General features: G+C 44.8%; 41 protein-coding genes and 1 tRNA gene. 21 read left to right on the top strand and 21 right to left on the bottom strand.

Translation table 11 applies throughout. The annotated features are described in order from the left end of the window. Positions 1-13: 13 nt before the first annotated feature. The 3 genes from E5331_RS14675 to E5331_RS14665 all read left to right on the top strand — a co-directional run bounded on the left by E5331_RS14675 (position 14) and on the right by E5331_RS14665 (position 1341). Positions 14-94 (top strand) — tRNA-Leu (locus tag E5331_RS14675). 116 nt (positions 95-210) lie between these two features. Further along, positions 211-642, top strand: coding sequence for a hypothetical protein (locus E5331_RS14670; protein WP_123480947.1), 432 nt, complete (start codon positions 211-213; stop codon positions 640-642). Positions 643-720: 78 nt separating this feature from the next. Further along, complete coding sequence (locus E5331_RS14665) at positions 721-1341, top strand: hypothetical protein (RefSeq protein ID WP_135985578.1); 621 nt, start codon at positions 721-723, stop codon at positions 1339-1341. Positions 1342-1751: 410 nt separating this feature from the next. Here the strand turns inward: E5331_RS14665 and E5331_RS14660 are convergent, their stop codons facing one another. From E5331_RS14660 to E5331_RS14630, 7 genes are read right to left on the bottom strand one after another with little or no spacing between them, the layout of a single operon-like run. Continuing rightward, the gene (locus tag E5331_RS14660) at positions 1752-2339 is read right to left on the bottom strand and encodes a glycoside hydrolase family 15 (protein ID WP_123480950.1); all 588 of its coding nucleotides are present in this window, start codon (positions 2337-2339) and stop codon (positions 1752-1754) included. Position 2340: 1 nt separating this feature from the next. Beyond that, a complete protein-coding gene (locus E5331_RS14655) occupies positions 2341-4500 on the bottom strand; it encodes an AAA family ATPase (protein WP_123480951.1) in 2160 nt (719 codons plus the stop codon). Beyond that, complete coding sequence (locus tag E5331_RS14650; protein WP_123480952.1) at positions 4497-4730, bottom strand: hypothetical protein; 234 nt, start codon at positions 4728-4730, stop codon at positions 4497-4499. The genes E5331_RS14655 and E5331_RS14650 overlap by 4 nt, the downstream gene beginning before the upstream one ends. Further along, positions 4727-7000: a DEAD/DEAH box helicase family protein gene (locus E5331_RS14645; RefSeq protein ID WP_123480953.1), complete on the bottom strand. Its 2274-nt coding sequence runs from the start codon at positions 6998-7000 to the stop codon at positions 4727-4729. Before E5331_RS14645 ends, E5331_RS14650 begins: the two co-directional genes overlap by 4 nt. A 6-nt stretch (positions 7001-7006) precedes the next feature. Continuing rightward, positions 7007-8113 (bottom strand): adenine nucleotide alpha hydrolase family protein, encoded by a 1107-nt coding sequence (locus tag E5331_RS14640; protein ID WP_123480954.1) that lies wholly within the window; start codon positions 8111-8113, stop codon positions 7007-7009. Beyond that, on the bottom strand, positions 8110-11316 hold the full coding sequence (locus E5331_RS14635; RefSeq protein WP_123480955.1) for a hypothetical protein: 3207 nt from the start codon (positions 11314-11316) through the stop codon (positions 8110-8112). The genes E5331_RS14640 and E5331_RS14635 overlap by 4 nt, the downstream gene beginning before the upstream one ends. After that, positions 11313-12173 carry a DUF4007 family protein gene (locus E5331_RS14630; RefSeq protein ID WP_123480956.1) on the bottom strand — a complete coding sequence of 287 codons (861 nt, stop codon included), beginning with the start codon at positions 12171-12173 and terminating at the stop codon, positions 11313-11315. The genes E5331_RS14635 and E5331_RS14630 overlap by 4 nt, the downstream gene beginning before the upstream one ends. A gap of 241 nt (positions 12174-12414) precedes the next feature. Between E5331_RS14630 and E5331_RS14625 the strand changes: the two genes are divergently transcribed. Beyond that, positions 12415-12918, top strand: a complete 504-nt coding sequence (locus E5331_RS14625; protein ID WP_135985576.1) for a hypothetical protein — start codon at positions 12415-12417, stop codon at positions 12916-12918. A gap of 43 nt (positions 12919-12961) precedes the next feature. Here the strand turns inward: E5331_RS14625 and E5331_RS21005 are convergent, their stop codons facing one another. The 4 genes from E5331_RS21005 to E5331_RS14605 form a co-directional block, all read right to left on the bottom strand. Then, the gene (locus tag E5331_RS21005) at positions 12962-13147 is read right to left on the bottom strand and encodes an HTH domain-containing protein (protein ID WP_123480958.1); all 186 of its coding nucleotides are present in this window, start codon (positions 13145-13147) and stop codon (positions 12962-12964) included. A 220-nt stretch (positions 13148-13367) separates the two neighbouring features. Then, positions 13368-13598 carry a PDDEXK nuclease domain-containing protein gene (locus tag E5331_RS14615; RefSeq protein WP_123480959.1) on the bottom strand — a complete coding sequence of 77 codons (231 nt, stop codon included), beginning with the start codon at positions 13596-13598 and terminating at the stop codon, positions 13368-13370. A gap of 6 nt (positions 13599-13604) precedes the next feature. Beyond that, positions 13605-13787: a hypothetical protein gene (locus E5331_RS14610; RefSeq protein ID WP_136013277.1), complete on the bottom strand. Its 183-nt coding sequence runs from the start codon at positions 13785-13787 to the stop codon at positions 13605-13607. A 37-nt stretch (positions 13788-13824) separates the two neighbouring features. Beyond that, positions 13825-14859, bottom strand: a complete 1035-nt coding sequence (locus E5331_RS14605) for a PDDEXK nuclease domain-containing protein (protein WP_123480960.1) — start codon at positions 14857-14859, stop codon at positions 13825-13827. 465 nt (positions 14860-15324) lie between these two features. Between E5331_RS14605 and E5331_RS14600 the strand changes: the two genes are divergently transcribed. The 3 genes from E5331_RS14600 to cbiB are packed head-to-tail and all read left to right on the top strand — an operon-like array spanning position 15325 to position 18338. Then, positions 15325-16362: an alcohol dehydrogenase gene (locus E5331_RS14600; protein WP_135985574.1), complete on the top strand. Its 1038-nt coding sequence runs from the start codon at positions 15325-15327 to the stop codon at positions 16360-16362. Positions 16363-16410: 48 nt separating this feature from the next. Next, the gene (locus E5331_RS14595; RefSeq protein ID WP_123480962.1) at positions 16411-17421 is read left to right on the top strand and encodes a threonine-phosphate decarboxylase; all 1011 of its coding nucleotides are present in this window, start codon (positions 16411-16413) and stop codon (positions 17419-17421) included. Beyond that, positions 17406-18338 (top strand): adenosylcobinamide-phosphate synthase CbiB, encoded by a 933-nt coding sequence (cbiB, locus tag E5331_RS14590; RefSeq protein ID WP_123480963.1) that lies wholly within the window; start codon positions 17406-17408, stop codon positions 18336-18338. The genes E5331_RS14595 and cbiB overlap by 16 nt, the downstream gene beginning before the upstream one ends. A gap of 31 nt (positions 18339-18369) precedes the next feature. Here the strand turns inward: cbiB and E5331_RS14585 are convergent, their stop codons facing one another. Continuing rightward, positions 18370-20790, bottom strand: a complete 2421-nt coding sequence (locus E5331_RS14585) for a glycoside hydrolase family 2 TIM barrel-domain containing protein (RefSeq protein WP_338033525.1) — start codon at positions 20788-20790, stop codon at positions 18370-18372. Between the two features lie 329 nt (positions 20791-21119). On the opposite strand from E5331_RS14585, the gene E5331_RS14580 reads away from it, so the two are divergent. Together E5331_RS14580 and E5331_RS14575 are read left to right on the top strand one after the other, a co-directional pair. Beyond that, positions 21120-21674 carry a helix-turn-helix domain-containing protein gene (locus tag E5331_RS14580; protein WP_123480965.1) on the top strand — a complete coding sequence of 185 codons (555 nt, stop codon included), beginning with the start codon at positions 21120-21122 and terminating at the stop codon, positions 21672-21674. A gap of 14 nt (positions 21675-21688) precedes the next feature. Beyond that, positions 21689-23347 carry an AMP-binding protein gene (locus E5331_RS14575; RefSeq protein WP_123480966.1) on the top strand — a complete coding sequence of 553 codons (1659 nt, stop codon included), beginning with the start codon at positions 21689-21691 and terminating at the stop codon, positions 23345-23347. 101 nt (positions 23348-23448) lie between these two features. Here the strand turns inward: E5331_RS14575 and E5331_RS14570 are convergent, their stop codons facing one another. From E5331_RS14570 to E5331_RS14555, 4 genes are all read right to left on the bottom strand, one after another. Then, the gene (locus E5331_RS14570) at positions 23449-24519 is read right to left on the bottom strand and encodes a metallophosphoesterase (protein ID WP_123481195.1); all 1071 of its coding nucleotides are present in this window, start codon (positions 24517-24519) and stop codon (positions 23449-23451) included. 77 nt (positions 24520-24596) lie between these two features. After that, positions 24597-25664, bottom strand: a complete 1068-nt coding sequence (locus E5331_RS14565) for an aldose epimerase family protein (RefSeq protein ID WP_123480967.1) — start codon at positions 25662-25664, stop codon at positions 24597-24599. 5 nt (positions 25665-25669) lie between these two features. Continuing rightward, on the bottom strand, positions 25670-25852 hold the full coding sequence (locus tag E5331_RS14560; protein WP_135985572.1) for a hypothetical protein: 183 nt from the start codon (positions 25850-25852) through the stop codon (positions 25670-25672). A gap of 133 nt (positions 25853-25985) precedes the next feature. Further along, positions 25986-27209 (bottom strand): ATP-binding protein, encoded by a 1224-nt coding sequence (locus E5331_RS14555; protein WP_123480968.1) that lies wholly within the window; start codon positions 27207-27209, stop codon positions 25986-25988. Positions 27210-27455: 246 nt separating this feature from the next. On the opposite strand from E5331_RS14555, the gene E5331_RS14550 reads away from it, so the two are divergent. Beyond that, a complete protein-coding gene (locus E5331_RS14550) occupies positions 27456-28337 on the top strand; it encodes an AraC family transcriptional regulator (protein ID WP_123481196.1) in 882 nt (293 codons plus the stop codon). Positions 28338-28408: 71 nt separating this feature from the next. Here the strand turns inward: E5331_RS14550 and E5331_RS14545 are convergent, their stop codons facing one another. The 4 genes from E5331_RS14545 to E5331_RS21000 all read right to left on the bottom strand — a co-directional run bounded on the left by E5331_RS14545 (position 28409) and on the right by E5331_RS21000 (position 36279). Next, positions 28409-31213 carry a glycoside hydrolase family 2 protein gene (locus tag E5331_RS14545; protein ID WP_123480969.1) on the bottom strand — a complete coding sequence of 935 codons (2805 nt, stop codon included), beginning with the start codon at positions 31211-31213 and terminating at the stop codon, positions 28409-28411. After that, complete coding sequence (locus E5331_RS14540; RefSeq protein WP_123480970.1) at positions 31210-34494, bottom strand: DUF5107 domain-containing protein; 3285 nt, start codon at positions 34492-34494, stop codon at positions 31210-31212. The genes E5331_RS14545 and E5331_RS14540 overlap by 4 nt, the downstream gene beginning before the upstream one ends. A 31-nt stretch (positions 34495-34525) precedes the next feature. Next, positions 34526-35908: a sugar porter family MFS transporter gene (locus tag E5331_RS14535; RefSeq protein WP_123480971.1), complete on the bottom strand. Its 1383-nt coding sequence runs from the start codon at positions 35906-35908 to the stop codon at positions 34526-34528. 74 nt (positions 35909-35982) lie between these two features. Next, positions 35983-36279 (bottom strand): hypothetical protein, encoded by a 297-nt coding sequence (locus tag E5331_RS21000; RefSeq protein WP_420813827.1) that lies wholly within the window; start codon positions 36277-36279, stop codon positions 35983-35985. Here E5331_RS21000 and trkA point away from each other — a divergent pair. Together trkA and E5331_RS14525 are read left to right on the top strand one after the other, a co-directional pair. After that, a complete protein-coding gene (gene trkA, locus E5331_RS14530; protein WP_123480972.1) occupies positions 36175-37530 on the top strand; it encodes a Trk system potassium transporter TrkA in 1356 nt (451 codons plus the stop codon). The two genes, E5331_RS21000 and trkA, sit on opposite strands and share 105 nt — an antisense overlap. 17 nt (positions 37531-37547) lie before the next feature. After that, positions 37548-39017, top strand: coding sequence for a TrkH family potassium uptake protein (locus E5331_RS14525; protein ID WP_123480973.1), 1470 nt, complete (start codon positions 37548-37550; stop codon positions 39015-39017). Positions 39018-39023: 6 nt separating this feature from the next. Here E5331_RS14525 and E5331_RS14520 read toward each other — a convergent pair whose 3' ends face one another. After that, positions 39024-41582: a glycoside hydrolase family 31 protein gene (locus E5331_RS14520; protein ID WP_168355251.1), complete on the bottom strand. Its 2559-nt coding sequence runs from the start codon at positions 41580-41582 to the stop codon at positions 39024-39026. A 380-nt stretch (positions 41583-41962) separates the two neighbouring features. Between E5331_RS14520 and E5331_RS14515 the strand changes: the two genes are divergently transcribed. From E5331_RS14515 to E5331_RS20770, 9 genes are all read left to right on the top strand, one after another. Continuing rightward, positions 41963-43903 (top strand): glycoside hydrolase family 97 protein, encoded by a 1941-nt coding sequence (locus E5331_RS14515; protein ID WP_123480974.1) that lies wholly within the window; start codon positions 41963-41965, stop codon positions 43901-43903. A 43-nt stretch (positions 43904-43946) separates the two neighbouring features. Beyond that, entirely contained in the window at positions 43947-46538 is a 2592-nt protein-coding gene (locus tag E5331_RS14510) for a SusC/RagA family TonB-linked outer membrane protein (RefSeq protein ID WP_275441239.1), read from the top strand. Next, positions 46483-47043, top strand: coding sequence for a hypothetical protein (locus tag E5331_RS20775; protein ID WP_275441238.1), 561 nt, complete (start codon positions 46483-46485; stop codon positions 47041-47043). Before E5331_RS14510 ends, E5331_RS20775 begins: the two co-directional genes overlap by 56 nt. A 37-nt stretch (positions 47044-47080) precedes the next feature. Next, entirely contained in the window at positions 47081-48724 is a 1644-nt protein-coding gene (locus tag E5331_RS14505; protein ID WP_123481198.1) for a RagB/SusD family nutrient uptake outer membrane protein, read from the top strand. Positions 48725-49079: 355 nt separating this feature from the next. After that, positions 49080-51071 (top strand): glucosidase family protein, encoded by a 1992-nt coding sequence (locus E5331_RS14500; protein WP_135985570.1) that lies wholly within the window; start codon positions 49080-49082, stop codon positions 51069-51071. A 69-nt stretch (positions 51072-51140) separates the two neighbouring features. After that, positions 51141-52667, top strand: coding sequence for a hypothetical protein (locus tag E5331_RS14495; RefSeq protein WP_135985568.1), 1527 nt, complete (start codon positions 51141-51143; stop codon positions 52665-52667). Positions 52668-53014: 347 nt separating this feature from the next. Continuing rightward, positions 53015-56938 carry a hybrid sensor histidine kinase/response regulator transcription factor gene (locus tag E5331_RS14490; RefSeq protein ID WP_275441237.1) on the top strand — a complete coding sequence of 1308 codons (3924 nt, stop codon included), beginning with the start codon at positions 53015-53017 and terminating at the stop codon, positions 56936-56938. Positions 56939-57167: 229 nt separating this feature from the next. After that, a complete protein-coding gene (locus E5331_RS14485) occupies positions 57168-57395 on the top strand; it encodes a hypothetical protein (RefSeq protein WP_123480978.1) in 228 nt (75 codons plus the stop codon). 80 nt (positions 57396-57475) lie between these two features. Then, positions 57476-57671 (top strand): hypothetical protein (locus E5331_RS20770; RefSeq protein ID WP_275441236.1); only part of this gene is annotated, 196 nt, incomplete at its 3' end.

Below are 57671 nucleotides of genomic sequence, written 5' to 3'. Positions count from 1 at the left end.
GGTACGACACCTTGCCCAGGTGGCGGAATGGTAGACGCGCTCGTTTCAGGTGCGAGTGCTGAGAGGCGTGCAGGTTCGAGTCCTGTTCTGGGCACCTCTGAGAAGAGATAAGATTCTGAAAAAATACAGTTTCTTATCTCTTTTTTTTCTTTAACATTGCACCGATTTTGCACCGAAGAAAATTTATTCAACAATGTTATACTTCAAATAATGGAAAATATTCCACCTGAAATAAATAATATAGAACCAAACTATTGGGAAGCATTAAAAAATCCTGATAGTCTGTTTTATGCCTTTTGGTTATCTGTTGCTCTTTTGGTATTTATGTCATTGTTAAAATATTTGGTGTCAAAAGAATCTGAACGGAAAGACTGGGGACTGCTGGCACTTGAATTGCCAATTGATTTATGTTTAGTTGTAATCACAGTTATAATAACAGGTTTTATGAAAGAGCCTAATTTTGCATTAGGAATTGTACTTGTTGTGATAAGCTTAGTGGTATCAATAATATGCTGTCATTTTAGACAGTGTTCTATCAGACACAGTTATGATGAAAAAGGACTTAAGGTATATTTATTTGGCATCCTTGATGTCATTCTCGCTATAGCCTGGATTTGTTTTATTTACCTACAAATAATTTAAGATATGTCTGAATTTATAATATATGCCTCTCTCGTGGCTAGCATTTTATCGTTAGGGTATTGCCTATATATATATCGTATGAGGAGGAAATACACCAAAGAAAATGATAAGGCTTCTATTACTGGTCAACGCAAAAGGCTAGAGAACCAAATATATAGTTTAAATGAAATTTTGTTAGGGGATCCAGAACGCTTATTTGACAATACAAAGCTGCTATTACAATTTCCTGATAAAGATTTGAGCATAAACTCTGTTATTCCAAACCATTCTTTTTACAAAGATCTGGGGATTGACCTTGGAAACGTAAAGGTCAAGGACAAGACTGTTTTTTGCCTAATGCCATTTCATAAATCTTTTGATAAAACGTATTTAACTATTAAAGACGCTTGTCAGTCTAATGGATATGAGTGTTATAGAAGTGACACACCATATAATCCTGGTAAATTATTGAATCAAATTGTCCAATTAATTTTGGATTCTCAATTAATTGTGGCGGTGTTGGATGGGAAGAATCCCAACGTGTTTTATGAAATTGGACTAGCACATAGCATTGGGAAAACCGTGATTTTAATAGCAAATATGAGTAATGTCAAGGACATTCCTTTCGATTTGAGGTCTGACCGATTATTGCTTTATTCTAACCCTAAGGATCTAAAGAACAAGCTTTCTAATATTTTAGGAACCATTCACTATGTTTGACGAAAAAACTAAAATAGAGATTATAAAAAGACTGTCGGAAAGAATTCCTTCGTTTGAATGTCCAATTTGCCATAATAAGAACTTTAGTATTGTAGACGGATTTCTAATACAAGGTATTCAGCATCAAATGGATAGCATAGTATTAGGGAATGGCCCTATGGTGCCTTCTGTAGCACTCGTATGTACTCATTGTGGCTTTATGTCACAGCATAATCTTGGTATCCTAGGAATGATAAATAGAGATTCTCTAGAATAACAAAATACAGAACTTATTGATATTTGTGGTAGTTCTCCGTCCAAATTATTACGGATTAAAACGAAGTGAAATAGGCGTATATCCCTATATAACATATCATAATTCACTCAAAGACTTAAAAGAGCCACTCAACTTGGATTGAATGGCTCTTTGATTATAGTTCTTCTGGAAGATCGTCTGAGTCTTGTGCCTGTTGCTCTTCTTCTTTTTGTTGAGGGATGAACTGAAGGAATAGACGGAGGAAGGCTTTGTCTCGGAAGAAGTAGTCGGGGTTGTCAATCAATTGCTCTTCCATGTAATAGAGACCGAAGTTGGCGTATTCTTCCATTTTCTCCACAAGAGCATCGACCACTTTTCGAGGTGTTACTTTTGGGTCTCCTTTATCGAGTGCAATCAAGTCTATGTCTGTTTTTGCTATGAGAGCAGCAAAGATATAGTCTCTTATCGCTCCATAAGTCTGACGGATGCCGCGAGTCTCAATATTGCCCCAGTACTGTATAGCCTGACCACAAGTTTTCCGCTCCTCTTTATCATCTGTCAGTTTACGAGTCTGGTCGAAATATAACCCTATAAAGAAAGCAATTATAAAGATTTCATAACCGGCCCCGAATATTTTTCCTCGGGTTTCTGAAAGTGAGGTATTCCCCTTGCCGTAATCGGCAAAGGTCTTGAAAATGGGCTCTTCAAAGCGTTTCTCCCATTCCGGGTTGCGTTTGGCCCAAAGGTCATACAGCTTCTCCATATTACTTTATAGGGGTTATAATGGTTCGAATTGTTGAAAGATCATCTTGATTGAAGCCTGCTTCTTTCTGGATGCGGTAGACTGTGCATGTTAGCTGGTCTATCTTAGCTTCGTCTATGTTGCCACGGTCATCAAGGAAATCTTTAGTTACGATGATGCATTGCTTCTCAATACTGTCTATAATGTTGTAGAATCCACTTTCCTTCATTCCTCCGAACGATGAAGTCGGAGCATCGAAAATCAGAGGATAATTCTCATCTCTTTTGCTGCTAGTAAGGTCTGAGATAGCGAATAGCACGGACATGTACATTGTGGTGAGTTGGGAACCAGATGGATCCGTTATAGCTCTTCCATTTGTACTAAGAAGTCTAATTTCCGTTGTATCCTGACTTGTGCGGACCAGTTTTATGATACCATGGAAGTCTTGTGTATTCAAACGCTCCAAATACTCATTGGCAAGAGTCTGAATTTCAAATAAGAAGCGAGTAAGGTTGAATTCCTTTGCTTCTTTGAAGGCTTCGGAGATATTACGTAAAATGATATGAACCTTTTGATAAACCTTAGCCATGCTGCTGCCGGGATTAAGGCTGTCATACCTATCTTCTATTTCCTTTTTAAGAGCTTCTGCCTTACGAAGTTCTTCACGCAATTCCACGAGCCTCTTCTCGGCCTTTCCCTTTTGCTCGAAAAAGCCTTTAAGGTTTTGAAAATCGAGGTCAAGCTGTTCTTCTGTTACGCCTTCTACTTGAATCAACAAACGCGCTTTGTCATCCAATGCATCTTGAAGTTTTTCTTCTGCTTTGGCAAGTTCCCTTTTGAAGGTTTCCAGCAGCTCCAATCTGTCGTAAATTGTACCAGATAATTCCGATATATCCTGAGCCTTGCTTCCCCCCAGAGAAATACTGAGATTATGCATTTGCTCAATATATCGGTTTACGAAGAGTTCTTCTTCCTTAGGTTTTTCTTCTTGAGCTTTTTTCTTTTCTTCGAGGTGCTTTTTGAACTCGTTGAGCTTTGCGACCATGAATTCATATGCATCAGTGCCTTTAGCCGCCGGTCTGCCACACACTTTGCATATCTCATCATCAATCATCTCTTGCATGGTTTCTTGATCGGGCAAGTACCATGGAAGCCTAGATGTACCATTTGCCAATGAAGAAATCTCATCAAGGACTTCCTGACGACCTTCTTCTTTAGCTCTTTGAGCAACAAAAAGGTCATGGAGCCTACGTTTCTCCTTACTAAACGCTGATGCCTTCTCTCGGAACTCCTTTAATATTGGACTGAAAGAAGCCAATATCCAAAGTTTGTCCAACAGATTTACGTTGAAGTTCTGTGCGCTGATTCTGCTTTTCCATTGAAGTACGTCTTCTTCTCTGGCTTTTATCAGTTTTTTGAGTTCCTGATACCGCTCACTCGCCTCTTGATTTTTCTCAAGCACCTCGATTCTCGAAGCGAAGAGGTCTGCGCTTTTTTCGGTGTCTCTTATATCTCGACGGGTATTGTTGATGCGCGCATTAACTTCCGTTTTTTGTCCTTCAAGAATATGTGCCTCACGTTCTGTCTTTTTATCGTTTTTACACTCTTTCTCATAGGCAGTTCCCGATTTGGCTTCAAACTCATCTGTCATTTCGACATACTCGTCAAACTCTCGAATGTCGGAAAGTTTATCAACGAGCATTTTGAGAGCATCCGGATCATCGAAAACATTCAATGTGCTCTCTCCTTTAAACATACTGTAACGTTGGATAAAGGAATCGAAGCATCGTACTATCAGACTTTTTCCGGTAACCGGGAATCTTTCGGCACCCTGGGTTTCATAGCCCTTGAATGAGAAGCTACGAGTTATGTACTTGTCTTCGTTTACGCGTTCAACGATGAATGATTTTTCAATCATTTTCTCACCATCGTGATCGAATGTCATTGAAACAGAAACAGTCTCCACCTCCCCGATTTCCAATTCGGATTTTCGCATTTCAGAAATGTTGTTTATATCTGCTTTTTCAAGAGCAGGATCCAACAACCATTTCAGCGCATCGAAGAAAGTGGTCTTTCCATCGCCATTGTCACCTATGATAAGTGTTAGGCCTGAAGTAAAATCGAAGCTACACTCACCATAGTAACTGCGATAGTTCTTAATGGTTAGATTCTTTATTATCATACCGTCTTCTTAAGATAATCGGTGATTTCGTTATAGATATTCTTGGAAGTATTACCTTCAGAGTGGCCTTGAATTATTCTTGCCACTGTACGGACAATTGGATTCAGTGAAACCAACGCCTGATCAAAAGTCGTAAAGTCTTTCTCGCTGTAGCCACCGACCTCCATCAAGTGTTGGTTCAGAAGAACTGCAGTCAGCATTTTGTCGTTGTTCGTTTTATATCCTATCATACATTAAATATAGAGAGATTGTAATAATTTAGAATGTCCTCCATCTCACGAATTGTATCGTCAAGATTTTCAGATAAGTGTGCGAAATTATATACTCGCTTAAGTTCATTTGCAAGCATATTCTTTTCCATTTTGTATGTCTCTTCCGAATCACATACTTCTGGGGCCACCACCAGGTCATGGATTTCAGCCATATGCTTGTCGGGGTGAGTACGAAGTATGCGTCCCCTTCGTTGAATGAATTGGCGGGGATTCCCCGTGCTCGCACAGAATATTGCCAGTTCACTTCTTGGCACATCAACGCCTTCGTCCAGACATTTCATTGAAGTCAAGACATTTAGTTTACCCTCAGCAAAATCCCTTAAGAGGTTGTCTCTTTCAGTAGAGTTAGAGGTGAATTGTCTCACAGTTATTGTAGGATTTAAGTCTCTAACAATCTTAGTATAGACATCTATCAGGTGAGCACTTTCCGCATCATCTCCTATTGTGTCTGTATTGTCGTAGATATCGGCATCTTCATCCCGTTTATTTCCTTCCGGTACATAAACGAGTGTGTAATCAAGATTGCCTTTATCTTTGATTCTTCTTTCAAGTATTTCTTTGAAAACCGCCTCCTTATTAGCTGCTTTATGGATGATGCACTTTCTCTTTAATAGTAGAGCGGTCAACATATCATCATCTTTAGGTCGAAATGTATTCTGGTTGAATACGTAATACTGCGCAAGCTTACGAGAAATTTCTAAATATTCCTCCATTTCGGACGATGTAAGTCTTACTATATGTGGATAATATCGATACCTGCAAAGCACACCCTTTTCAATAGCCTCGGCCATAGAATACTCATAGATGTATGATGAATCGCACCCGAAGAATTTCATGATTTTGGAGGTAGTCTCCTCGTCGTATTGACGTTCTGGTGTTGCAGACAAACCAATACGTCTCAGATACGGAACATTCTTAAGCCGACTCAATATCTTGCCGGCTCCCATATTGTGTGCCTCGTCCGCAATCATCAAAACTTGTTTACGAGGAAATACATTGAGTCTGTTAAAGACATTATCACGAGCATAAGATGCATAAGTGCTAATGATGATATAGGAATATTTCTTTCCCGATGAATCCAGGCTTTCATTGAACTCAATATCATCAATTTCTTTTCTCCAATTTGGATTTTTAGAATAAACTTTTACGATTCCACTGAAACCAAATTTTTTGCATTCGATAGCCCACTGATTTACAAGAGTGATTGTTGGCACAAGAATGAGTGCTTTATAGTAGCCGCTCCGCTTATATATTTCAAGAAGACAATTAAGCGACGTTATAGTCTTGCCCGTACCCGTTGCCATGGCGAACAGCCCCTTCTGAATGTTGTTTTTCCAATTTTCAAAGGCTATCTGCTGGTATTCTCGTGGGCCGGACGGATAAGGGAAGTGTGGAGCAATTAAATCGACTTGCTTTGAAACTTTCATCTTGTCGATAGCTGCGGTTATTCGCTCTTGAGCTTTCGATAACGCTTTTCGAACTGTTGCCGGCATTCCCTCCTTATCTAGGCTATTGATTAGCTCTTGTTCATTTTCAAGAAGTTCTTGAAGATGTTTAGGCTGTGCCCGTTCAATTATATATCCTTTTAGATCCGCTGCATCAATAAATTCTATGTCATCATCTTCCCCTTTGAATGCTCTGTCAAAAGATTTTTGAATACCGTTGATTCTCCCAGTATCTGCCGGTCCGTTCCAGTCACAAAAGACACTTAGGCTCTCTTTGTTGTGCATTAATGCTGAAAGGGAGAAGTTGACAGAGCCTTCAAACCCTATCTTATTTATTCCATCAGAGAAGGTACCGCATTTGGTGTGAGCGATACCGTTTCCATTAACCATGCGTACAATCTTAATCTCAATGTGGTCATTCCGTATCAGCCACGCAAGGCAATCGAAAAAATGCCGATTACGATTATTAAGAGTATAGCAAAGTGACTCGAAGTTACTTAAATCAAAGTATGGAAGATAATTTCCTTCATGAGCCATTGATATTGCACTAATGTCGTCACTGCTGAGGATGTCATTAATAATCATTCTCATCTTACCACCATTGTAAATGAAAGAAGCGAAGCCGTAAGAGAGGACGTTAATAGCCGTCGAAGAGAAGAATCCCAGCATTAGATCAAAGGAAGTCGCATTGCACAAAGCCTCGGAAAAGAAACCAACAGGCTCCCATTCGGTTTTAGTCTGATACCTGAAATCTTCAGGCCATGTTACGTCCGTCTTCAACATACCAAATTATATAAAACAGTTAGCGCAAAATGCATCATTGTCGTCATCGTCAAACATATCCACAAGAAGTCCGGTGCCGGCTTTTCTCTTTGCTTCTTGTTTCTTAATGGCATCAAGTTTAATTTGTCGAATACGCTCAGGACGAATCATTTCTTCAAGACTTTCGTTCTGATTCCATGTATAGCCATCCTTTTCAAATTCCATTGCTTTTGCAAATAGATCCGGATGCTGTTCATAGAGCCATATCCATTCTATTTTCTGTTGGAAGAAACAGAAGTAACAGCCTGAACGACTGCGGTTATATATGCCTACTTTTCCATCTACCTCGAATTCGATAGGTTTATAATAGGCTGGGACTCCAACACCACTATCTTCCAAGATTCTGAAAATATCCTCTTTGATAAGAATATCCTCATTGTCAACAAGAGGAAATTCATCCAATTTGCCGACTGGATAATCTGTACCTTTAAGATATTCAAAAACCGCCTGATTGAATAATTTCAAGTCAATATCCATCAATGCACTTGTTTTCTTGGCATAGTAGAAGTCCTTGGTCAGTGGATGCTCCAGAATTTCTTTCAATTTTTCCTTCATATCATCAGGAGCAAGAGAAAGATATATGTCTGTAAACCTCGCTATATTATTCTTATGTACGATGTTGTGAATTACATCAATACTCCATATATTTCTTCTAAAAGGAAAAATTGCTTGAATATTCGGCTTGGTTGATATGTAACCCTCACGATCTTCGTCACCACGAATACCAACGTATGAAATCGTAGGTTCGTCACCTACAAAGCGTTCCATCTCAGCCAATTTCATTTTTTGCGTACACCAACGCTGTTGTGGAGAAGGAAGAAAATTGCCGGATGCACGTAAAAAATGCTCAAAGGGTGTCGGCTCCGGACTCCCTTCTACCGCTCTTAGTCGTTTAATACCTCCAAGAAATGATTCAAGACGATTAATCAGTAGATCGGTTTCAGCAAGTTCACAACCAGTGTCAGTATTATAATATTCTACATTGAGATCTGGGTATTTCGACTTCATGTAGATAGCCAATGCCGCACTATCCTTTCCTCCGGAGATTCCTAATACATGTCTAACCATAATCATTTCAATTTTTCATTCAACAATTTAAGCAGAACACATATATCAAGGTCTCGATCCCCAGACATGGATTCTGAAAGTTTTTCCATCATCTGATTGGCTTTAATTTTCTTTGTAGAAGGGAGCCGGAATGTCTTTGCCTCTGAGAAATCGCCACTGGCAGTAGCCAACTCAAAATTAAATGCTTCGTCTCCATCTTCGAGGGCAACATCTGTTGAAATGGACGACGCGCGTTCCAATTCACTGAAAAGATGTAGAAGCCTATTTACGAGAAGTGATTCTTCATTATCTTTAGTTTCTTCAAGACGTTTGTCGTTGACAACAATGGTAATTTTCTCATAAAACTCTTTGCGATTGTCAGACGGTACAAGGATCCGTTCTAAAAATGATTTACTTTTTGGAGTAAGAAGATTTCCGTTCACCGTAGAATAACGTTTTGTGAGAAGCGGTTTATACTCGTCAAAGTCTGTTGTTAGACCGATATATTCCTTTACTTTATGCTCTATACGATCAATTAGAAAATCATAACAAGTATTAAGATCTCTTACTGCGGTACGGATAAGCTGAAGATACTGCGAGACGAAAGAGTCGCTATTCAAGTCGCGATAACCGAGTGCGGCAGGTAAGTCATCAAAAAATGTCTTTACCGGATCTTGCGCCTGAGCAAGTACATCTCTGAATTTGACCGTGAAAGGATTATCAAACTTTCGCGTAGTCTTGGCATACCTGTTAAGCGTACGATAAAAATGGAAAAATGGTTTAACAGTATCCAAAAGTGAATCAGTGCTTATGGCTACGCCATCATCTTTGCGAAGGAACTGACGGTAACGCTTAAAAAATTCCAAGCGCACCCCGGATACATCGAAAGCCTTGACAGAAAATTTTTTAAGTTGCTTTTGAAGTAGCTCAAAAACTTCTTTATTGAGATTCAGTACAAAAACGCTATCATTATAAAGGGCATAGTCCTGCTGATTGACATACAAGAATATAGGTAGCCAAATATCAATTACGCCTTGTTTAAGTTTATACGGACGTGTGCGAAGTATCTCGGACAGATCTGTCAGTTTCCGAGGTCTATCAACGCTGGATTTTAAGAATTCAATGCAGACTTGCCAAAGGGATTGAAGTTCCGGTTGAGTTGGTGCTCCCAATATCCAGTTTCCATTTTCATCTTGACGGTGAATACCAGAATCTCGCAGCAATGTATAATAGATTGTCTTCTCAGGAGGAAAAGATTGTTTTGCGAAGCCGAAATCCTCCTCATCAGAATGAAGAAGCATGGCATCCAATAGATTTACTCTTGCCAATGAAATAGCAGAACTGAGTTTTTGCTTATTGAATAATTCATTCCGAATAATTGGTGTTTTATGATATACTTCGGTGCATACTCTTGAAATGAGTTCGTTCAATTCTTTAAGAGAATGAATCCTTAGTTCCTCTCCATGAAAGTACCAGATTATAGAGCTTGTCGGTGATGCAATCTCCTCATTCAATGCACTGTTGAGTTTCTGTGTCTCATATCTTTTCTGATTCTCCAATTCTGCTTTTGCCACATTGTCATCCATTGCCACATTGTCTATAACATACTGGAGTTTCTTTATTTCGTGGAGATGCTTTGTTATGGAATCAGTGTTCTTAAAATATGCGTATACATTGGCACCAGCATTGTGCTTCTCTGATAATTCCTTGACATAGTTATGGATGTCCGATAAAGGGAATACCAAATGGATATACCCATCAATCTCTCCTGTTGGTTCAATATTTATCGGTTCATTCGTAACCTTGAACTCAAAGTAACGAGGTGTGCCGGTATGATAATATGACTCATTGGCCAAAAATACACGAGGGCGGACATGACCTCCAATTTCCTCAATAGATAATGAAGGAGTGGGAACAATTCCTGCTGCCTTGTAAAGTTCGTCTTCAAGATTGAGATTAGTTCCCTCAAAAAGGATGTATTGTGATTTATACTGTGCGTAACGAATTATTTTTAACGAAGTAAGTTTATCAATAATGGTCATAGGCTGATTTATACCCATAGCATTTTGAGCATAAATCTCAATAAACTCCTTTGTAAGTCTAATTCCTGCAAAAAAGATGTTTAGCAGACCAATTAACTTTATGATTTTTGTAGCCGATTCAATAAAGTTGAAACTTGCATCAATACAGCTAATTCTTTCTAAAGCAACGGTCAGCGACCGCCATCCGGTAGAATCGGAATTAGATTCTGATAATGCAGAGAAATAATGATAGCGAAGATAATCGCATACATCACTTACGTTATATGTGTTATTCGGTGTTGGCTCAAACTCATTGAGAGATCCTTTGCCTTGGGCAGAGAGAAATGAGAATAGACTTCGTTCATTTTGACCATACCGTTGGATTGCAATTGTCAAAACAACGGATGAAACCGGGTCAAGGGGATATAATTTTTCAGCAGTAGAAAACTTGAATCTATCTGAAACAATTTTCGATGAAATTGCGAAATCATAAAGAATTTTGAAGCCGAGCTTAGCTGCCGTGGTTATAGACAAAGGCTTGGCTTCCATCTGTTGAGTTGTCAGATAAAGTAGTTGTTCTACCGGCTCCGCAAATACAACTTCTTCAAAACGACCCTTAACCTTCTGCCATTCGTTTCGCTGCGTATCTGTGAGTTTGACTGCGTATGAACCGAAATTTTGATGAAGAGTAGTAATCAGGATAATGTTCCTACTTGGCACATTCACGAATTCCGCTAACTTCTGAAGGAAGTAAAGTTCTTTCTCAGGATTATTATTGGCAGCATACTCCAAAATTTTCCCAAACTCATCAATAACAATGAAAAGGAATTTGTTCTGTTTACGAAGTTGCTGATAATATTGATGTAGGTAATCAATCGGATTTTCATTCTCTGTAGACAGTTTCCGACCAATCAATTTACTTAGCGGTGCATAATCGCCAACAATATTCAGGAACTCAAAATCTTTAACGTCGCCAAAGACTTTCCTGTTTCGTACCAGTTGACCGATTCGGTTTTTGATGTCATTCTCAAATGCAAGAATGAAACTCGACTTCCCAGTGCCGTATGTTCCGATAAGTGTGAAAGAATGGTGTCCGCTATTGAAACCGTTTACCAAACTTCCTACAACGAGCTTGGCATTCTCAGTAACAATGTAATTAAAATCGTTAGCGGTATTATGCTCAATATTTACTGAAGGGATATAACTCATCGTTGTTCGTAATATTTGTCAAGAATAGATAGTGACTCAAAATTTGATAGGAATTGGACATTCTTCACGCCACTATTATCTGTAAAGGAAATCATTCCCGGATACTTTTGCTCTACGGATTGAATCATCTGGATAAGAGAAACTATTGGCATACTGAATGTCAAAGCCAATTCCGTCAATTTGTCAAACGATATTGTCCTATCTCCTTTGGCGATATAATGTAGGGCATAAAGAATGATTTCAGGAGAAATCTCGGCAGGAGAAACTTCTCTGAAAACATAATAATCTTCCTCATCCTTACCCTTAGTACCTTTGTGAATCAGGTTTAATTCGAGAAGAATGGATGAAAAATCCTCAATTGACTTTAGGTCTGATGGGGAAACATAGTTCTTCAGCAAAACTCCAATATCTTTACGGACAGTATTCTCATTGTAGACATTCTTCTGCTCTGGCACAGAGCATTTCCTTTTGATGAAATTTTGAAGTTCAGTTTTTGTAAACTCTTTTTTCTCTCGTTGATATTCAACGAATAGAAGATTATAAAGTGATGCTTCCTTTGTCGACACTATTAAGAAGTGAAGCAACCAAATAGTATTTATGTCTTGAACATATTGGTCACGACCAGTTGCGGAATCAAAAAGGTAAGAGGCAACCGATAATGGTTCATCTATTTTGATTAAACCAAATGCACGAAGCCAAAATCGGATGGAAGCTACCATATTTTTGCCTACACCAAGAATAGCAACACTATCCGGACTGCTGAAACGATTGCCGTTCAGCAAGAAATCATATCCTTTTTTCAGCCAAAGAGATTTACACTGAAAGGACTCATGTCCCGAAAAGCAGTATCTACTCAAAATCGTAATGTATTATTAGTTTACTTCTTATCTCTTAGTAAGAGATTTGTTAAAACACTAATAAATTGTTAATCAATAGAGTATAATGTAACTTTAGACAAACTTGCTTAACAAAATGAACTTTGATTATTTCAGGTGTAGCGATTATTTAGTATTTCACTACCTAAATATCAGAAATAATTACTAAATTTGCATAATTTAGGTATCTCTTACTAAGAGATTTGTCCACATGCTAAACAATATGACACTAAATGGATATATAGATTGTCTTTTACATCTTCCTGTAAATAAAAAAGATAATCTTGTTGCGCCACATAAGGCAGTTCTGTTATTGACAATATTGGAATTGATTAAATCCGGTGAAATTGACCGCCCATTTATACCTCTTACAAAATCTTTGGAAAAGGCTTTTAAAGCTACATGGAATCTGTATGTAAAGTCATCTGGCAGTTTCAAATGTGCATTAAATTATCCCTTTTATCATCTGTCATCATCTCCATTTTGGACATTGGTCAAACTCCCATCATTTGAATGCCGAAAAGAATATTCGTTGTCAGCACTGAAGAAAAGTTTTGCTGGAGCTGTTATCGATGAAGATTTGTTTCAGTTGATGAAAGATGATGCAAGCAGATCAGTAATCGAAAATATTCTAATTAAGACATACCTTAGCTCCGAATATCCTACACACAGTTCTGCCAATGTTGTTTTATCTACTTTGGCAATATTTCTCCTGACAGTTGCATGAATACCAAGTTACACTTAAATGTGGTTTGACATCAATATTATAATTAAAGTATTTTCCAAGTTCCACCCCTATCGGGGCTATCGTTAGTGATAATTCCAAGATTCTGCATGAACTTTAAATCGCGTTGTATAGTCCGACTTGTTGTTCCTATAGTTGATGCCAATATAGGTGCGGAAATTTCTTGATCGCTCTCAATCAGAGCGAGTATTTTGCGCTGACGATCATTCAATTTTCTATAGAGTCAATCGACAAGTGCAAAATTAACAAATCCTTTTCGCCTTGCAGCGCCTCAAACTGACATGACTTACCGAACTGCCCAAAAACAAAAAATCCCGATCCATCACACTGAAGCGTAGTGAACCAGGAGGTAGGATTATGTCGTTATTGATAATATAATCAGATGGTACTCATTCTATATTTATTACAGAATATTATTTACATCGTAATTGCTACTCATATTCTTTTTCCGAAAGTTTCTCCAAAGACGATTCTATTTCCTCAATTGATGGCAGAGAACTCTTTATTTCGGTAGGAATCAACTTGGATAGTTCGTATTGCGATATGCCGAGAGGAAGATTGTATGCTTCCAAAGAATATTGAGCCTCAATATTGTCTTTGTCCTTGCAAATCAGAAGACCTATGGTCGGGTTGTCTTGTTCTCCTTTAAGCTGATGATTCACAGTAGGTCAGTGTCGAGAAAATTGAGTAGGACATTTCGCCCCAGCCATTCTCGATAGTTTTTCTAACGAAGAATAACGATTTGCGACAATAGAATTTGCAGCAGGTTGCTGCAAATTTTCAAACAGGCTAATATAAGTTCGATAAAAATCAAACACATTTCGAAGAAGATTCGAAAGTTCTTTCTTCATATTTTCGTCGATGTCTCATACTTGCTTCATCGTATGCTTATGAAAGATTGTGGTTCGCTTCGATTGTTTTTTGCAGTTGACGAATCAGGACTTCTTTTGGTGGCAGTTCGGTCATATATTGCGCCACTTTAATGCCTGTGGCATCGAGTTGGAGAAGTTCTATCTGTTCGTTGCTGCCTTCGGTGCATAAGATAAGGCCGAGCGGTGTGCCTTCGCCGGGTTGCATCTCGTATCGCTCAAGCCAACGCAGATATAGTTCCATCTGTCCTTTGTATTGGGCTTTGAATCGTCCCAATTTCAAGTCCAAAGCTATCAGTCGCTTCAATTTCCGATGAAAAAAGAGCAGGTCAAGATGAAAGTCTTCACCATCTATTATCATCCGCTTCTGACGAGCCACGAAAGTGAATCCATCGCCAAGTTCCAACAGGAATTGCTCAATGTGCGAGATAAGAGTGTCCTCCAATGTCTCTTCACTGTAATTCCCTTTCAGACCTGTAAATTCGAGAAAGTATGGGCTCTTGAATACCATGTCGGGAGAAATTTTGCGCTCGTTTCTAAGGGCTGCAAGTTCTGTACGAATCAGTTCTTCCGGTTTCTCACTGATGGCGGTACGCTCAAATAGCATCCCGTCAATCTTGGCACGGAGAGTGCGTTTTGTCCACCTCTCTTCAGCAGCCATTGTGAGGTAGAACTCTCGTTGAATGGCATCCTTTATCGGTAAAACTTCCGTAAAATGAGTCCAAGATAATTGTGTCGCCAATGGCGACACAATTTGCGGATCCGGGAAATAGTCGGCAAATTGCATCATCCGTCTAAGATTGCGGGTAGAAAATTCCTGACCGCCATATTCCTGCTGTAATTGTGCCGACACCGTTGACACAATTCGCTTGCCGTACTCCGCCCGTTGATTTCCAAGCACTTCACGATTAATTCTCTCCCCAATGTGCCAATATAGCATGGTTATCCCGGCATTGGCAACGGTTGCAACTTTGAGTCTGGCATTTGTGATAAGTTGCTTTATGTCAGCAACGAGATTCACGTCTTGATTTATATTTTCTATCCGCACTTCCATATCAGGGTAAATTATTCTGTAAGGTTATTTATTGACTGAAGTTTCGCAAGCTGCACTTCAGTGGTTTAAAGTTTATAGTTTAAGGTTTAAGATTCACGAAAATCCACGAATCTTTTCATTATACAAAATTTAATTATCATAAACCATAAACTTTAAACCTTAAACCATTTAAGTTTCGCAAGTTGGAAAACTTGCGAAACTTAATTTATTGATTGCATATTATTCAGCACCAGATTCTTGGGGAAATATGGGCGAATGGATGTCGGCTGGAGTGTAGAGTCAACCGGCAAGTGCAAAATTAACAAATCCTTTTGAAGAACTCAATTTTTGGATTGATAATCACAATTTTTTCTTGTTTAATGTTTCCAATAAGAAATGCAATGTGATCTGAAAAAAGATTTGAATAATGGGGATTTATCAAAAAAGTTACTACCTTTGCATGGTTGCTTATATTAATATTGAGGAATGAAGGCATTGACTTATATTGAGAATGGCAGGTTTGAGGTAACGGATAAACCGATGCCTGTGGTGATTGATCCTACGGATGCGGTCGTGAGGGTCACGATGAGTAGTATCTGTACGTCTGACCTGCATATCAAGCATGGGAGCGTGCCACGTGCCGTGCCGGGTGTGACGGTGGGGCATGAGATGGTCGGTGTGGTCGAGTCGGTAGGCTCGGCAGTCACCAGTGTGAAGCCGGGCGACCGTGTGGCTGTGAATGTGGAGACGTTCTGCGGTGAGTGTTTCTTCTGCCGTAACGGCTGGGTCAACAATTGCACTGACCCTAATGGAGGATGGGCATTGGGATGCCGTATTGATGGAGGTCAGACGGAATTCGTGCGTGTGCCACAGGCTGACAACGAATTGACGAGGATTCCGGATGGCGTGTCTGACCGTCAGGCTCTCTTTGTAGGCGATATACTCGCCACAGGGTATTGGGCTGCCAAGATTTCAGAAATATCTCAGGAGGATACGGTACTGATAATAGGTGCCGGTCCGACCGGTCTCTGCACGCTGCAATGTGTCGCGCTGTTCAATCCTAAGAGGATAATCGTATGCGAACTTGATGAAGTGCGTCGCGAGTTTGTCAAACGGCATTATCCGGACGTGGTTGTAACGAATCCCGACAGGTGTCTTGCAGAAGTTGCCGGACTGAGTGAACATGGCAGTGCCGATCGAGTTATAGAGGTGGCGGGAGCTGACGACACGTTCCGACTGGCATGGCAGGCGGCTCGTCCGAACGCCATAGTGACAGTCGTGGCTCTATATGACGAGCCACAGATCTTGCCATTGCCCGACATGTATGGCAAGAACCTCACATTCAAGACAGGAGGCGTAGACGGATGTGACTGCGAGGAGATTCTTCAGCTTATTGCTGACGGACGTATCGACACCACTCCCCTAATCACCCACACCTTCCCGTTCTCGCGCATCCTCGAGGCTTACGACCTCTTCGAGAACCGCCGCGACAACGTAATCAAGGTGGCAATCCTACCCGACTGATCCGGTTGACTGAATGACATTCCACAACTATCTAAAACTTGACAGCAAATGATTCATGGACATGGCGATGACGCTTTCAGATACGTCGGCAAGATAAGGATAAACTTCAGCACGAATATTTATCAGGGGATTGACCATTCTAAGTTGAGGTCTCATCTCTATGCTCTCGGCGACGTATTCCGTAATTATCCGGAACCCGAACCGAGGAGTATTGAAACGCTCCTGGCAAGTCGGATGGGGATTGATCCGGAGTGTGTCATAGTGACAAACGGAGCCACCGAATCAATCTATCTGCTTGCCCAGCTCAAGCATGATGGATTGTCAGCTGTATGTTCCCCTACATTCAGTGAATATCAGGATGCCTGCCATATATTCCATCACAGGGTAGTCCATTTCAGATCACTTGATGAAATCCCTGCGGATTCATCCTGCGTATGGATCTGTAATCCGAATAATCCCACGGGGAAAGTCACTGACCGTCAATCATTGATAAAGCTTATTGACGGCAATCCTGATAAGCTGTTCATAGTGGATCAGGCGTATGCAGACTATACCCTCAAACGCGTGCTTGACGTAAAGGATGCCGCCTGCCGTCACAACCTTATTCTACTCAGCTCCCTCACCAAACGTTATGCCATTCCGGGATTGCGGATAGGGTATGCCATCGGCAATGCCGCCATCATCTCGCAACTGCGTGCCATGCGGATGCCGTGGTCTGTGAATTCTTTGGCAATAGAGGCAGCTCGTTATCTCCTGTCGCATGATGAAGACTATGTGATTGATTCCCGAAGACTGCATGAGGAGGCACTGCGGATCTCCTCCACATTCTCTGCAATGGGGATCAAGGTCACAGACACCGACTGCAACTTCCTTCTTGCCGAACTTCCGTCATCGTCTGCCCTATCGCTTAAAAACCGTCTTATTGACCGTCATGGGATACTCATTCGGGACGCATCAAATTTCCATGGTCTCGGAGCACGACATTTTCGTGTGGCGGCACAGAGCCCAGAAGAGAACGACATACTGATAAATGCATTGAAAGAATGGAATACCTTATAGCTATCGCCCCATTGCTCATAGGCTGGGGAGCCGACCTTATTCTGGGAGATCCCTCCCGCTTGCCACATCCTGTTGTAGGGTTTGGCAAGATGATAAGTTTCTGCGAACATAAATTCAATAAAGGAGACCACCGCACACTCAAAGGAGCCATCTGTGCCGTGGGGTTGATAGCGGCAGTATATCTTGCCGCCACACTCTGCCTCCGGCTTCTCTCCCCTTTCATCTGGGCAAAGATGACATTTGAGGCAGTCATGATATTCTATTGTCTTGCGGGAACAACTCTAATAAGGGAAGTGGATATGGTCTTTAAGGCTGCAGACGAATCTCTTGAAGCCGGACGTAGGCAAGTGGGCAGGATAGTCGGGCGCGACACGTCGGAACTGACCGACCAGGAAATCCGTGCCGCAGCCCTGGAAACTCTTGCCGAAAACCTTAGTGATGGTGTCATCGCGCCACTCTTCTGGTATGCCGTGCTCGGAGTGCCGGGGATGCTTGCCTACAAGATGGTGAATACTCTTGACTCTATGATCGGATACAGGAATGAGCGTTTCCGCAGCTTTGGAAAGGTGGCTGCACGGATAGATGATATCGCCAACTATATACCTGCCAGACTTACTGCCCTTCTCATGATCATATCATCGTTACGATGGAGAGCCATTACATTTGTATGGCGATTCGGCAACAAACATACGAGTCCCAACAGCGGCTATCCGGAAGCTGCACTCGCCGGCATCCTGGACTGCCGTTTTGGCGGTCCGCATAACTATTTCGGAGAATGCGTCCACAAGCCATACATCGGCGACAAAAGCAGGTACTTTTTCTATGACGACGTGATTAGAGCCACAGCCATAAACCGATGTTCTGAAATATTCGCCATACTCCTCATCGTCATACTGAAATACTACACCACGCCGTAACACTCCTACCAATTGTTACCAATTGTCCCCTTCATTTACCATCTACCGGACTTACCGGGAGTTTCATCATTACAGGTTTGAAATCAGGCGACGTGATGCGCAGAAGGGCTGTGCCACTCTCCGGCTTTGATCTCAGTATTACAGTGGCGGTGCCGTTGTAGAGGCTGCGGGAGTTACCTACGGTCAGTTCATTACTACGGTTATCGCCGTTGATGACTCCGACTATCTCTGCAGGACCTTCCACGGAAAACGTAAGCATGCCGCGTGCCGACACATCCCGACGTCCTTTCTTATCGACAGCCTCCACTCTGACATGCTGGAGATCAGTGCCATCCGCTCTCCAGTCGGCATTGTCTGCCGTCAAGAGAAGATGCGAAGCCCTACCTGAGGTCTCAATACGATGGCGAGCCACCGGGTTGCTCTCACCGTCATTATAGGCGAACGCTTCTATATTGCCGGGGGAATACTCCACATTCTCCCACATTATTCGATTACGTCGGCGGCTGTCGGTCCTGTCATTGCGCTTGCGTCCTATCGTCTTGCCATTGATTTTAAGTTCCACCTCATCAGCATTCGTATAAGTATAGAGTTTCAGTATGCTCGGCTCAGGATAATTCCAATGATCCGACAAGCGTTTCCCTCCCATCTGTATATCATTCCAGATGTAGGGCTCCTCATCCTCATATACCGCTATATGCACAAGCGGCTCATCCTCTTTAAAGTAGCTTTTCAGGAAATAGGCATTCGGTTTCGGCTCAAGAGATATGTCAAACACCCCCTGTTCCCAACCCTTTGCGGGCCAGCCGGCAGATTCACCCAGATAATCTATCATTCCCCAATATGCTAAACCTATTACCTTGTCGAGATCCATGTCAAAATAGTTCGGACCCATATTCGAGGTGTTCGCTTCACTCTGATAAAACATCATCCGGGGGAATCGGCGGCTGTCACCAGGGAAATACATATATCTATAGTTATATGCCGCCACGTCTGTCTCCATCGCGAGAGGGGCAGGGAGCGAATCCGTCTTTTCATTGCGTCCACGAGGATGCATCGCCACAGTGACGGGACGTGTGCGGTCATATCTGTCAAGAAGGGCTTTCTGCATTCTGTAGGGAGTGACTCCCCAATCTGCATACGGTATGTCCCATAGAAGCTGGAGTTCGTTGCCAAGGCTCCACATCACCACACAGGGATGATTCCTGTCGCGTCTCACCCATTCCGGCACGTCGTGAGGCCATTGCTCCATCCAGTCTTTACGTCCGCCCGCATATTGGGTGAGCCATTTGTCATACAGTTCATCAACCACGAGTATGCCATATTCGTCGCAAAGATCCATCAATGATTCGCTGTAGGGATTATGCGAACATCTGATATGATTAAACCCGAAATCCTTCAGTAGCCGTATTCTTTTCTCGATGGCTCGCGGATAAGCAGCCGCCCCCAATGCCCCCAAGGTATGATGGTTGGCAATACCCTTCAGAAGCACTTTCTTCCCATTTATCCGCAGACCGTATTCCGGAGAGTATTCCAGTTTCCTGACTCCGAAACGCGTGCTGACTTCATCAGCCACAGTCGCATCCGGACGCAAGAGAGTGACGGTCGCAGTGTAGAGATGGGGAGTCTCGCAATCCCATAGACGCGGATTATCCAAGACAAGGCTATCCGCCTCATATTCCTTTATCGTTTGCTTACGGTTGAATCTGTGGGATGATTCCGCTTCATACACCGCCTTCCCATCCGCATCACGTATTACGGTCTTCATACGCAATGAATCAAGCGATGCGATATGATTCGCTACTTCCGCCTGAATCCTCACTACCGCCCTGTCCCGCTCAACCTCCGGAGTGGTCACATAGAGCGGATGACGCGTGAAATAAAGTTCGGGATCAGTGATTTTAAGATTGACGTCGCGATATAATCCGCCCCCTGTGTACCATCTTGAATTTTCCGGGCTTCCGGTATCTGCCCTGACTGCTATCACATTCTCCTCTCCGTACCGTAATTTATCAGTCACGTCAATTTCAAACCCAAGATAGCCGTAGTCTGTGCCGCCTATGAGTTCTCCATTCAGATACACATCTCCCACCAGCATTATACCCTCAAAATCCAGAAGTATACGCCTCCCTTTCCAGTCATTATCCGGTATGATCGTCTTACGATACCAGCCACACCCCATCTCCTTGAAGCCTCGTGAACTGAGCCGACTCGCCACGTTTGCCACAGGATTATCGGCATCCCCCCTCTCATCAACACCGGGAGCGACCCATGGCTGACTTATCTGATAATCGTGGGGCACATTAACCGTGATCCATCCTGGAGATAACGTATGGGCAGACGCCCCGTCAGCCACATCGCCGGCATGAAACAACCAGTCACGATTCAGCGAGATCACTTCCCGCGCCTCAAGAGGAAAGGGAATGAGCCCTATCGCCACGAATACAATCAACAATAAGAGGAATTTATAGATACGAGTATTAAAGACTGAATAACAAGACTGAATAATATGCATAAATCATGTTTAAAGTAATTCTGCACAAAGTTACATTCCATAAACGAAAGAAACAAGAACAAATTAAAAAGTTTAGAATATAGCCGTAAAGATTTGGCAATTTCAGCAATTTATTCAGTGTATACACGAATCTTTTCATCAACTCCAAATTTGTGGGGGAAGCGTAATGGGCAAACTTGAAAAAAATTATAAAGTGACGACAATTTTCGGTCAATCATCCGACCTACATCGGAAAAGTTTCATATCTTTGCGCTATCTAAATAATTTTCATCATGGACATAATTCTACAGATAGCTGAACGCCTGCGCGGTCTGCGCGATGCCCTTGAGCTGACTACTGCCGATATGGCAAGCCAATGCGACATATCGGAAGAACTCCTTGCCGAGTATGAGAGCGGGATGCGCGATATTCCCGTGAGCTTCATCCACCGGCTCTCTTCCACATACGGCGTGGAGATGTCGGCAATAATGTTTGGCAACGAACCACGTATGAACTCGTATTACATCACACGTGCCGGTAAGGGGGAGAAAGCCGAACGCACCGGTGCATACAGTTATATGGACCTCGCCGCAGGATTCCAGCATCGAGTGATGGCACCATTCATGGTGACTGTCGAGCCGGCTCCCGCTGATGCTCACCTCACCCTCAACACCCACGAAGGACAGGAATTCAATTTCGTCGTGGAAGGTAAACTTGAAATCTCCGTTGCCGGAAAACTCAATATTCTCAACCCCGGAGACGCAATAATGTTTGACGCAAGAAAACCGCACGGTCTGCGTGCCCTCGATGGCAGCAAAGTGCGCCTGCTTGCAGTCATATCCTAATTAATTTCTTTATTATGCTCGATCGTTTTCTTGATAAAACCGAATTTGAGAGTTATGAGGATTTCATGGAGAATTTCCATGTAAATGTACCCGAAAATTTCAACTTTGCATACGATGTGGTAGACGCATGGGCGGAAAGGGAACCTGACAAACCAGCCCTACTGTGGACCAACGACAAAGGGGAGAAGATTCAATTCTCCTTTGCCGACATAAAACGCGAGAGCGATAAGACCGCCTCGTTTTTCCAATCGCTCGGTATCGGCAAAGGGGATATGGTGATGCTCATCCTGAAACGCCACTACCAGTTCTGGTTCTCCATCATCGCCCTTCATAAATTGGGTGCCACCGTCATACCCGCCACCCATCTGCTGACTAAGAAAGACATCATCTACCGTTGCCGCATGGCAGGGATAAAGGCTATCGTAGCCTCCGGCGATCCTGTAGTGACATCGCATATCAACGATGCCCTGCCGGAATGTCCGTCACTTCACGCTCTGATTTCCACCGGTCCTGTGATTCCCGAGGGTTGGTATGATTTCAACAAGGAGATCGAAAAGGCGAAGCCTTTCGTGCGTCCGGAGAATCCTAATGCCAACGACGATGTATCGCTACTGTATTTCACCTCCGGCACCACCGGCGAGCCTAAGATGGTGGCACATGATTTCACGTATCCGCTCGGACACATAATAACGGCATCCTTCTGGCACAATCTGCATGAGGACAGTCTGCACCTCACTCTCGCTGACACCGGCTGGGGTAAGGCGGTATGGGGAAAGCTATACGGACAATGGATTGCAGGTGCCAACGTGTTTGTCTACGACTTTGAGAAGTTTGAGCCGGTGGATGTGCTCCACATGATCCACAACTATGGCATAACCTCTTTCTGCGCACCACCGACCGTATTCCGTTTCCTTATACGTGAGGATCTGTCGAAATTCGACCTCTCAACCCTTAAATACTGCACAATAGCCGGAGAGGCTCTTAACCCAAGCGTATATGAAGAATGGCTGAAACTTACCGGAATCAAGCTCATGGAGGGATTCGGTCAGACAGAGACCACACTCACAATCGCCACATACCCTTGGCTGGAACCAAAGCCGGGTTCTATGGGGAAGAAGGGTCCGGAGTATGAAATCGACCTTGTAACCCCCGACGGCAGACAGGCGGAGGATGGTGAGCATGGAGAGATAATCATACATACCGACGGGCACCGTCCGTTAGGTCTTTTCAAGGAATATCTTCATGACCCGGAACTGACCCTTAAGGCTCATCATGATGGCATCTACCAAACGGGCGACGTGGCTTGGCGCGATGAGGATGGCTATTACTGGTTTGTAGGCAGAAAGGATGATGTGATAAAGTCGTCCGGCTACCGTATCGGTCCCTTCGAGGTGGAGAGTGCGCTGATGACTCATCCCGCTGTGGTGGAATGTGCCATAACCGGTGTACCCGATGAGATACGCGGACAGGTGGTGAAGGCTACAATCGTACTCGCACCTGACTATCGTCAGCGTGCCGTTGACGACAAGGAGGCTCTCATCAAGGAGATACAGAATCATGTGAAGCGCACGACTGCACCCTATAAATATCCCCGCGTGGTTGAATTTGTGGATGAACTTCCAAAGACCATAAGCGGCAAAATCCGTCGCGTAGAGATTCGCGACAAGAAATAGCCGTAAATACACCCGATAAAAAATTCATCATATACAATAATCCCGTCTTGGATTGACCATCCGGTACACCAAGACGGGATTAAATATGTAACACAAAAGGTTTACTCTATGACCATCTCAAACTGGTCGAAACTCTCCGTGCGGTGTGCCAGATGACGTGTTGACGGGGATATACCAAACAGTGGTGAATATGTCTTCACCCCTATCGTCTTTCCATCTGGCTTAAATTCAAGGATACGGAGCCAACCGTCGCCGCCATTCCCTTCCCAGCCGCCGCCAAGAGTCTGGACGTTAAACATCATCTGATGCAGATTCCTCCCTATTGAATTTTTATCGACACGATACGCCACCGAGTTCTCAAAACTACCGGTATCACCCATGTGTCCACACAACGCCAACACAATATTTTTCGATGGCTTCAGAAGTTTCTCCCACACCTGCTTACCCCAGTTGCGCGGAGTAATGTCATACGGCTCATTATCCGTCCATTCAGCCGTGCGCTCGGCAAGCAAAGAATGGGTGATGTAGATCACCTTATGATTCCGGAATCTGTCGCTATCTATCAGGCGTGCCGTCCAACCAAGCACCTCATCACGCGGTGCGAACTCATTGCATACCACAAGCAACTTGCCCCATTCCGGCGACTCAAACTCAAATGCCGCATTCTCCAGCGACTCAACCCCGCTCCGATTAGGATACACTTCCACCGCGCAATCATACCATGCCTTGTTGCGTTCTATCGGGAAATATTCAGGGAACTTTGTATTCCCATTCTCGGAATGACGGTAGCCATAATCATGATTACCTGCCGATATGATATATGGCACCTTGTTGTCAAGACGCTCAAACGATCGCGACACGTTCTCCCACATCTCCCTCGACGTCTGATTAAGCATCCTGCGGTTGCGGACGAGATTATCGTTCTGCTCTACGAGATCACCGGTGCAAAGCACAGCCTTGATATTGAGATTATCCACGTTATCCGCTATCCATGCCGTCTGGAGTTCAAACAATGGTTGGTTGATATCATACTTGATATACCCCTGTGGGTCGCCGAGAAGAATCATGGAAAACGAAGCCGGATCATCCAGCTGCTGACGGTCGGCGCGATCCTGTCCCATTGCCGTAAATACCGACAGAATAACACTTACACTTGCAAGAAATCTTTTCATAACCTTAAATCTTATATTTTTCACAAATTTAAGCATTATTATTCATTGAAATTGTATATAAGTGGTATCTAACTTCATTATTTCCTTAATTCCCTTGTCGAGAAACTGAAGAATATCTGTTGACAGTATCTTTCTCCGGGTCGCAGCAATTGCGAGGGGAACGAAGGTCGGTTGGGCGCATCAGGGAAACCCTGACATTCTATCGCCACTCCTGACCCTTTGTCATATTCCCCTCCGGATATGCTTTCCGGACTCCCTTTAAGCCATCCGCCGGTATAGACCTGCACTCCAGGTTGCGTGGAAAAAACTGTGAGTCGCCGACCCGAACGCTCCGAATCAAGCACAGCCACTTTCTGCAACCTCCCCGGTTGCCAATTATCAACGATCCAACAAGTGTTGTAACCCCTCCCATATATAAGATCCGGGAAATCCGCCTCAATATCCATCCCCAGTCTCTTCGGGGATGTGAAATCCATCGGAGTTGACACCACATCCGCCAGTTCACCTGTGGGTATGAACGCGGAATCGGTAGGCAGGTATCTCGACGCATTGAGCCATAACTCATGACCCAGCACCGAACCGGCATCCTCCCCGTCAAGATTGAAATACGCATGATTGGTGAGATTGCCCACCGTCGGCTTGTCGGTCACTGCCTCCAGATGCAATTCAAGCATATTACCATCGGTCCATACATAAGTGGCACTAACCGACAGATTCCCCGGATAACCCTCATCCCCATCCTCCGACAAGAGGGTGAAACGCACCCGACGGTCATCAATAATCTCCACATCCCATATCCGGTTATGAAAACCAGACGGACCGCCATGTAAAGCATTAGGATAATCATTCTGCGCCAGATGATACGTCTCCCCGTCAATCATAAATTCGCCGTTCGATATACGATTGGCATACCTTCCGGGAATCTTTCCCGCACACGGTCCATCTCCGATATAATCCGCCGGATTACCATATCCGAGCACCACATCCGCCAGATTACCATTACAATCCGGCACAATTACCGACACTATGCCCGCACCGACTGACGACAATGTGACCGACGCCCCGGATTGGTTCCGGAGCGTCAGATAAGTTATTTTCCCTATCACGCAATCAAACGTCGCGATACTGATACCATTCTCTTTCATTCGATTTAATCTCCTCCCAACGGACGGAACTCACCATTACCACCCATCCCATCTTTCGACGTGACCGAGGCTCCGGCATAAGCATCACCCATTGACACTATTTTCAATTGCTTTTCAAATTCAGAACGTGGCAATGTAGTGTCTACGTGTATGCGTCGCTCTCTTCCGGGCAAAATAGACCTTACCACATTCTACACAAAACGACTGAAACGAGTGGTGCTTCCATTCCTATTTTGATCGATAATATATATCGCCCTTCCATTATTGCTTGGGAAAGCATCTTTAGACGACAGCTCCCATACACTAATACGTCACTGCAATTCAGTAGACAGTCTTGAGGAAATCACGTAAATGTATGTGGATGATTCCCGGATACTCTTTAACGGGTCCAACGATATCTTCCATTGTAACGACATACTTCGGGAAGTCGTCTTTGATTGCCCGAAGGTTTCCGAACTCACGTTTGATAGTCTCCTCTGTGGAGAGTTTGTAGGCAACTTGAATATAAATTGTCTTGTCGCCTTTCTTTGCAACAAAGTCAATCTCTCCGGAGGGGATAACTCCTACATATATATCAAATTCTTGAATGAGAAGATGGTTGCGTACAATGTTCTCAATGATTTTTTCAATGCTGCCAAAAACATTAGGCATCTCGTTGATGATACAGTTGCGAAGACCATGGTCGCAGAAGTAATATTTCTCAATCAGCTCGAAAATACGCTTACCATGTATGTCATATCTGGAGAGCTGATTAATAATGAGCGCATTGGATATGGACTTAATATACTTTGTTGCTACATCATTGGTCACCTTGGAACCTTGCGATTTGAGATATTTCACTATGCTGTTGACCGAGACAAGCTGTCCTACATTATCTGCAAGAAAGAGAATCAGGTTTTCCAAAAATTTAATATTGCGGATTTGTTCACGGGCTACGATGTCTTTAAGGACTATCGTGTTGTAGACCCCCTGCAAGTATGCTTTTATCTCCGGCACATCATCAAACTGATAATTCGCCAGACCTGGCATTCCTCCGAAACTGATATATTTAAGCAACGCTTCATGACCGTCAGAAAGGTTGTGGAACCTCAAGAATTCTTCGTATCCGAGACTTCGAATGTTTATCTCGATATATCTTCCGGAAAATTTGGTAGCAATCTCCGAAGAAAACATATAGGCATTGCTTCCGGTTGCAATTATCTGACAACGGTCTTCTGCATAAAGGCTTCTCAGCGCAGTTTCATAGCCATCAATATCCTGAACCTCATCAATAAGAAGGTAATTCTCTTCTCCGAGAGGCAAATTTTCGACAGCATGGGCATAAAGATCATCAGATGTTTTGATGAAATTAAAACTGTTAAAATCCTTATCTATAAACAGCACATTGGATTTGGGCTTGTTTTGGCTCAACCAATTTGAAAGGCTTCTAAGTATAAAACTTTTCCCTACTCGTCTTTGTCCAACCAGAACAAGCATCATGCCACGGTTAAGCTGCCTGATGATTCTGTTGATGTAAATCGGACGGTCAATAATTTTCATAATCATATTAAAAATAATTCTGCACAAAGTTACATTCTATAACCGAAAGAAACAAGAATAAATCCAAAAGTTTAGACCATATCCGTAAAGTTTTGGATATTTTAGCAATTCTTTCAGTGTATAATCGAAATTTTCCTCAACTTGCAAAACTCACTCTAAACCGTCATAGTGACCGTAGTTGTTGAGTTTTTCTTTGTAAATATTCCTGAATTTTATTTATCTTTGCAAAACTTCTTGTAAATACTCATGCAGATGGAACGGAAAAGTGATGGGTTTGATAATCAGAAGGTGATTGTCATTCCAAATGACATTCTTAAGATTTTGGCTTCCGACAAGCTGACCCGATTGCTATATATCACGGATATCGGATTCTATCCTCATGCAGCAGGGCATTACCGTTCTCGTAAGGATGGATCCAATCAGAATATACTGATATATTGCAAGGATGGCGAAGGTTGGTATATGGTCAACGGCAAACGTTGCACGGTAGGCAGAAATCAATTCTTTGTAATATCTGCCGGAACGCCTCATATATATGCCGCATCCGACACTAATCCCTGGAGTATCTTCTGGATGCACTTCACCGGGGAGATGGCTGATCTCCTCAACGATATGTATAATCAGACACATACCATTCCTGAAACTTCTGATTCAAGATTTGATGCAAGAAACCAGATGTTTGAAGAGATATTCATCAACCTTTGGCGAGATTATAACATCGAAAACCTTCGGTATTCTTCCATGGTGTTATGGCATTTCATCGGTTCGTTGGCGTATATCCCACAGTTCCGGCTGATAACTCATGACGACAGCACTGACGTGATTGAGAAGGCAATTTCATTCATGAAGAGTTCAATAAATAAAATCCTGTCACTTGAAGAGATTGCCTCCCATGTGAATTACTCACCATCTCATTTCGGTCTTATATTCTCAAAGCGTACAGGATTCACACCGATCAACTATTTCCACAACCTGAAGATACAGGCGGCGTGCCGATATCTTGACTTCTCCGATCTAAAGATAAAGGAAATCGCCCAAATGCTCGGCTATTACGACCAGTACCATTTCTCAAAGACTTTCACAAAAGTAATGAAGATCTCCCCTTCTGAATATAAATCGCGTGACAAGGGTTAACCCTTGCCACGCGTTCTTCACACTTAAACCATCAAATACCTTTACCTATTTATGTTGTATAAGTTTCATTATCAATCATAGATTGATGTGGCGGATGTCGAAACATATTTGCCGTTACTCTTCAAGATTCCAGACAAACTTGACACATCTACCGATCCCGACGGATTGAAGGAAGGGGATGTCATATATTGCAACAGACTGTAAAGTAACTGACGGCGTTCCGGAGCAGTTGCATCTGAATTATGCCCAAGCAAATCAATACTGCTGAATATCAGTTTCCCTTTACCGCAATTAGCCTCAAATATGGAAGCCAACCGTCGATTATTGACAAAATTATCCACCTGTTTGATTATTGGCATGGCTCCGGGAATGGAATCTATGTCAACGGTAGTGGAATGTTTCAACAAATCCCACCATTGCCAATTGCTGTGCATCTCTGTCGGGAATGACTTCAAAGCCTGATGATTCGGGTCACAGAGAAGTCCCATTGTACCAGCCTGATTCGGGAAATGAACCGGACTCCAGAACACCGGCACAAATTTACCCTCCAGTCCTCGTATGGTGGCATAATCAGGTGAGAATAGCACCTTCTCCCCCTTTTCAAGACTCTCTAAAGCCTTAGCAAGGTTATCGGTAACAACTATTTGGCTCATCAGATTTTCAATATCTGATGCCTTTATCTCCGGATATACCCATATCGACCAAGTATTGTGAGCTAACGTGCCATCCACACTCACATCAAATATTAATTTATCGGCACGACCTGTCTTGACTTCTGTTGAAACCTTACCTACGTTGGTATTCTCTCCATTAATAAGATTCTTATCAGGCAGATACCCGGAGGCGAATATCTTACCCTCCGTATCCGACAATTGCCATTTCACCTTGGCTTCATCTATATTCTCTCCGGAATAATTGGCGATACTTATATCGGCATTAAACACGTCGCCGCTTCTGTATATCGGGGTGCCGAAATATGCCAATGGCACCACAGGAGAGCAGAACTGACGAAATTCCTCAGGCTCTATCACCCCTTTCGAATCCCAGAACGCATCAAGCAGACCCACTAATGCCGTTCCCTGTCCGGGGAAATCGTGCAAGTCAAGCAATTGGAATCCGCTTATAGCCTTTGTCTTCATGGCACGTTCAATCTCCTCTTTATAAAGTATTGCAGCAAGTTTTCCTGACGCATGAGTCCAATCAGATGCCTCTCCAATCAATCCTTTTGACTCCATATCTTTCTTGACTGCCATGAAATTCAAGGGCATAAGGGTGCCGGTATATTTATCTATTTCAGAAAGATTGGGATAGACGGAATATTGACCTATCTCATGAGTGACCAACGGCACTGTTATGTTCTTCACCCCTTCATCAAAATTCTTATCAAATCTCGGTGATTCGCTGTCAAACACACCCTGACCACGCACCCAGCCATCGTTTGTCCATTGAGTGATAAAGAACTGGTCATGAGGTTCGGGATAAGCCCCATGCCCTTTCTCAAACGTAAATGACGATGCAGCATACAAGTGACGGGGATCGGTCTTTCGCATATATTCCACAATGCCGTTCAAAGTGTCGAAATCCGGCTGTAACTCATTCCCACAAGTCATCATCACAAACGACGGATGACTGCCATACTCTCTTATGATACGGTCATATTCCTTATAGATATAGTTTGTCGTAAGGGAATCCTGACCAACAGTCAGCGACCATTGAGGCAGCTCCACCTGAAGATAGAAACCCTTCTTGTCTGCCACCTTGAATGCCGCTTCAGGCGGACACCACGAATGGAAACGGAGATGATTCAATCCGTATTCTTTCGCTGTGGAAAACACTTTCTCCCAACCCGCCTCATCTGTAGGAGGCGTGCCGGTAAGTGGGAAAATGCAACATTCAAGCGTGCCTCGCAGAAACACAGGCTTATTATTTACCAAAATATCTGTACCCTCGGAACTAACTTCCCGGAAACCAAAATCCACACTCTTCTGTGCTCCGGATGAAATGACACTTGCAACCATATTATAGACTGCCGGAGAGAACTCATACCATGCCTTAAAACCAGCTCCGCTACAATCCATACTAATCTCAACATTATTCAATCCAGGAAGTAACATGACTTTCTCACGAGTCTTCACTTTGCCAACATTCAGATTAATCTCTGTAGTGACAGTATCAGAAGTGTGATTATACAGTTCCAACTTTGACAACAACGGTTTTTCCGGGTCTGTGGCATAGACTGCCATTTGGTCTATGCTTATATCCGGGAGTGCTGTCAAGGTCATATTGCCCAAGACACCGTTCCACATCACCTGCGTGTTGTTGGTATAGGCGTGTGCCAAATCATTCACAGATATGTCGTAACGTTTTGAATTGTCAATACGCAGGGTGAGCGTATGCTTCCCTTTCGTCAATGCCGGTATAGAAAAACGATGCGGAGTTGTCAGACTCTCCTGAGCAGTGTCAACCTCCTCCCCGTCAATCCACAGACGGCTCTGCCATAACACTCGTCCCAATTCCAACGAAAGCGGTCTATTTGCCATCTCTTCAGTTATCTCCACATCCCGCTGATACCATGCCGGCCCTACATAAGAATATTTTCTTGTGAGATGCAGCAATTGTGTTTTTTCAAGCCTCGCATCCAATCGGCAAGAGTCGCCCTTACCATTCGTATCCATTGTGCCCGGCAAGGTGACAACATCATCCAACAATGATGCCGACCAGTTTTCCGATATACCTCTGTCAAGAGAATCAATTCTGAATCGCCATTCTCCCGACAAATCTATCTGTAATGGATTATGGTCAATGGCACCACATGCCATAAACCATAGTCCTGAAATTAATACAGATAGAATACCAATTATTATATTCCTTCTCATTTTTCCGATAGATTAAAGAATGAACGGGATGAGAGTATGCCTACATGATTGGGGTTGATTCTCTCCGCTTCGGTCAGGAATTTCTCTGCCTTGTCATAATTGCCAAGACCGAAATGACCGAGTGCCATCATATAGAGGCAATGCACTCTGTTTGTCTCATTGAGATCGCCGTCCCACACAAGAAGATCCGGTAATGACACCGCGAAGTAATCAGGTTTCTGATCCTCAAAGATATGGTTCTCTCCATATACCACCAAGCGATTGAAACGTCCTTTAGCCTTATCATAATTTCCGGTAGCCATGCAGCACAATCCGGCATAGAAGAGTTTATCGGGAGCTGCGTCATTGTAGTAGAGAGCTGCTGTCGGTTCCTCCGGTGCTATCATGCCGGCTTTCCAGCACTCCATAGCCTTATCCTTGTCGCCGTTAAGCTCGTGAGCCTTACCCAACAGATACATGAAATCATTCTCTAATGCTCCGTGCAGCTTACCCTCTCCAAGATTGTGGGGATAGACCAGACATTCCTCAAGCAGACGGATTGCCTCCGCAAGATTCTCCTTCGTAGGATTAGCGATAAGTCTCTTCGCCATCTCCACACGGCTGAACTGATACTGTGCAGGAACCTTGCCTTCACCACCCTCCCACGGATGGAACGTGTGGGCATCAAGAAGAGTCTTAGCCTTATCAAAATCTCCGGTGAAATTAAGAAGTGTAATCTGCTCCAAAAGGAGGTCATCCCTGCGGCTGACAAGCGACGGATATTTCTCCAAGAATGCAAGACGGTCGGCATGGCTGCGACCGAGACGCTTATAAAGCTGGTCAAGCTCCATCAGCACACGGGCATCAGTCCGGTCAAGTTCAAACGCACGCACCATCATTTCAAGAGCCTTATCCTTATCGTTCAATTTATTATATGCCGCCAAAGCAAGGTTTCTCCATACGGTGGGGAATGTCGGGTCAAGTTCAGACGATTTTGTCCACAATGCTATGGCAAGATCATACTGACGTTTGTCGTAGTATAGATTACCAAGATAATATGGAGCACGTGCATCCGACGGATTATACTTCATAGCCACGTTGAGCGCAAGGATAGCCTCTATACGGGTGGGGAAGCAATACTCAGGTGAGATTGTCACAGCCTCCTTATACATAGCCTCTGCCTCAACTATATTGCCTGACTCATGAAGGCTCCACGCCATATAATAGCGGGTCATCGGAGTCACGGCGGTCTCCTCTATCGCCATACCCCATATCTTGGCTGCATCGGTATATGCTCCCGCCGCACAATAGTCGAGTGCAAGCTGGTCATAATCATTAGCATCCTTGCGCATCATCTCTCGCATCTCCGCATACTTACCGAGTTCATAGAGACATCCGAAGTTGAACGGATCTATTGCAAGCGATTCGGCCGCAAACTTCTCAGCCTCCTCTTTCTTCCCCATGAGCATAAGGATATGAGTCTTCAGGGCACGTGCCTTGTGGTTATGCCAGTTGCGGATAAGCGAACGGTCAACCTCATAAAGAGCATCCTCAAGACGCCCCTGACCGTTTGAGATCTGTGCACACGCCATATAGCCGGCATCCTGCCAACCGCCATTCCATGTAGACTTATAGAAACGGTCGTAAGCCTCATCCGTCTTACCTTGAAGTTTCAATGCAAGACCGAGATTAAACAGAGGTTCACCATCATACGGGTTGGGATTTCGCTTCATAAGCACCTTGACAGCCGTGCGCAGATACTTCTCCCCCTTGTCGAAACGTCCCTTGCGGATATACCACAATCCGAGTGCATTGTTGCATCTCACGTCGATGGGGTCACGACGGAGACCCTCCTCATAATAATCCACCGGATTGAATGTGGCATGACGATACTGTTCGAGATGCAGACCGGTAAGATACAATTGCTCCACAGTCTTTATCTCTTCCGGACGGAGTGCCGCCTCTGCCGCATCGGGTATAGGACGGATTTCATCCGGTTCCGGCTCCCACACGAGAAGTTCCTTACCCTTGGCATCGGATATGACAACTCTCAGATTGCTCCATTCTGCATCTCCGGACGTAATCTCCTTGTCGTAGACCATCACAGGCGACATGGTTAAAGTCTCTGAATACAGACTCTCCTCGCCATTGTAAAGAGTGATGACCACATCCTGCTCTGAAGTGGCGAACACCTTCAGACGCACCTTACCCTCTCCGGCACGGTCTATATTCATGAGAAGATCCTTGGATGCGTTCTTCACTATGCCGAGTTCGCGATACGGTAGGAAATACTGGGTGAATGATTTCTCCTCAAAAGGCATGAGCCAAGTGAAGTCAGGCTGATTCTCTGTGTAGACACCTGCCATAAGCTCGATATACGGACCATCCTCATCGGTAAGGTTGCGGTCCCAAGCCTGACCGAAGTCACCGTTACCCCAAGTCCACTGTTTCTTTCCGGGTGATACATGATGGTTTGCGACGTGCAACATTCCGGCACGTGTGTCATTCTCATACCCACCCTCAAAGTTATATTTTGAATTGACCGCCATATAAGAGGTCGGCACCTTGATATTCTTATAGTTGGAGATGTCCACGCCAGCGGAATAATCCATCTTGTAGTAAGTGCCTGTGGCAATCGGGAACGAGCTTACAGCACGTTTACCATGGTCGAACACGGCATTGACATCTGCCGGGAAAACGCTCTGATAGTCGTCATTGACAGCCACTGCCGGGTTTGCCCACCAAAGGAAGGTCTGGGGCATCGGAGTAGGATTATAGAGCACACCCTTTATTTCAAGATATGCCTTGCCGGGACGAAGGGTGAAACCAGCCATACCCTTCTGCGAGAACATGCGCTCTCGCTCGTTGACCCAAACCGTCACTGAGCCGTCGGCATTCTCCTCTATCTTGGAATCAACGGGCATATACGTCGACGGACGATGATGCTGAGGCCAGTTGAACTCTATGCCGCCGGAAATCCATGGCCCAGCCAGCCCTACGAGGGCTGGCTTGATGACGTGGTTGTAATATATGAAATGACGCTCCTTAATCTTATCGTATGCCATCTGCACACGACCTCCGAGCTGAGGCAATATCATCACCTTTATATACTCATTCTCAATCCATATCGCATCATATTCAACGTCAGTTTTCTCATTGGAGATTGACTCTATTACCGGATATGGATAGACAACTCCGCTTGAACCCTGATATACACGTTTTTCAAGAAATATTGGATTCTTTTCCGGTTCTCCGGGAAGGTAAGTAGGTATCATCACCTTCTCTCTCCATGCTTTTACCATAATATCTGTATCTTTATATGATTTTTAATTTTCACTTCTTTATCAATTCATTTTCAAGCTCTTCCAGTGACTTACCTTTTGTCTCTGGCAACACCTTCAGGAAATAGATGTAACCCGACAAGCAGATCGCGGCATACAGCCAGAACGTGCCATAGCTTCCGAGCCATGAATTAAGTATCGGGAAGGAATATGTCAGCGTGAAACAACCGGTCCAAAGAGCAAAGGTGCATACCGCCATCGCAATCGCTCTCACCTTATCGGGGAAAAGCTCCGCAAGAAGCACCCATGTGATGGGTCCGAGAGTCATGGCATAGCAGGCTATAGCAGCCACCACACATATCACCATCAATATGCCGCTGACTTGGAAATAGTAGCATGTGCCGAGAATCATGTAAATCAGCGCGAGTCCCAACGCACCCATTAGCATCAGCTTGCGACGTCCGAGTTTCTCCACCGTGAAAATCGCCACAAATGTAAAAACCACGTTGGCAATACCTGTAACCACGATATTAAAGAGCATATCACCAAGTGGATAACCTGCCGATGCGAATATCTCCTGTGCATAATTGAATATCACGTTGGTGCCACACCACTGCTGGAATACGGCTATGATCACTCCCAGCACAAGCACCGGCACATACGGTCGGCTAAACAATGTTGATAGTCCGGCATTCCCTCGCTTTTCCGCATTCTGTATGGCGACAACCGCCTCTTTTGCATAATCCTTGCCCCCTATCTTGAAATATACGATCTCAGCAGCCTCCACACGTCCCACCATCGTAAGCCAACGCGGACTCTCCGGTATGAAGAATGTGAGGACTACAAACAGAACTGAAGGGAATGCCTCTGCCCAGAACATCCAACGCCAACCGGACTGCACGTTCCACGTCGTCATCATCTCCTGTGATGTCATTCCGTCCGGTATCGGATCGGCGAGAAGCATATTGACAATCTGCGCACCAAGGATACCGAATACAATTGTCATCTGATTTAGCGTCACCAATTTGCCTCTCACGTGGGTCGGGGCTGCCTCCGCTATATACATAGGCGATAATGCCGACGCTATGCCAATGGCAATGCCACCCACAAGACGGGCAATGATGAACAATGAGAAGTCATTAAACGCTCCGGTAGCAACCGCCGAGATGAAAAAGATGATTGCCGACAATGTGAGCAATGGCTTGCGCCCGTAACGGTCGGCAAGCATTCCGGCAGAAACTGCGCCTGCCAGACATCCCAATATCGCCGAACTCATCGCCCAACCTTGCATCGCAGGATTATCGCTGATTCCGAAATATAGTTCATAAAACGGCTTTGCACCGCCAATCACGACCCAGTCGTAACCGAACAAAAGGCCTCCCAACGCCGAGACCATACAAATGAAATAGACTAATCTGTAGTTATATCGATTCATGGTAATGATATTTTTTTGTTCTACTTATCATTCAACTTATGAAGTCGGTCAAACTTCATTTTCACTTTGCAAAATTACAACCTATCGATGCCTCGGCAAATAGATTTTAACTTGTAAATGATGTAAAATATCACGGAGAGATAGATTTCTTCAGAATTGCACGATAAAGACGTTTTTGAAATTGCAAAAATAGTGTAAGAATTGTTATATCTAATGGATATTGTAGCGAAGCTGCTAAGTAAACTTAAAAAATAACTTGTGAAATAATGAAGATATTCATATCGGGAGATGGTGAATCCGGAACGTATCTCGCCAAGCTTCTCTCTTCTGAAAACCAAGATATCATACTGATGGGTAATAACGACGAGCATCTGAATAATCTCGATGCCCGCTATAACATACTCACTACTTCCGGGAATCCTCTCTCGGTGAAGGATCTCAAAAAAGCCGGAGTCGCAGACTCCGACCTGTTTATCGCAGTCAATAAGAGGACTCCTCTCAATATCACCGCCTGCCAACTGGCGAAGCTATGCGGCGCACGCTCCACTGTGGCGCGTATCGACGAGGAGGAACTAATGCGTTCGCCGAGCCGGGAGTTTCTTGAAACGTCGGGAATCGGCACTATGGTCTTCCCCGAACTTCTCGCCGCCCATGAGGTGCTTGTGTCGTTGAGAAACAATTGGACAAAGAACAGATTCGAACTTCATGGAGGTCTGCTTACCGTGGTGGCGGTCAGGCTAAAGGGCAACTCCCCTCTCGTCGGGCTTACGCTACGCGACCTTGCCAATACGGAACGCACATTCCACGTGGCAGCAATCAAGCGCGGTTGGGATCTCATAATTCCTCGCGGCTCCGACACCCTGCTTGAGGGAGACACCATATATCTCGTGGCAACTCCTGAAAATCTCAATACTCTACCTGCATTATGCGGGACAGTCCAGAAACGTATCCGCCGGGTCATGATTGCCGGAGGCGACAAGTTTGCCCGCATTGTTGCGGCAAGGCTCATGAAAGACTACGACGTGGTCATAATAGAGCCAGACAGGGAGCTATGCCGGAAAATCACGGAGATTCTGCCAGACGTGACTGTGGTCAACGCAAGTTTCCGTAATCTTGACGTGCTGAGGGAGGAGGATCTGCCATCGATGGATGCTTTCCTTGCTTTTTCCGGTAGCGATGAGACAAACATAGTAAGCTGTATGATTGCTCGTGAATTTGGGGTGGGAACCGTGATAGCCGAGATTGAAGACACCCAATACATCGCCGAGGGAGAGAGTCTGAATATCGACAAGGTTATCAACAAGAAACTCGTCACCTCATCCCATATAATGCGGCTGATACTCAACAACGATGTGGAGGCCCCCCGCCTTATGTCGCTTGAATCTGCCGGAGTGATGGAGATTGTGGTGAGAGAAGGGGCGAAGGTAGCCGGAGAACGTGTGCGTGACGTGCATATATCCCGACATCTCACAATCGCCGGAGTGATTCGCGGCAGTAAAGGCTACCTCGTTGACGGCGACACGATATTGATGCCCGGCGATCATGTGGTGGCAGTGTGCCGCAACGGGCATTTCAAGGAGGTGGACCGTCTTTTCGGTAAGTCTCCTTTCCAAAAGAAATAATAGTAATATTGACCGACATGAAAACGAAAGTCATCAACTATCGCACAGTGTGCCGGGTGATGGGATGGATGCTTCTCCTGGAGGCAGCCATGCTTATTCTCCCCACATTGGTAAGCATATCATACGGAGAGAACGACTATAAGGTGTTTTTGGCAGCAATAGGATGCTGCATGGTGCCGGGTCTGCTTCTCGCACAGCCCGGCAGCGGGTTCAACACCGACGTGACCCGTCGGGAATCATATCTGCTCACAGGATTATGCTGGGTACTATTCTCAGCATTCGGCATGTTGCCCCTTATCTGGTCGCCGACATGCTCTCTCGGTGTGGCTGACGCCTTTTTTGAGACAATGTCGGGGTTCACCACTACCGGCGCGACTGTGATTGCCGATGTTGACCGTTGCTCAAAAGGGGTGCTATTCTGGCGCAGTGAGATACAATGGTTCGGCGGACTCGGCATTATCCTCTTCACTCTCGCCCTTCTCCCCGCCCTAAACAAGACCGACGGGATATGGATGTTCAACACAGAGACCACCGGCATAACCCACGACAAGATACATCCACGCATCGGGCATACGGCAAAGACCCTTTGGATGGTATACTCAATGATAACCATTCTATGTATTCTCGCCCTCTGGGCAGGACCGATGGATCTTTTTGACAGCGTATGCACATCCATGAGTTGCGTATCCACAGGCGGCTTCAGTCCTCACTCGGCAGGTCTGGATTATTGGGACAGCGCGTATATAAACGGAACTATGACAATCTTTATGTTTGTGAGCGGGATCAACTTCATAATTCTTTACAGGGTGGCAAGAGGAGACCGTAAGAGCCTCACCGGCAACGATGTCTTCAGATGCTATTGCATGATTCTGGGAGTCTCCTACATGATCACATTGCTGTCTCTGTTGATTAGCGGAGAGCCACGAAGCTTGAGAAATCTTCTCATCGACCCTCTGTGTCAGACGGTATCCGCTTTTACGAGTACGGGCGTATCATCAATGCCGTATGAGATAATGCGACCTTCGGTGGTAGCGGTCCTTACGTTGCTGATGGGGATCGGAGCATGTGCCGGCTCCACGTCGGGTGGTCTGAAAACTGACAGACTGCTTGTCATTTGCAAGAACGCACGCAACGAGAGCCGACGCATACTTTATCCCAACAGAATGAATGCCATACACGTCAACGGCACGTATCTCAGCGACGGCATATTGATAAAGATCTTCGCCTTCCTTGCATGTTACCTTTTTCTGTGGCTCGCGACAACAGTAATCACAACAATGTATGGATTCCCGGTTTTTGATTCCGCATTCGCTGTATTGTCATGCCTTAGCAACAACGGACTAGGATATGGAATCACCGGTAGCGAAGGTTCCTTCAGTGTGTTTCCGGATTTGGTGAAATGGCTTATGTCGGGGGTAATGCTTGCCGGACGACTTGAGATATTCACGATAATCGTGCTTTTCATCCCACGCTTCTGGCGAGGATAAGCGCACTCAGAGCCCTACCGCCTTCACAAACCATTTGCGCGCACTCTCCGGCATAGGCTGACCGGCAACTATATCCTTGAGTCGCGAAAATTTGTCGCGGAATGTGAAAAGACGCTCTCTGCTCTCTGTCGGATAATATTCGAGCATCTCATATATCACGCTCATGGTGCCGAAATCCTCATTGACCTCAAGTTCGGCATATTTATCCTTCAACTTCCCGAATGCCTTGACAAAACGGTGCATGCTTCCTATAGTGCCGTCAGCCTCGTCAGCATTCTCCGGGAAGACCATGTTTATCCTCTTCCCTTTGGCGCAGTCATAGTCACCAAGATCAACCACCACTGCCAACTCCTCCGGAGAATAGGTGTATTCCACAGGCATACCATCTACCGTCACTTTCTCCGGCTGCAATGTGGCATGAATCTTCACGTCAACATCCCTTTTGGAGGGCATCTCACGATAAGAGCCCTTTCTGGGTTCGAAAGTGATGTCAAGGGTGTTCCCCTCACGATGCGAGCGTATCTTTGTGACCGCGAAATTATCGGCATAGTTATCGTCGTCGCCGAAATCCTCATACAGGTCAAACTCGCCGTCTCCGCCGGGATATACACTGATTGAGAGAGGAGCGGAATTTGACCGCAGATTATCGACAGATGCCGCATGATGAGGAATCACCGACCCTGCCTTGATATAGACGGGATATTCATCCATCGCCATGGTGCGTTCATAGACCCTGTTGCCATCCAGAAGCGTGCCTGACGACTCCTCATACCATTTCCCCTCCGGAAGCCATACCTTTATCTTGGAATAGCCATCGACAGCCGGAGAGACCACAGGCGCAACTATCATGTTGTCGCCGAAATAATACTGCCCCTTGTAATCGTATGCCTCCTCTGTCTCGGGATATTCATAATACATCGGACGGCAGATCGACACACCGTCGTCATACGTCTTGCGAGCCATGGAATAGATATATGGCACGTTGCGGTAGCGCAGCTTGACGGCATCCCTTATCAGATTAAGCGTCTCCCTGTCGAAATTCCACGGCTCCTTATTAAGATGAACCTTCTTGTCGGAATGGGTGCGCATCACGGGAGAATATGCACCGAATTGGAAGAAACGGGTGTAGAGTTCCAGGTCTATGATGGAGTCGCCGGGAAGGGCACGGAAGCCACCTATGTCGTGTCCCCAATATCCGTAACCAACGTTGGAAGCCGTGCTCGTAAAATAGGGCATGTATTCCAAGGTCTTCCATGTGGTGTAGCTGTCGCCGGAGAAACCAAGCTGATAACGGTGGTTGCCCAGACCGCCCCAACGGTGGAAGATAATCGGGCGGGCATCGCTCGTATTCTTCATCTTGTTGAAGAACGTATGGTTAAGCCACCATGTGTTGCTTAGGGAATCCATTTTCGAATCATATAGACTCTGCTGCCAGTCAAGCCACCAGAAGCTGACGCCCTCTTTCGTCATGGGGTCGAGGATATGGTCAAAGACGCTGTTGATAAACGTGCGGTCAGACGATACCCACGGAATATCCTTTTCCGTCTTAGGATCCACGCCATTCTCGCGTGCAATCTGAGGATATGCCTGCTCAAACTTCTTGATGCCGGAGGCAGGATGCAAGTTGAGCGTCACCTTCAGGTTGCGGTCACGCAGATAGTTGAGGAATTTCTCCGGCTCGGGGAACAGGCGGCGGTTCCAGGTCCAGCCGGTCCAGCCTCCATGTTCGGCGTCAGTGTAATGCCAGTCCATGTCAATGACCAGCACCTCCACAGGTATGTCATACGATTTGAAATTGTCGATCAGCTGACGTACCTCATGCTCGGAATAAGCCCACCATCTCGACCACCAGTAGCCGAAAGCATAACGGGGAAGAATAGGTATCTTCCCGGAAAGCGTAGTGAAGTCCTTAAGCGCACCCTTATAGTCGGAACCGTAGCCGATGAAATAGAAATCCTGTGCACCTTTCTTTGACTTGCGCTTCTTTACCCAGGGAATCACCGGATCATCATCCAGCAGGAAGCCGCGTGAATCGTCAATAAGAGTCCAACCGTCACGGGCGAGTACACCCGGATCAAGTTTGCCCGGACGTGTGCACCATTCCCCCTCTCTGTTTTCCCACTGCAATTCATCACCGTTCCACCAGTCGAGCGTGCGTGTGGTGCCCTCCAGATTCATCTTCTGTGGAGTGCCCGGCTTCCACTCAAAAGGCTTGACACCCTCAGCCGATACTATAGTGAGGTTATCTGCCGAGAAGGGGCTGTTGCACTTCTTGTAATTAAGGGTAAGTTTCGACGTGGTTATCGTCACGTTCTTCCCGTCGTCTGTCACCTTGGCGTCAGTCTTTGGATACGACCTGTTGTAGCCTATAAAACTGGGGGCATCGTTGAATTTTCCGTCGGGCGCATATTCCATCCTGACAAGCCCGTCGGACACTACCGTAAAACGTTTCGTCTTGTCCTTATAGACAATTCCATCTGTCTGCGGTGTCGTGGCTGACAGAGAAAACACCGATAAGACGGTGAGACATGCTGTGAAAATCTTCTTCATTCCGTAATTCTTCATGGGATATATAGTATTTGGAAATTTCCGTCTCAGTCCTCCACATTCCCCTAAAAGGCAATACTTCAAGGGGTGCAGACAGATAATCATGTGTAAATTTAGATATTATTTTTTAATCTGACATAATATGCAGGCGTTTTTTTGAGTGATTCTCCCCTTTTTGAAATTTAAATCATATATCCCTGTTAATAAATATATTAATACTTAAAAATGTATTATTTCATCAAAAGAATGGACATACGGGCGCATACAATGTACGATAACATCAATGATTTGTACGTCTAAGCCATCTCTTAGGCACTCCAATTACTAATTTTGCGATATCGAAAATCAAACCATCATCTCTCTCCGAGGGAAAGTATAACCTACCAAACAAAACTATCATGAAAAGATATCCCTTATCTGTATTGCTCTGCTTCTCTTTCATGACAACGTTCACGTCAAACGCCAAGGAATGGAGAGTCAGTTCTCCCGACAACCGCCTTTCCGTGACTGTGAATTGCGGCAAAGTCACGACATACGAAGTAGAATATGGCAACAAACAAATCATTGAGCCCTCTCCAATCTCCATGACATGTTCCAACGGAAAGGTGATAGGACACAATGCCAACGTAAAGAAAGTGACACGCAAGTCTGCCAATGATATCCTACATCCGGTTATTCGCCAAAAAAGCGCAGATATCAAGGATGAATATAATAGTATGGAGCTTCACGCCGGGGATTGGTCGCTTGAGTTCAGGGTATACGATGATGGATTCGGCTACCGCTTCAACACCCAGTTCAAAGATTCAATCAATGTGCTTGACGAGGAAGCCACTTTCCGGTTGGCAGGCTACTATGAGACACTATTCCCCGAAGTGAAAAGCCTGCTGACTGCACAGCAACCTACGTTTACCCCTCTAAAACTTTCAGAAATAAAGACCGACCAGTATTGCTGCACCCCTCTTCTCATGAAAGGGGATGACAATATAAGGGTGTTCATAAGCGAGTCTGATCTTGATAGCTATCCGGGAATGTTCCTGCGAAAACAGAGTGAACGGGAATTTGCGGGGATGTTTGCCAACGTGGCGTTGGAAGAGAAAGCAACTCCGGGACGCCAGATTTTCCCATCAAAACGCGCAAACTATATAGCACGCACCACAGGACGCCGAAGTTTCCCTTGGCGTGCCGTCATAGTAGCCGACAACGATGCCAATCTCATCACCAACCAACTCATATATAAGCTCGCTCCTGAAAGTAAAGGTGATTATTCTTGGGTAAAACCGGGGAAGATCGCATGGGACTGGTATAACGACCTTATGGTGACAGGCGTTGACTTCAAGAGCGGCATCAATAATGAAACCTACGAATATTTCATTGACTTTGCATCGAAATATGGTCTGGAATATGTGGTAATCGACGATGGATGGTCGGAGGAATGGGATGTTACCAAGACAATACCGGATATCGACATACCGCGTCTCGTGGCATACGGTAAGGAAAAGGGTGTAGACCTTATCCTTTGGGTATCATGGGCTCCTTTCAGCAAGCAGCTTGATAAGGCTCTCGCTCAATTTGAGAAATGGGGAATCAAGGGTATCAAGATGGACTTCATGAATCGTGATGATCAGGCAATGGTGGATTTCTATTATGATGTGGCACGAAAGGCGGCAGCCCATAAGCTACTCGTGGATTTCCATGGTGCCTATAAACCTACGGGATGGCTCAGGACTTTCCCGAATGTGCTCACTTCTGAAGGTGTCGCAGGTCTGGAGAATCACAAATGGAGCAGCAAGGTGACACCACAGCATAATCTAATACTACCCTTCACCCGAATGGTGGCGGGTCCGATGGACTACACTCCCGGTTCAATGACAAACCTTCATGAGAAGAGTCATAAGGTAGACTATAATCATCCCGCCTCTATCGGCACACGTTGTCATCAATTGGGGATGTATGTGGTCTATGAAAGTCCATTGCAGATGCTTGCCGACTCTCCGACAAAATATTATCGCGAACCGGAATGTATGGAATTTCTATCTCAAGTGCCGGTGGTGTGGGATGAGACAAAGGTGATACAAGCTAAGATCGGAGAATATACCGTGATAGCCCGACGCAGTGGCGATACCTGGTATATCGGAGGCATGTGTGGCAAAGAGGGTAAATCCTTTGATATCCCCCTTGATTTCATTGAAGGGAACAAGACGCTGACAGCATGGGAAGATGGTGTAAACGTCGATCGTGATGCAAACGACTTCGCGCGCCGCACAAAAGACGTGAAAGCCGGCGATATCCTGACCATAAATATGTATTCCGGCGGAGGCTATGCCGCCGTCATACGCTGATAACCAATATTAACCAATTTTTAACCTAAAAATCTACCAGGAAATGATTTCAAATTCCAACAACACTTCCGGTAAAACTCTTATCGCTGCCGGGATGATGGCATTATGTGTAGTTTCCGCGTGCCCGGTGGGGGTATATGCCCGTGCTCCACAACAAAAGCAATCGGAACAACAGCTAAAAACTATAACAGGAGTTATAGTTGATGCCAGGACTCACGAACCATTGATCGGTGCGACGGTAATGGTGAAGGGTACCGCCGTAGGGACTGCCTCGGATATCGACGGTAATTTCTCTATAAATGTCGTACCCGGATCTACACTTCTCGTCTCTTATACCGGCTACCAAAGCCTCGAATGCAAGGCTTCTGACAACATGACGATATCATTGACAGAAAGCACATCCAATCTTGATGAGGTAGTAGTCGTGGGATATGGCGTGCAGAAAAAGGGGACTTTGACAGGATCCGTATCTTCCGTGAAAGGTAGCGATCTAAAGACCTCGGGCGTTGCCAACGTGACAAATACATTTGCCGGACAAATTCCCGGTGTAGTCGCCAACACACGTTCAGGCGAACCTGGGTCCGACTGGTCAAACATATACATACGAGGCAAAGGTACTCTTAACGACAATTCTCCTCTTATTATTATAGACGGAGTAGCCAATAGAGATGGACTTGAGCGCCTTAATCCGAATGATATAGAATCCATCAATGTCTTGAAGGACGCATCTGCAGCAATATATGGTGCAGAAGCAGCTAACGGAGTTATTCTAGTAACCACAAAACGAGGTACCATACAGAAGCCGACAATCACCTACAATGGCACATTCTCACTGCAACAAAACACACGGCAGCCAAATCTGATGAATGCGTATGAAAATATGGTGTGGAGCGATGAAATCTCAAAATATAAAGGACAGACCGCCCAGTTTGAAAACATAAAGGGAGGATATCTTGACGGCACAATCAATCGCGACCAATATGGAGACACCGATTGGATGAAGGTAGTATTCCGCAAGGCTACACCATCTACCCGTCACTCGCTGGCACTCAACGGTGGCAACGACAGAGTGAGATATTATATATCTGGCGACTATTCTTATCAGGAGCCAAACTACAGAAATACAAAACTGAATTATCAGACGTATCAAGTGCGATCCAACATTGACGCACAGATATTCCGCGACCTAAAAATAGGATTTGACATTGCGGCGCGAAGGGAAGCACGAAATAATGCAATAACATCTACAAGTAGTATCTTTTGGGAGGCAATGATGGCATATCCCTGGCTATACGACTTCTACCCCAACGGTCTTCCCGGTCCGGGTATTTCCGGAGGTAACAACCTCGCTCTACTCATTGATGGAGAGACCACAGGTTATAACAGGATAAAAGACACTTTCCTTGATACAAAATTAAGTTTCGATCTCCAAATGCCATGGATCACAAAGGGTCTGTCATTCTCTGGCTACGTAGCAGTGGATTATCACGCACGTGACCAGAAAAAATTCTTTGACATGTGGGACACCTACACCTACAACCCACTGACAAAGGAATATGACAAACGCACAACCAATACAAACGGAGGCGTGCGAGATCTGAATCAGAATCATGATGACAACTCCCGCACATCCCTTTTCTTCAAATTAGCTTATGATCGCACCTTCGGAGACCACACTATCGGAGTATTCATAGGTTACGAGCAGAGCAAATACCAGGGTGAGTATTTCTCAGCTTTCCGTAAGGACTTCATGAGCAGCAAACCCGACTATCTTAACTTCGGAGGAGATAAAGACAAGAGCAACTCGGGATATGGCTACCATGAGTCTAAACAGAATATCTTCGGACGTTTCAACTATAATTTCCAGGATAAATATCTTGTGGAATTTACCTTACGTCGTGATGGGTCAATGAATTTCGCGCCCAAGAAACGCTGGGGTACTTTCCCGGGTGTTTCCGTAGGCTGGCGTTTCGGTCAAGAGAAATTCATCCAAGACAATACAGATATAGTTGACGACCTCAAGCTCCGTGCATCATGGGGAAAACTCGGAAATGACCGTGTTGATGCATTCCAATACCTCAGCACATACACCATGGGGGCAGGCGCTATTTTAGGCACCGATCCTGAACGTTCAAAGGGATTCGCTCCCGGTCTCATCGGGAACACCAACATCACATGGGAGAAAGTCGACACTAAAAATATCGGTATCGACGGATCGCTATGGCATGGTATGCTGGGCTTCACTGCTGAATATTTCTATCAGAAACGCAAGGATATCCTTACTCCCAAGAACGCGTCCATACCTGACTACACCGGACTCACTCTCCCCGACCAGAACATTGGAGAAGTCAGCAACCAGGGTGTCGAGATTATGCTTACACACCGCAACCGTATCGGCAACGTATCTTACTTTGTGTCGGGCAACCTTACCTACACACGCAACAAGATTATCTATTTCGATGAGGCGCAGACAGTACCCGAATGGCAGAGACGTACAGGCAAAAGCATTGACACTTATTTGATGTATAAGTCCGACGGCATCTACCAGACTCAAGAGGAGATCGATAATACCCCGCACCTTGCAGGCGCACAACCAGGCGATTATAAAATATGTAGATATCAACAACGATGGTAAAATCACGTCTGATGACCGTATCCGTAGCGACTATGGCAACATCCCCCGCATAATCTACGGTATCAATTACGGCGCGGAATGGAAAGGCATAGGCATCAATATGACATGGACAGGACAAGGACAGGCAAACCAGATGATAGTGCCCTATTCCTACAACCTCGACAAGGATTACTACAACAACCGTTGGATATCAGCTGAGGAAACTCCTAATTCCAAATATCCGCGTGCATTCAACAAGGATGGTGACAACAATACAAACTGGAGCGACTTCTGGCTCTATGACGCATCCTTCCTCCGCCTTAAGAATCTGGAAGTATATTATAACTTCCCCACAAAAATCACAAGCAAAATCGGTCTGCAAAATCTTAGAGTGTTCTTCTCCGGCACAAATCTTTTCGTACTTGATAAGATCAAACTTCAAGATCCAGAATCTGACGCCACTTCCACAGGACAGTCTTATCCTTTGCAGAGAGTATTCACATTCGGTCTGAATGTAAGTTTCTAAACGATTTTTCCAAATTATAACTTTTATGAATCATACGATGAAATCTCTAATATACAAAAGCACATTACTACTCCTTACTGCAGGGGTTATGACATCTTGTGACGTGCTTGACCTTGAACCGCTCGATTCCTATACGGAAGACGTGATATTCTCCGATGGCGCCCTGACAGAGGCGTATGTAACCAAGTTCTACACTTATCCGAAGAATGGATTCAATGAGATGAGCCACCGTTATTTCTGCGATGAAGCCATGTCTAACTTCAATAACAATAATGCATGGCAAATCGAACAGACCGGCTATACACCCGATATGATGGGATTCTTCAATATGTGGAAAGAATACTATACAAATATCAAGAATATCAATATCGTATTCAATAATCTTGAGAATCTTGACCGTGTACCCGAACCAGACAGGAGCACACTTATCGGAGAAGCTACATTCTTCAGGGCATTCTTCTATCTGGATTTAATATCGCATTTCGGTGGTGTGCCTTTGATCACACGTACTTTCGAACTTGACGATCCGGAAATGATGGTGGCAAGAAACTCTTATGACGAAGTTGCTAATTTCTGCGTTAAGGAATTCCAAAAAGCAGCCGATCTGCTCCCATTGAAACAGACGGGTGGAGATTTCGGGCGACTCACGAAAGGGAGCGCGCTCGCATATAAGGCCCGCACACTCCTCTATATGGCATCTCCGTTGAACAATCCTTCAAACGACCGTCAGAAATGGCAAGCTGTGGCAGATGCATGCGAAGAATTATTCGCTCTAAATCAATATTCACTTGACCCTGATTATCAAGGCTTGTTCTACAACCACATGAGCCCCGAGATCATTTTCCAGCGTCTGTATAACACGGAGTTCGGACATTGGTTCAATTGGTATAACCAACCGAACGGTTATCTCGGATGGTCTTACACTTGCGTGACTCAGGAGATGGTAGACAGCTATGAGATGGAAGACGGCACAATGCCCGATCCGACACCTTATATGGATCCGTCAAATCCTTCCGACCTCTATCCATGGGCAAACAGAGACCCGCGTTTCTACGCAACGGTCGTATGCGACGGTCAGAATTTCGTGAACCGTCCGGTAGAATATTGGGTCAATGAAGATGGTAAGACCGGTGGTCTTGATTCCGAATACTCAGGCACTGAAAACTGGAACTATTCAAAAAGTCATTATTCCATCCGCAAGTTCGCTGCCGAAGACATTACCGCACCGCGTGCAGTACGCGCCTCGAATCCTTGGATCTATTGCCGCCTGGCTGAGATATATCTGATCTACGCCGAAGCTAAGTATATGTTGGGCGATGATGCTACAGCAAGAACATACGTCAATAAGATCAGAGAAAGAGCCAGAGGTGGACGCCAAGACATACTTCCCGACGTAACTGAAAGTGGAGATGCCCTTATGGAGAAAATACGTCATGAACGTAAGGTAGAATTGGCGTTTGAGGAACAACGGTGGTATGACGTTCGTCGTTGGAAGATTGGCAAGGAGACTCAGTCCGGTATGTTCCATGGAATGAACATTATACGCAAAGCGGATGGCAGCAAAGTATATTATCTCAAAGATCTTCAGGATAGATCTTTCGAAGATATACACAACCTTGTGCCTCTTCCTGCATCAGAAATCAACAAGAATGACTTATTAATTCAGAATCCAGGATATTGACATAGGTCTAAAAACGTTCTTTCGCAGGTAAATATTAGTGCAAATATTAGGTCTATTTAGAAAGGGTCTGTAATGTGGATGTCAGGATATCCCAATCCTGATATATAGGCCCTCTTCGGGCGGCATTCCCACTATTCCGGCAATATTCGGGAATGCCGCTTTATTCTAAGAGACTAAAGATGTTTACGAATTACAAACCGGTTGCAAGAGAAAGATTATCTGCGAAAAATACTATTATTTGATCTCTCCGTAGTTGCTTAATAGGAATTAAAATATTTATTTTGCGGATGCGACACCCTCATGAGTAGGCATGCACGGGATTATGCCGTATCCATCGATAAACAAATCAACCGATATGAAACTAAAACTGACCTTTTCCGCTTTACTCGTTGCCTCAGCGGTCTCTTCTGTATTCGCACGCCAATATTGGGAACCGGATGCTAATGGAGGTATCACATGGAACGTGAGTGATAAGGAGAATCATTCCGACCATATAGAAATGGCAGGCAAAAGAGTGGCGAGCGTGCTCCGTTATGGCGTAGACCCTTCCGGTGCCTTCACCATCGACAAAAGCATGGTGTGGCCTATGCTCCGAATTATACCCAATGATACGAGAGGATGCATCATGCGCCGTTTCGGTTGGGATCCTCTGGATGCGGTAACAGTCAACGGTCGCCCTCTCCTGAATGAGAAAGTCCGTAAGATATCCCTGAAGAACGCCCTTGAAGTAGAGAGCGATTTCAACAACGGATATTACGGAAGCTGGAAACTACGCCGCTCATACTTCACCTCTCCGGAATTACCCACACTGGTAGAGAAATATGTCGTTGTCAACAACGGCAAGAAAAATCTACAGGTGGAGATTCCCGGCGGAGGATTCACCGTAGCTACCGACCCTAAGAAGGGCGTGGCAGGCTCATACTCAATACAAGGCTCCACAATAGGCGCGGGCACATACTACCTTCAGCCCTCCGATTCAATCACATTCTATGCCCAGATAACGGCAGTCGCTCCCGGTGAAGAGGTAGTAGTGGCTGATGCCGAAGCTGAGTATGATGCGCGGAAAGGGTTTGTAGACAACATGATGAGTTCACTCGTACTGGAGACTCCCGATCCGGTAATCGACAAGATGATGGATTTCGCGAAAGTCAGGGCGTGCGAGAGTATATATGCCACAAAGGGCGGTCCCCTTCACGGACCCGGCGGAGAATCCTATTACGCCGCAATCTGGGCAAATGACCAGGCTGAATACGTAAACCCATTCTTCCCTTATACGGGCTATGACTACGGCAACGCTTCCGCACTCAACTCATTCCGTCATTTCGCACGATTCATGAATCCGGAATACAAGACCATCCCAAGCTCAATAATCGCAGAGGGAGACGACATCTGGAACGGTGCCGGCGACCGTGGCGACTGCGCGATGATTGCATACGGTGCGTCGCGATATGCTCTCGCAAGAGGCGATCGTAAGGAAGCCGAGGAATTATGGCCTCTGATCACGTGGTGTCTTGAATATTGCCGACGTCAGATAAATGCCGACGGAGTGGTGGCATCCGATTCCGATGAGCTGGAAGGACGTTTCCCATCAGGCGATGCAAATCTGTGCACATCATCCCTGTATTATGATGCCCTTATCTCAGCCTCTTATCTCGCAAAGGAGCTTGGCAAACCGAATGGCAGCCAATATGCGAAACAGGCAAAACAACTGCGTAAGAACATCGACAAATATTTTGCCCACGACGTGGAAGGATTCGACACATACGCCTACTATAAGGGTAACGACGTGTTACGCTCCTGGATATGTATCCCTTTGACAGTAGGGATAGACGAGAGAGCCAAAGGTACTATTGACGCACTCTTCTCCCCACGTCTCTGGACAGAGAACGGATTGCTGACACAGGCAGGCGACAAGACATTCTGGGACCGCTCCACGCTGTATGCCCTGCGCGGCGTATTTGCAGTAGGTGCTACGGAGAAAGCTATGGAATATCTGAAGAAGTATTCCAACACCCGTCTGCTCGGTGACCACGTGCCCTACGCAATCGAGGCATGGCCTGAGGGTGGACAGCGGCATCTCTCTGCCGAAAGCGGACTCTACGGACGAATCATCACGGAAGGGATGTTTGGAATACGCCCCACCGGATTCAACAGCTTCACCTTATCCCCCCGACTGCCAAAGGATTGGGATTTCATGAATCTTAAGAATATAAAGGCTTTCGGTAAGGACTTTGATATTTTAGTGGCACGTGAAAGCCCCGATAATCTTAAAGTCACGATAATCAATGACGGCAAATCATCCGTATATAAAATATCTGATGGGAAATCCGTTGCGGTAAAACTATAAGTATCCACATATCCGGACATAGCTTTAGACATGATTCAAAGCTATGTCTGGATAATTTTGCCACTCGATATGAAATCACCTCTATTCTCAATTCTGCTATGTGGGTTAGTTGCCGGAGGATGCACGGGCACCACGGTTAATGAATGCAGCAATACCCTTTCCAATGAGGAGGTGGCTGTCTTCACCTCTTCCGACAAGGTATTGCAGAAAGCTTACGAATGGGCGAAGAAGACTGCCCTATCCTATTCCCATTCCGACCTTGACCCAGTCGGATTCTGGTATGAGGCAGCACTCCCGAAACGCGAGGCGTTCTGTATGAGAAACGTGTCGCACCAGTCAGTCGGTGCTCAGATTCTCGGTCTTCAGCCTCACAACAAGAACATGTTCTCTCTCTTTGCAAAGAACATCTCCGAGGCGAAAGACTGGTGCAGCTATTGGGAGATAAACCGATATAATGTGCCCGTGCCGGCAGACTATCTTAACGATAAGGAATTCTGGTATAATCTCAATGCAAATCCCGACATGCTTCAGGCATGCATGAAAATGTATGACTGGACCGGAGATGATGACTACATATCATCTCCTACCTTTACAAATTTTTATAAGAGAAGCACTAATGAATACATAAAACGTTGGGACCTCTCGCCTGATAAGATCATGGACAGGGATTCCTACATGAATATATCGGTGGATTTTGACGAGAATAATAATTTCCATGCGTGCCGAGGATTGCCGTCATACGTGGAGGATCTACCCGGCATCAAAGTTGGAGTCGATCTGATAGCAGCTCTTTACGGTGGATTCGAGGCTTATTCAAGATTTGCCGGACTGAGAAAGGAGACTTCTGATTCTGTATATGCGAAAATGATTGCCGAACGTTATCGGGATATCCTGGAAAATGAATGGTGGGACAATACTCAAGAGCATTACAGAACCTTATTCACCAAGGAGGGCAAATTCATTCGTGGAGAGGGAGTGCCTTATATTCTATGGTTTGCCGCTACGGAAAATTCGGAGAGAATTGATAAAATTATTTCCGATATAAACTCGTCTGAATGGAATGTGGAAAATTTATCTCATTTCCCGGAATTATTCTATCGCTACGGATATTGCGACAAGGCATACGAATATCTTGTAAGTCTCCCCACAATGTCGCGAGCCAATTTCCCGGAAGTATCTTTTGGAGTGGTCGAAGGTTGTGTATGTGGGGTAATGGGATTTCTCCCATCTTTTTCCGATAAGACTGTCACGACGCAATACCGTATAATCTCTCCTGATTCTGATTCCAAGATAACCAACATAAAGGTCTTCGACGGATATATGAGCGTGTGCCACAAAGGGAATGATTTTACTGAAATATCCAACAACACATCTTCGGACGTTATGTGGAAAGCATCTTTCATCGGTGATTTTGATTGGATAAAGACAGAAGACGGGGTCTTTCATGCCGTAAAGACACATGACATCAAAGGAAATCACATCTCATACGCCGACATCCGTCTACCCGCAAATAAATCCATAAAGGCATTTGCCTTGAAAGGAGAATCCGATATTGCGGGAAACCCTCTCGCCATGTGTCTTGGATCTCTCCCCTGAATCCTAAATGACTGAAGTTTCGCAAGCTGCACTTCAGTGGTTTAAAGTTTATAGTTTAAGGTTTAAGATTCACGAAAATCCACAAATCTTTTCATTTACAAAATTTAATGATCATAAACCATAAACTTTAAACCTTAAACCATTTAAGTGAAGCAAGTTGGAAAACTTGCGAAACTTAAATAAATGAAAATCCATAAAACCAACATACCTCATAATTTTTGAAAAAAACGTATATTTGCAATGTTTTTAGAGATCACTTAGTCCTGTGATTCTTTCAGAAACCGGGCATAACCAAAATCTTATAATTGATGAGACGTGCTTTAATTTACATCTTGATATCTTCTTTTATGACGTTGATATGCATGGCAAGTTCACCTCTTGACAAGCGTCGTATCCGACATTACACTGTAGATAACGGACTTGCCTCCAATGCGATCTATTCTTTTCATCAAGACTCAAAAGGGAGAATATGGCTCGGCACAGTAGATGGTCTTCATAGTTTTGATGGCTACACTTTCCGCGAATGGAGAGACAATTCCATCTCCTCTCTTGAATCGGCGATATCCTCAATAACGGAAGATGACAAGAACCAATTGTGGATAGGCACGAGCCGGGGAATAGTGATTTTCGACCTGCTGAAAGAGGAATTTAAGGAATTGGATATAGCCCCCTCTTCCGGAGTGAGAATAAAATCTCTGGTATATGACATTATATTTGATTCCAACAAGCAGGCATGGATTGCAACCGGAGGGGAAGGCGTATTCCGTTATGATCCCACGACCAAGATATTAAGACAATATCCGGCAATAACCAAAGTCAACAGTGATGCCGTCAGAGATATAATGGAGGATTCTTCAGGCTTCCTATGGATTGCCACGCAGAAGGGATTAAGCCGATATAACCCCATACAAGACAGATTCATACCGGTCGGTAATTCAAAAATCGATGCCCTTTCCCTTTTTGAGGATGGCAAACACAATATATGGATCGGGTCAAGAGACAACGGTCTCTTCATGCTCGACAGGACCAACGACCAGCTCGTGCATAAGCTCAGTCCGGATAATCTACACTCGGTCATCATGATCCGCGACATTGCCGAATGGGAACCCGGGCAATTGCTTATGGTTTCCGATCTCGGTCTGATTTCTTACGACATCGAGACTGATGAAGTGTCGATCACGAAAGCCGACAACAACGGAGTCGGCAACAAGCTAAACGACAACTATCTCCAATCCATTTTCATCGACAATGAGGGTGCATTATGGATAGGGACCTATTTCGGAGGTGTAAACTATGTGTCGCCTTATCAGAGGCTGTTTTCCCATTATTACAAGGGCAACACCAATCTGGGGGCTAAAGTAATCAGCGTTTTTGCAAAGGCTGCTGACAACAACCTGTGGCTCGGAAGCGATGATGCCGGAGTATTTCTTTGGGACCGCCATGATAATTCTTTCACATCAATATGTCATCATCCCCTGCTCGAGAGCTCAGCTCATCGGAATATACATGCAATCCTACAGGATGGCGACAGCCTGTTTGTCGGGATGTATCTGGGAGGTCTTAACATAATCGACCTGAAATCCGGCAACGTGAAAAACTATAAACTTGGGGAGTCGTCATTCTCACTGTATTCCTCAAGCATATATTCAATCTTTAAGGATTCCTACGGTGATATATGGATAGGCACTGCCGCCGGACTGAATCGATATCGCCGCCAAACCGATGACTTCGAACGTATTTTTGAAGTGCATCCTGCCGACGTATGCTTTATGATGGAGGATAAACGCGGATTTCTATGGGCTTGCACAAATGATCAAGGGATATACCGCCTTGACAGGAAAACCGAGAAATGGCAGCAATTCTCCGCTGACGATAATAATGATTTTAACGGGCTCCCCACAAACGCCGTGGTCACTGCCGCTTGTGATGATGAAGGGAAAATGTGGTTTGGCACCGATGGATTCGGTCTGCTCAGTTTTGATTATGATTCACAAAAGTTCACAAGAATCGACCTGCCGGAGAAAATCCGGGTGATAAATAAGATAATCCCATACGGCAAGATGCTTTGGCTCGCCACGACCAAAGGTCTGTTCTGCTACGAGCCGAAGAGCGGAGTCATTCACCCATACGATAAGGATTTCGGACTACAGGACAACGTGTTTCTTCCCAATTCCGGACTGATGACCTCCGACAGACAGATTGTGATGGGAGGAATCAACGGATTCAATGAGTTTAATCCTTCCAACATGACTCACGAAACCCTCAAGCCGGAAGTTATCCTTTCTGATTTCCAGATTTTCAATAATCCTGTTGAAATTGGAGAGGATTCTCCCCTGAAGGAGTCGATAGCCTACTCCAAGGGTATCACTCTCAACCATAATGAGAGGATGGTGAGTTTCAAGGTGGCTCCCCTAAGCTACATCAATCCCTCGCAGAACCGCTACCTGTATAAACTGGAAGGGTTCGACAAGACATGGAATGAGGCGTATCCAGGCTATCCCCACACCTACACTAACCTCCCTGCCGGCGAATATCATTTTAAGGTCAGCACCTACAATGGCAACGGCGGATGGAATGAAGATGCATTTGATTTCACAATAAAAGTGCTACCACCATGGTGGTGGTCTACCCCGATGATTCTCATTTATCTCCTTGCAATAGCTGCCGGAGTATGGTATGGTTATCATATCATCATAAGCAAGCAGCAGGAGAAACTCGCGAAATTGTCTGATCAAAAAGACCGGGAACTTTATCGTAGCAAGATTGCATTCTTCACCCATATCGTGCATGAGATCCGCACCCCTCTGACGCTAATACTCTCCCCTCTTGAAAGTCTGGCTCACTCTGACGGCGACATTTCCAACAGCCGGAAGAATATCGACATAATGGAACGCAACGGCAAGCGATTGCTGTCGTTGGTGAACAGGCTCATGGACTTCAGGAAGATTGAATCCGACGATATGAAAATAAATCCTGAGTCCATCGACCTTCGCCAGCCTTTGCATTATATATGCGATGAGTTTGTCGTCTCAGCCGGATTAAAGGATCTGGATATCTCAATTTCCATTCCCGACTATCCATGCGTGGCTATTGTCGACAGGGAGGCATTCCGGCAGATTGTAGACAACCTGCTCTCAAATGCAATGAAATTCTCCAAATCTCAGATTAGAATCTCCCTCTCAAAGGATGATGACGGAAATATTCTGCTCTCGGTGAAGGATGACGGTCCGGGCATACCCGTAGATGAACAGGAGAAGATTTTCACGCCATTCTATCAGGTGGAGGAGAACCGTCCAAGCGACAATATAGGCACCGGACTGGGTCTGCTCATAGTGAAACGATATGCCACCCTGCTGAATGCCGTGGTAAAATTGGATAGTATGCCCGGCAAAGGTGCTGACTTTACAATCATATTCCCGACTACGGATCAGGTGCCGGAGGAAGACGCTGACGAGGACATGAGACAGCAATCCTCTGAAGAGATGCAGGAACAACCCGAGCAGACATCCCCCAAAAGGGATCAGCTCCTCATTGTAGACGACAATTCAGATATGCTCTCTTACCTGAATGACCTGTTGTGTGAGGACTTCGACGTGGTGTGTGCATCAAATGCAGAAGAGGGTCTGAAAAAATTGGATGAGATAGAACCCTCATTGATCATATCCGACATAATGATGCCCGGAATAGATGGCGTGGAGTTCTGCCGGAGAATAAAGCATAACCTCAATACGAGTCATATCCCCGTGATTCTACTGACTGCAAAGGTGGAGGATTCCGACTTTGTGGTGGGACTGGATAATGGTGCCGACCTCTACGTGACCAAACCATTCTCACCGAACGTCATAAAAGCACAGATAAGGTCATTGCTTTCAAATCGGAATCTGCTCCGTCAACGATTCAAGACAGACCCTTCAAAAATCCAGGAATTTATTCCCGGGAGCAGTCTGGACAAGGAGTTCTTCAACCGGATAAACGAGATAATCACGCAAAGGATGGCAGATCCGGATTTCTCTGTCGATATGCTTGCCAAAGATGCGGCAATATCCCGTACCGGATTATTCACAAAACTGAAAGCCATCGCGGGTATGACTCCAAACGAATACATCCGGCAAATACGACTTCAGAAAGCCGCAGAACTCCTCGCGTCGCACACCTTGCAAATAAGCGAGGTATGCTGGCAGGTAGGATTCTCATCGCGTTCCCACTTTGCAAAGAGCTTCCAATTGAAGTATGGAATGACCCCAACCGAATATCGTAACCGACAGAAGTAACCACCTATCTATTGCCCGGCAAGCCCAATGAATAGTTAACTGAATATCGTAACTACTCACGTATAGCAAGCAGCTGTGATGACACGGCATAGCGATTGATCTATAAGACCAATGCCATAACTGCATCCCATCGCATTAGTGTTAATACATATTAAAATATACACATATTATTTGAAATATAGTAAATTTTATGTATGTTTGTCAAATCAAACCTTAAAACCTAAGCTATATGAAACAGTTCCTTATTTTAGCAGTGCTTCTTGTCGGCAGTGCATTGTCGGCGGATGCCTACATAGTGAATCTTTCGTGTAAGGCTGTCCAGACCATAAGTCCGGATTGTTTGCCGGAAAACGAGTGGAGAGAGTATATCGCTGAATTGGAGGCTGCAAATTGCGGCTCTGATACGGACAAGGAGGAGGATAGGCCGGAGGAGCCGTCAGAGACCCCTTATAATTGAAAGAATCAGACAGCATGGTGTATACACCATGCTGTCATTACTTGAAAAAATAGTCATATTTATATATAAATGCAGTATAGATGGGAAAGGATATCACCCGTTTTTTTATTTTGACAATGATTTTATCGTTCTGTGTGTGTGGAGGAAAGGGAGAGTTGCTTGATCTGCGGCATAGGAAAATCAATGTGGTAGACACTGCATATAATGAGGTTGTCTATGTCCATATTGCTGTGGATCCATATAAGAAGAATCCACGAGTCACATACGAGATGCTCT

The organism is Lepagella muris, assembly GCF_004793975.1.
GTDB lineage: Bacteria > Bacteroidota > Bacteroidia > Bacteroidales > Muribaculaceae > Lepagella > Lepagella muris.
The sequence above is the reverse complement of the archived record's forward strand: the minus strand, read 5'-3'. Positions and strand labels throughout refer to the sequence as shown.

Excerpts from the sequence above, each read along its gene's own strand:
- E5331_RS14670 (WP_123480947.1), top strand. The coding sequence starts at position 211 with ATGGAAAATATTCCACCTGAAATAAATAATATAGAACCAAACTATTGG.
- E5331_RS14665 (WP_135985578.1), top strand. The coding sequence starts at position 721 with ATGAGGAGGAAATACACCAAAGAAAATGATAAGGCTTCTATTACTGGT.
- E5331_RS14660 (WP_123480950.1), bottom strand. The coding sequence starts at position 2,339 with ATGGAGAAGCTGTATGACCTTTGGGCCAAACGCAACCCGGAATGGGAG.
- E5331_RS14655 (WP_123480951.1), bottom strand. The coding sequence starts at position 4,500 with ATGATAATAAAGAATCTAACCATTAAGAACTATCGCAGTTACTATGGT.
- E5331_RS14650 (WP_123480952.1), bottom strand. The coding sequence starts at position 4,730 with ATGATAGGATATAAAACGAACAACGACAAAATGCTGACTGCAGTTCTT.
- E5331_RS14645 (WP_123480953.1), bottom strand. The coding sequence starts at position 7,000 with ATGTTGAAGACGGACGTAACATGGCCTGAAGATTTCAGGTATCAGACT.
- E5331_RS14640 (WP_123480954.1), bottom strand. The coding sequence starts at position 8,113 with ATGATTATGGTTAGACATGTATTAGGAATCTCCGGAGGAAAGGATAGT.
- E5331_RS14635 (WP_123480955.1), bottom strand. The coding sequence starts at position 11,316 with ATGAGTTATATCCCTTCAGTAAATATTGAGCATAATACCGCTAACGAT.
- E5331_RS14625 (WP_135985576.1), top strand. The coding sequence starts at position 12,415 with ATGACACTAAATGGATATATAGATTGTCTTTTACATCTTCCTGTAAAT.
- E5331_RS14610 (WP_136013277.1), bottom strand. The coding sequence starts at position 13,787 with ATGAAGAAAGAACTTTCGAATCTTCTTCGAAATGTGTTTGATTTTTAT.
- E5331_RS14605 (WP_123480960.1), bottom strand. The coding sequence starts at position 14,859 with ATGGAAGTGCGGATAGAAAATATAAATCAAGACGTGAATCTCGTTGCT.
- E5331_RS14600 (WP_135985574.1), top strand. The coding sequence starts at position 15,325 with ATGAAGGCATTGACTTATATTGAGAATGGCAGGTTTGAGGTAACGGAT.
- E5331_RS14595 (WP_123480962.1), top strand. The coding sequence starts at position 16,411 with ATGATTCATGGACATGGCGATGACGCTTTCAGATACGTCGGCAAGATA.
- cbiB (WP_123480963.1), top strand. The coding sequence starts at position 17,406 with ATGGAATACCTTATAGCTATCGCCCCATTGCTCATAGGCTGGGGAGCC.
- E5331_RS14575 (WP_123480966.1), top strand. The coding sequence starts at position 21,689 with ATGCTCGATCGTTTTCTTGATAAAACCGAATTTGAGAGTTATGAGGAT.
- E5331_RS14570 (WP_123481195.1), bottom strand. The coding sequence starts at position 24,519 with ATGAAAAGATTTCTTGCAAGTGTAAGTGTTATTCTGTCGGTATTTACG.
- E5331_RS14565 (WP_123480967.1), bottom strand. The coding sequence starts at position 25,664 with ATGAAAGAGAATGGTATCAGTATCGCGACGTTTGATTGCGTGATAGGG.
- E5331_RS14555 (WP_123480968.1), bottom strand. The coding sequence starts at position 27,209 with ATGATTATGAAAATTATTGACCGTCCGATTTACATCAACAGAATCATC.
- E5331_RS14550 (WP_123481196.1), top strand. The coding sequence starts at position 27,456 with ATGGAACGGAAAAGTGATGGGTTTGATAATCAGAAGGTGATTGTCATT.
- E5331_RS14545 (WP_123480969.1), bottom strand. The coding sequence starts at position 31,213 with ATGAGAAGGAATATAATAATTGGTATTCTATCTGTATTAATTTCAGGA.
- E5331_RS14540 (WP_123480970.1), bottom strand. The coding sequence starts at position 34,494 with ATGGTAAAAGCATGGAGAGAGAAGGTGATGATACCTACTTACCTTCCC.
- E5331_RS14535 (WP_123480971.1), bottom strand. The coding sequence starts at position 35,908 with ATGAATCGATATAACTACAGATTAGTCTATTTCATTTGTATGGTCTCG.
- trkA (WP_123480972.1), top strand. The coding sequence starts at position 36,175 with ATGAAGATATTCATATCGGGAGATGGTGAATCCGGAACGTATCTCGCC.
- E5331_RS21000 (WP_420813827.1), bottom strand. The coding sequence starts at position 36,279 with ATGCTCGTCGTTATTACCCATCAGTATGATATCTTGGTTTTCAGAAGA.
- E5331_RS14525 (WP_123480973.1), top strand. The coding sequence starts at position 37,548 with ATGAAAACGAAAGTCATCAACTATCGCACAGTGTGCCGGGTGATGGGA.
- E5331_RS14520 (WP_168355251.1), bottom strand. The coding sequence starts at position 41,582 with ATGAAGAATTACGGAATGAAGAAGATTTTCACAGCATGTCTCACCGTC.
- E5331_RS14515 (WP_123480974.1), top strand. The coding sequence starts at position 41,963 with ATGAAAAGATATCCCTTATCTGTATTGCTCTGCTTCTCTTTCATGACA.
- E5331_RS14510 (WP_275441239.1), top strand. The coding sequence starts at position 43,947 with ATGATTTCAAATTCCAACAACACTTCCGGTAAAACTCTTATCGCTGCC.
- E5331_RS14505 (WP_123481198.1), top strand. The coding sequence starts at position 47,081 with ATGAAATCTCTAATATACAAAAGCACATTACTACTCCTTACTGCAGGG.
- E5331_RS14500 (WP_135985570.1), top strand. The coding sequence starts at position 49,080 with ATGAAACTAAAACTGACCTTTTCCGCTTTACTCGTTGCCTCAGCGGTC.
- E5331_RS14495 (WP_135985568.1), top strand. The coding sequence starts at position 51,141 with ATGAAATCACCTCTATTCTCAATTCTGCTATGTGGGTTAGTTGCCGGA.
- E5331_RS14490 (WP_275441237.1), top strand. The coding sequence starts at position 53,015 with ATGACGTTGATATGCATGGCAAGTTCACCTCTTGACAAGCGTCGTATC.
- E5331_RS14485 (WP_123480978.1), top strand. The coding sequence starts at position 57,168 with ATGAAACAGTTCCTTATTTTAGCAGTGCTTCTTGTCGGCAGTGCATTG.